This window comes from Chamaesiphon sp., assembly GCF_041738855.1.
Lineage (GTDB): Bacteria > Cyanobacteriota > Cyanobacteriia > Cyanobacteriales > Chamaesiphonaceae > Chamaesiphon.
Genome location: NZ_JBGSPA010000175.1, coordinates 1 through 42,036, shown reverse-complemented (window position 1 = coordinate 42,036; position 42,036 = coordinate 1). Strand labels below are relative to the sequence as shown.

Here is a 42,036-nt window from a genome sequence, read left to right as displayed (position 1 = left end):
AATTGGCGGTGCTGGCGACGATCTGATTTTTGGCGGCTTGGGCGGCAATACTCTTACTGGCGGTGCGGGTCAGGATTTATTTGTGCTCTCAGGAGTAAATTTACCCAAAACCCCGAATACGATTACGGACTTCAATCTGCTAGATGATACGATCCAAGTCGATCTAGCAACTGGCAGTAAAGACAGTGACGTGACGACTGTATTTGGTACTACTGATACTATTATCAGTTTTGGCAGCACTCAACTAGCAATTGTCAAAAACGCCAAGCTAAGTGCCAATGATATCATAATTTCTACATCTACCCCAACCCCAAGCCCAACACCGATCGCAGGCATCGGTTTAGCTCAAAATCTATTGACAACTGACACGACCGTTACAGGCTTTGGCGTTAGTGCGATCGCTCAGAAAGCTGGTAGCAAAGTCAATGAAATTGGGATATTCGCAGTCGATGATGGGACGGGTAAAGTCGGCGGCATCGCTGTTGGTGCGGCAGATTATCTCAAAGCTGTCACCGACTCCGCCAGACCGATCTTCGCTAGTTTGGGTGGCACTTTCTTTAGCACCAACAAGCGAGAGATTGGATTAGATCCGAATAAAACATATCAATTCTTCCAGGTGCAGGATGGATCGATCGCCGATCTGCAACAACAGATTGCTAGTGGGAAGACACCGACTAATATCCTCTTTTCTCGCCCCGATGCGAGTGGGAATAGTCCGATAAAAGTCACCAATAACAGTACGAATGATGGCTATAAAGTATCAGTCAATAATGATGAACTGGTCTTAAATGTCGCGAAACTAGATGGAGCTACCCCAAATATCGCCGTTGGTGCTAAGTCGCAAGGGTTGGCGCAAGGACGGACGATCGATCTAACTGGCTTTGCAGCTACACCAATCAAGGTCGATATTACCACCACCAGTTCCGCAGGCTATAACAACAACATTGGTTTTTATGCGGTCGAAGATGCGATCGGGACAATCAAACTAGCCAGCGGTACTACACTCAAGCCTGGTGATGCCAACTATGCCATTGAAGCGATCCGAAGTGTGGTACTGCAAGCAGGTAAAACTGATAGTAAAACCAACCAAGATCTAGTTGGCGGTAAACTCTACGCGCCTGTAGTCGTCGCCCAAGGCTCACTAACTGAGTTTGTCAGCAGAAATGTCAATAACAATAGTACTGACCCTAATGCGATTCATGCTTATTTCAATTATCTCGGTGCCAACCCCGACCAAATCGACCATTTCCGCTTACTGGGTAACAATACTTTTGGTGTAGAGGATCTCTATGGTGGTGGCGATCGCGATTTCAACGATTTAGTTGTCAATATCAACGTCAAAACTGCTTAGATTTTGAGACAGCAATAGTACCGATCGCACCAACTAAGGCAGGTGGATGTGGCGCAAGGATTGCTGTGAGACTACTTGCGCCACATTCACCACTAAATCTTGCACTCAGCAAGTTTAGATTGTCCCAATTCTAGATCGTGCCCTTGGGCGATAACCGCTCGCCCACTACTTGCTAGTCGAAAGATCCGTTTTGAAACTAGCAACGTATGTTCGCACAGAGCCACCAATCTATCCACCGTTCGATTACCAATAGGATCTAATATGTCATTTGCAATGTTTAAGTTTGCTAAACTTAACTGGAAAAAATCCCTCATCTTGGGTGGCATCTCGATCGCCGCGATCGCCGCTGCAACTAGCTTACCTCAATATCTGATGGCTTCCGATCACGATGATGGTGAGGTCGATTTCAAAGGTCGTAGTCTCAATTTGACCGACTTATACGCATTTCGGGAACAAGATCAAAATCCTGGTGCAAATCCCAGCGATCTAGTCTTGGTGATGAATAGCAACCCACGATCGATCGCCCGCCAGCAATATTTTTTTAGTACCAATGCCCGCTACGAATTTAAAATAACTCGCGTAGCCGACAAGGATGCGACCCCCACAGGGCAAGAAGATATCACCCTCCGCTTTGAATTTAGTGCGCCTAACGAGCAACAGCAGCAACAAATTAAGTTGACTGTTCTCAAAGATGGACAAGAAACCTCCGCAACAAATCTCCGCACCACGCCGCTCGGTGCCTCCAGACCGATCGTCAATCAATTGTCATCTGGTGGTACCAAGCTTTCTGTCTTTGCTGGATTACGCGAAGACCCGTTTGTCTTTGATGTCGAACAATTTTTCCGAGTTCGCGCTGGTGCCTTGGGATTCGGCCCCGCCGTTGGCTTTCGTCCACCTGCTCAAGCTGCGGACTCCTTCAAAGGTTTTAATGTCAACGCGATCGCGATTCGGATCCCGCAGCAATTTCTGCAAGGTACCAGTGGTGCTACCACCTACGATATCTGGGAGACAATTTCCCTCAGAGATCCGGCAACTGGCAAGTACCAACAAGTAGAACGCCTCGCCCGTCCCGCTATCAACGAAGGCTTGATCGTCAGCAATGACTTACTCAATGCCCTCAATAGCGTGCCACCTACCGCCGAACTCAATCCCCCTGCACCGATTGCCGCAGAAGCTGTCCGCACGCTCAAAGCCTTGGGCAATGATGATGCACGGACTAACGCTTTATTAGGTGCCTTTCTACCAGATGTGATGCGGATCGATACCACTGGGGCGAGTGGCTATGGTAATGCTCTCAATGCCAAAGGCAGCCCCATTCGCGGACGGTTGCTCAAGGATGATGTCATCGACATCACTCTCAGCGTCCTCACCAACGGCAAAATCACCAGTGATAATGCCTCCTACGAAGGCACTCCAGGTAACGCCGCTCAAGGACACAAGCCATTGGAAGGGAGTTTTCCTTATCTAGCATTGCCAAACTAGGTAAATAATTGACAGTTGATAGTTGACAGTTGACAGCTAGCTTAATGTCGGGTGCGTTAGGCTCAAGCCTAACGCACCAATATCTGCTACTGAGGATCTAGCCTCACAGTCCCAATAGAAAATAAATCAGCCCTACCTCTGATAATGGGCTGGGGTTTGGGTTCCGCTCCCCCCTCTGCCATATTATGAAATCTGTTCTACTTACTTCTGTCATATTAGGGGTGCTGACTACGGCGTCTCCCACCTACGCTCAATTTTCTTCATTCCCAGTCAGCTCCGATGCTTGCTCCACCCTGTGCCTCAAGATCGATCTTGGCTCAATCAATAATGACTCTTTCGGCGGTTTCAATAATAGTTTTAATAGTGGTTTCAATACTGGTTTCAATAATAGTTCCAATAATGGCTCCAGTGGAATCCGGTGGCAGATCGGGGTGACTTGGCGACTATCGGCACCGGAAGTTTCACTAGCCGAAACCGAGCGTGTCAAACGCCAACTCGAAGACAATCGCAGCTTGATGCTCGCCCTCGCCGAGTCAATCACTCAAAACAAAAATGAACTGGCGAATGGGTTGGCGATCCTATTGGCTCCGCGACTAGGTTATGGCGATCCTCGCAAACTACTTGCCGATCTCAAAGCCGGATCGATGAGTATTGGTTCGGCGAAGATCCAGCTTCAACCAGCAGCTACTCCCACGATCGCCGCTCCGATCCAGCTCCCGCCTGGAGCAACTAATGCCGCGCCTACGCCCGAACCCCCAGCAACGATCATCGAGCTGCGGTAATACCCATAACTACCCAATCGCTATGCAAATGTCCCTCTTCAACCGATCGTCCCCGCGTAAGTTGTGGCTAATTGCGCTGCTAGGGATTGGTAGCTCGATCGCCTTGACGACACTACTATCCGCCCAGCGCACCAATTCTGTCTGGAAATATCGCTTTGAGCGTCCCCCCGTCGGCAGTATCACCACCAATATCCAACAGGAAATCGCCTTTCACCAACGCATCATTCAACAGCAACCGACAACCGGATTGGCGCGAGCTGCATTAGCTCAAAATTACTTAAAAATGGCGCGGGCAACTGGAGACAGTAGCTGGTATCTCCTCGCCCAACAGACAGCAGAGCAATCGCTCGTCCATTTACCATTTGAAAATTATGGGGCAATGTTAGTCCTAGCGAAGGTAGCAGTTTCCAAGCATGAGTTTACTCAGGCTCTAGCCCTGCTCAAACAACTTCCCCCACGAGCTGAATCCCTACCGCTATTAACCACTACCCATCTAGCTTTAGGTGATGTTACAACCGCCCAGAAAACTGCGGATACCTCGGTGCGACAGCTACCCACACTCGGCAATCTTGCGCTCAGAGCCTTGGTAGGTGTCGCACGCGGCAACGACACAGCCGCGATGCGAGATTTCCAAGCGGCAATCGCTGCTGAGGAGCCAGATGAGGCGGGAAGTTCGGCGTGGGTACGGACGTTATTGGGGCGACTTTATTACAAGCGGGGACAACTTCAGCAGGCGGAGGAGTTGTATCAGTCTGCCTTAGAAATATTACCTCAATATCCTCCAGCTTTATTGAATATGGCGGAGTTGTCGGTACGACGGTGGCAAGCCGATCCTACTCAGACGCAGGATCGGCAGCAGGCGATCGCATTATACGATCGATTTTTCCTGACCGATCGACAAAGCCCGACAGTCTACGATCATGCTGCCCTCAGAGGTTTGGCGCGGGTACAACGATTGCAAGGGGATGTTACCACAGCCGATCGCACCTGGGAGCAAGCGGCGTCGAGGTTGCAATCCGATCTCACAGATTTCGGACATCGGCGGGAGTTGGCGCAATTGTTCATGGATCGCGGACAGGGATCTGATAAATCGGCAGCTTTAACCTTGATGCAGGCTGAAATTAAAATTCGTCAAGATCCCGAAACTTGGGATACGTTGGCGGCTGCTCACTTGCAGATGGGACAGCTAGAGCAAGCCCAGACGGCGATGGAGATGGCTTTGAAGTCAGGAATTCGCGATCCAGGGTTATTCGATCGAGCAGCCGCGATCGCGGCTGCTCGAGGGCAATCGGCACAAGCCCAAATGTATCGAGCACGGGTGAAGTCGATCGATCCAACCTTCGATGCTGGAGCCAGACAGGCTCTAGGCTTGGGTGTCGGATTGTCAGGGTTGAATTAGGGTGAGTTTTAAGGATCTTTGTTTCTTTCCTACACCGCGTAGGCGGACTTCGCACCATGAGCACCGATTTCAATCGAGTGCGGTGCTTAAACAAAGCCAATATCTATAACCCGAACTGACATTAAATTAGGGTGGCAATCGACTATCAACTATGAACTAATTAAAACGTCATGCTTAAAAATTTGCTGCATTCGGCTCGTCAAAGATATCAGGTTTGGAGACTCGCGATCGCGTGGGGATTGGGACTATTAATGGTTTTAGGTTTGGGGCTGCCCAGTCAGGCTCACTGGGCGGATTTGGCTGTAGCTGATATTCAGATTGAGAACCAAAATGTCAATATGAATTTAACAGTACCGACTGGGTTGTTTGCACAGTTTGATGATGATAAAAACCAACAACTATCGGTAGAAGAAGTAACTAAATATCAACAAGAGCTTCAGAAATTTTTGAGTGAAAAAATTCAACTCACAGCAGCTAAAGTCAAGTATGATACTTTAGTAGTCAGCTCGACCACTGCTAAAAAATTATCCTCCAATCTCGTCGCTACCCCCGATACTCACAGCAATTTATTATTGCAATATCAGTGGGCGCAACCGATAAACCAATTGCAAATGAATTACGATTTATTCGTACCTGGGGTTAATACGGCGCGTTGTCTGGCACAGGTATTTCGGGATGGTAGGGTTGATAATATCGTCTTTACACCGATATCAAAAAATGCAGCCTTAATCGATGCACCGATTTTACAGCAGATTACTAGTTTTGTCGGATTGGGGATCGAGCATATCTTTACTGGATACGATCATATTTTATTTCTGGTTAGCCTACTCATGCTAGGCGGATCGTTAGGTTACTTGATTAAGGTAGTTACCGCCTTTAGCATTTCTCATTCGATTACTTTATCTCTTGCAGTTTTAAATATTGTTTCTGTCCCGAGTCGCTGGGTTGAAATTATAATCGCACTATCGATCGGTTATATTGCTGCGGAAAACTTGTGGCGCAAAGAGCCTAATCTTGCGAGATGGCAATTAGCTTTTGGGTTTGGCTTGATTCATGGATTGGGCTTTTCTTCGGCTTTACAGGAATTGGAATTACCTCGAAATAACTTGGTAGTTTCTCTAATTAGTTTTAGCGCAGGTATCGAAATCGGTCAGATAAGTATCGTGTTATTAACTTATGTTTGTCTATCCTATCTGCGGAGATTCCCCTGGGATCTCACTATTCGTCGGCTAATTTCGGTAGGGGTAATTGTGATGAGCGCGATCTGGTTTTGTGAGCGTGCTTTTATAGGCTAGTTAATAAATCATCATAGTACTAACCCAAAAAAATCCCCTCCTCGGAGCGGCGGTTTTATTCGGAGGTTCCCTCCGAATAAAAAAACCGACAAGACAGGGGTACCCGTAGGGTGGGGTGGGTAAATCTACCCACCCCACCCACCGACTTCAATCTGTTTTGTTAATTAATCCCAAACACAATTACCAAACCCAAAACTGCGCCAAAGACAATCAAGGCGTAGTTTTGAGCGCGTCCGGTTTCGAGGTATTTCAAACCTTCACCGCCGAGTAATGTGGCTAAACCTGTGAGATTGACTGCCCCATCGACGACGCGATAATCGACTTCCATCACCTGACGGGCAACCCGACGTAAACCAATAACGAAGACACTATTGTAGATGTCATCGATGTACCACTTGTTGAGCGAGAGATTGTAGAGGTCAGGAATCCTGGACGCGATCGCACTCGGGTCGATTTTGCGGCTGAGGTACATTAGCGATGCTAAAGTAATCCCAATCAGACCGATGCCGACTGAGCTACCAGCCATAATTAGAAATTCATTGAGATCGAATTCGTGCGCGATTTCAACGGCTCCAGGTGCGGAGATAAACGCCTCAAAGTAGTTATTGAACGGCGTACCGACTAAACCGATGAGAGCTGAGGGCACAGCAAGAATAACTAATGGTAAAGTCATACTCCAAGGCGATTCGTGAGGTACCGCAGCATGATTGGAGCTGTGGGCATCATGTGCATGGTCATCATGTGCATCGGCACCACTCGGACGCGCTGCCGCGAGTAGTTGTTTTTGAATCTTGGTATCGTTGCCTCGGAAACTGCCCTCAAAGGTCGAGAAATACATGCGAAACATATAAAACGCGGTAATGCCAGCAGTGAGGAAACCAACGCCCCACAGCAGCGGGTTGGCGGCGTAGGTGGCACCGAGAATTTCGTCCTTCGACCAGAATCCGGCGAAGGGGGGAATCCCCGAAATTGCCAGGGTACCGATAAAGAAGGTCGCAGCGGTGACGGGCATGTGTTTGCGTAAGCCACCCATCAGGCGCATATCTTGAGCCAAGGCGGGGTTGTGTCCGACGACATCTTCCATGCCGTGGATGACTGAACCGGAACCGAGGAACATCATGGCTTTGAAGTAAGCATGAGTCATCAGGTGAAATAATCCAGCCGAGTAAGCTCCGACACCCATCGCCATCACCATATATCCCAATTGGGACATGGTGGAGTAAGCCAGACCTTTTTTGATATCATTTTGGGTAATCGCGATCGAAGCTCCCAGAAAGGCGGTGATTGCGCCAGTCCAGGCGATCGTATCCATCGCCGTGGGGATACCTTCAAATACGGGATACATCCGTGCGATCAGGAATACACCTGCTGCTACCATCGTCGCAGCGTGAATCAGAGCCGAAATCGGTGTGGGACCTTCCATCGCGTCGGGAAGCCAGACGTGGAGCGGGAATTGAGCGGATTTGGCAACTGGCCCCATAAATACCAGGATGGCGAATAGGGCAGCTAAACCGCCACCAATTGCGCCGGATGCGACCAATTCTTGGAGTCTGTCGCCCATGATTTGGAAGTCAAAACTACCAGTCGCCCAGTAGAGTCCGAGCATGCCCAAAAGTAGCCCAAAGTCACCGACGCGGTTGGTAACAAATGCTTTTTGACAAGCATCAGCGGCGGCTTTGCGATCGTACCAAAAGCCGATCAGCAGATACGAACACATCCCCACCAATTCCCAGAAGATATACACCTGGACGAGGTTGGGGCTGATAACTAAGCCCAACATCGAAGAGCTAAATAGACTTAAATAAGCATAAAATCTGACATAGCCAGGATCGTGGGACATATACCCGTGGGTGTAGATCATCACCAACATGGCAACAGTCGTAACGATGACCAACATCAATGATGTCAGATGGTCGATCGTGTAACCCATATTCAAGTGAAAACTTCCCGCCGCTGCCCATTCAAACGATCGCATGTAGACGGGATGCCCTTGAAACTGACTATTGAGGATGGCGAATGACATCACCATCGCTGCACCCATGAGGGAAATAATCAGAACTGCATTGAGATCTCGCAGTCCATTGGTAACTTTGTTGAGCGAAATCAATCCTAATCCGACTAGCATTGCCCCAGCAAGGGGAAATACTGGAATCAACCAGGCGTAATCGTATAGTGCTTCCATGTATGTACTTAATTCTAACGATCGAGGATAGACAAACTCAGTCTCTGAAGATGGGTGATGTGAAGCAAAAGCGAAGTGGAGTGCGATCTTATCGATACGGTGGCAATGCTTCAATTTTACCCAACCGTCAAAGTTTAGCTGTCAGAGAGCGAACATCCATTCGATCGGGTGTTCTATGAGTAATTATACCGATCCCCACCAGTGCTAACTGACAAATGCTAGACATTCATCAATAATCCCAAGAGTGAATTAACTTTTTGGATCATTTCAGCGGTGGAGAACCCCTTGTTGAGATAGTCACTAGCTCCCAAGCGGCGGGCTTCTCTACCCCATGCTTCAGATGCCCGTGAGGAGACGACCAGGATCGGGATCTGAATGTGCGCTTGACGCACTCGATCGATCAGCGTGAACCCGTCCATATTAGGCATTTCCACATCAGTAATCATCAGATCGGGGTGGGGATTGTTTTCTAGCCAATTCAGGGCTTCTAGTCCATCGTTACAGGTGTAGGTGACAAATCCATAGGTATGCAGACTGGCTTCAAGCCGTCGGCGCATCAGCGCAGCATCATCGACGATCAGGATGGCGGGGGCAGATGATTTGGTCTGCTCGACAGTGATGCTGCTGAAACTATAGTCAGCCACCCGACGATCGGTACTAGTAGCAAGCTGGGTTGTCAGGGCGATCGGATCGAGAATCGAAATCAGCCGACCATCTGATTGGAGGCTAACTCCCAGCAGTCCCGCAGGTGCAATCAAAGGACTGGGGAGCGGATTGATTAACAGTTCTGCTTGTCCGAGGAGATCGTCAGCAATCGACCAAATTTCGCGCTCGTTACTGCCCTGACGAGTCCGAATGCAAACTGCGATATCGGAGAGCGATCGCACTGTCGATTGCCAGTAATTGGCAAGATCGAAACCACGGACATCGCCGCTAGTGGTTGTTAGCGTCCACGCACAGAGCTGGTTTTCATCATCGGCGGACATTTTGGCGGACATCGAACTCAGTAGTGCTGTTTCGAGAACTTCTTCGGTGGGAAAAGCCACAATGCGATCGCCAACTTGGAATAGTACACAAGGAACTAATAGTTGCGGTGCAGGCACTTCGATCGTAAACGTAGTACCCTGACCCACAGTGGTTTCCAGGCTCAATTTACCGCCGATACTGCCAATCTGGGCGACGACTACATCCATCCCGACACCTCGTCCCGATACTGCGCTGACAGTGCTGCTAGAGCTAAATCCTGGTTGGCACAGGACAGCCAAAAGTTCGCTATTAGTCGAAGTTTTATCGAGTGAGAAGCCTTTAGATTTGGCAATCTGATAAATCGTATTGGCATCGATACCGCCGCCATCATCTGCAACTTCTAACCGATAGAGATTGCCCCGTCGCTGGAGCGAAACAGAGATCGTCCCGCGCTCTGGTTTGCCCGCAGCTAGTCGCTCGGTGGCAGATTCTAACCCGTGATCGTAGGCATTTCTGAGCAGGTGCAGGAGGGCTGGTTCCAATTGTTGAATGATGCCAGCATCCAATTCCACTCGATCGTTTTGGACGATTAGTTCGGCTGGTTTGCCGTAGCGATTGGTGAGATCGCGGAGGATGGCTTTGGCGCGGAGAGTTAGATTCCGAAATGGTACTAGACGGCTGGTTTCGATCCCATCCTTGAGCCGGAGAATGCTCCGATCGAGATCCTCTAGATGGCTGTAGTTTTGATAAGTCGTTGTTTCGATTTCTTGCCCTAGTTCGGACATCCGCAGCATATTTTCGAGCAGCCGGACGATCGTCGTATAACCTTGACGATAACGTTCGATCGAGACATTACTGCTAGAGTCTCGCTCGTCGCTGAGATCGCGGAGGAGGGCGTAGTTATCTTGAAGTTGCCGCAGTCTGGTGACAAATTGAGAACTCTCTTGAGTTAGTACGCTCAACTGGCTGAGTTGGGCTTGGAGACGGCTGGAGGCATTCATCACTGCCCGCGCTGTCAATAGTGTGTCTACTACCTGTTGTGCCGATCGATCCAGCCGTTCGAGGGGTACGGGGATCGAGATTCCTCGTTTAACTGCTACTACTGAACTAGCGGCGACGGTTGCTGGAAGTGGTTGAGGCTCGGCTGTGGCTACGGTAGCCACTAAATCCATAGTTGCCGCAAATTCTTGCTCGACTAAGGCAATTAAATCTAGTTCATCTAGTTCGTCTAGTTCTATGAAGTTATCTATTTCTAATTCAGACTGGAGTGACTGTGGCGAATTGAGATCGGCTGCGATCTCTTCATCGCTGAAGAAATCATCTAGTAAGTCGGGTAGATCTTCATTTGACTCAATTTCTATTCCTATAAATTCATTAGTTGGTGCAACTGGTTCCTCGCTCGATTCTCCAGTTATAGGTAAGCTCTCTTCATCCATGAAGAAGTCATCTAGTAACCCTGACAAATCTTCACGGGAGGCGATCGCCTTCGGTAGAGATTCATTAATTATTACAACTGGTACGCCGATCGATTCAACAGTTGAAGGGATCGGTAAAACTTCCTCATCCAGAAATAAGTTATCTAGTAATCCTGACAAATCTTCACTAGAGACGATCGTGCTGGGTAGAGATTCATGAGCTGGGGCGACTAGTTCAGCGATCGATTCTATAGTTTTAGGTATGGGTAAGATTTCTTCATTCATGAAGAAGTCAGCTAGCAACACTGATAAATCCGGATCGGATACTGATGTCGATTCGACGGCAACACGATCGAGAATGATTAATTCTTCACTGCTCAGATTGCGAGCTAAATCCAATTCAATATTTGAACTAACTAGATTAAATCCAGATTCAGTAGTAACTATTAATACATCTAAATTTTCAAGTTCGACATCACCAATCTCGCCGCTATTTTTGATACAGGTTTTGAGTACTTGAAAATATGGCAACCAGATCGATCTCCACAATTGAGGATTGGGATTGCTAATTAATGATTCACCGCGTTGGAGCAGCATTGTCCACCCGCGATCCAATTCGAGTTCGGTACCGATCTGAGTCAGTTGGTCGATCGTCGATCGAGCTGCTGCGATCGTATTGGCAGGAATTTCACCTTGCGCGGGAATATTTGCCAGCTCCATCTCTAGATCCAAAACGACCAGATCGAAACCCTGCTCGGCAAACTCTTGATGAACTTGCTTCATTTCATTCCAGTCTGGTAAATATCGTGCTTTTACCTGAGCGTGGAGAGTTTGGAGTCTCTGGATTGTCAATTGGGCGCGATTGCCTTCTGCAACATTATCAGTTCCTGGCTCCGAATCCAGACAGCTAGCGAGGAGTTCGCCAGCTTCTAGTAACATTTGGCTCAATTTGCCATCTGCAAGCGGTGGTGCTACTTCTAGGTACCGCAAATCTGATAATAGATCTTCTAAAGCGGTCGCTCCATCCAACATATTATTGGCTTCAACCGTCACCGCCCCACCTTTGATCGTGTGGATCGCGCGGTAGATCGATCGAATATCGGCAATCCAAGACTCTGGTTTGAGTCGGTGGATAATGTCAAAATAAGTCTCTAGCTGTTGCTGGGTATCAACGAGAAACATCTCCCGCAACTCTTGCTGTAATTGTGCTTCGGCTGAATTGTCGGGTGCGATCATGATGTTTTGTGGTATGTGGGCCGATCGACGCATGAAGGAATTTACTAGGCGCGAGGTTGGAGGAGGTCGTATACCGCCTCAGGATTTTTAACGACTGTAGAATCGGCGGGCGGGAGAAAATTGTAAATCGCCGAGGGAGTTTCATCGTTCAAGCGGAAAAACTCGACTCGCGCCAGTAGATTTTGGGCGAGATTACTCACTACTTCGATCTGTTCGCGGGTGGCAATTGCCTTGTGTTCGGTGCTTTGAGCGATAACCCCGATCGATCCAATTGCCTGAAGAGTATCGCCAACTACGCGGATGATATCTTGACTAGAAGTACTTACTTGTGCGCCGACGATCGCCACTCGATCGGTCACTAGTTGAATATTGGTAAAGGCTTGGCGAGACTTGCCCATTTCATCCGTGAATTTTTGCACCAACTGATTGATATCGGCGACATCGCGATCGAGACCGGAAGTTACAGTTTGAATCTGGTTGGTACGATGTTGGAGCGAAACCAGACTATCATTGGTATCACCAGCTAACTCATTCACCCGCTCGGCAATGGTTTCAAATTCATGTGCCAGACTGGCAAACTGGGTCGGGTCTTGCTCTTTGACGGCGCGGGTAGAAAGTAAGGAAGCATTGAGGGCTAGCACTCGCGTGAGGGCGGCTACCCGCTTTTGATCCTTGGAGAATTGGGCGGCTAGCTCCACGAATTCATTCAGGCGTTGCATCCGCACGGAGATTTGCTCTGTACCCTGTTGGAGGCTGGCAATCCCATCCGCCATTGCCTTCATTTCTTGCTGACCGTTGCCAACAGCAGCTTGAGCCAATGCTACGGCATCGATCGTTGCCAGTGCTTGCTGCTGGGAGTTGGTACTCAGGCTATTTACTTGAGCAATTAAAGTCTCAATCTGTTGAATTGACCTAGTTTGGTGCTGAGCTTGACTGGCTGTTTCTACTGCTAATTGCTCTAGCCCAAGCGCACTACCAGCTACGCGATCGGCACTGGATGCTACTACCGTGACAACTTGGTGTAGGGACTCAATCAGACGATTGAGTGTATCCGCGATCAGCCCAGTCGATCGTTCGTTGACCGCAGCTTGTACCGTAAGATCGCCATCTTCTAGCAAGCTGACAATATCGAGAATATGACTGATATCTGTTTGGAGCGTGTCACTTTCGCGTACGACTCGCTCCTGTTCGACGGTTCGTAGTTCGGCTTCATGTTTGAGTTCGTCGTTGAGCGTCAGCAGATTGGCTTGGAATGCCTGGAGGGATCGCTGGGACTGCTCGCGATCGCGCATATAGCTTCTAACTGTCAGCACTACTAGCAACCCAGTCACGACCAACAGCCCCAAACTCACCAGTGCTAACAAAATGGCATCTCCTAGTGCTTGGCGATCTGCTCGAACTTCACTTTCGGCAGTAGTTTTGATTTTAGAGATCGTTGTGGCTACTCCCTGTGCATAAATTTGCTTATTCTGTTGATATTCGGGACTAGACAATACTGCTGAGGCTGCTGTTAACTTAGCCTGTTGAGCTAATTTAAAAGCCAGATCTTCCAGCCCCAGCAACTTTTTGTTGGCGGCATCAACTTCCTGAACTGGAGGTAGATCTTTTGTCAATTCGGCGATGGTACTGTCGATCTTGGGGGCATTATCGTTGTAACGTTTTGCCCACATTGCTTGACCAGTACTGGCAAACATCCGTGCCGACATTGTGAGTACTTCATCCAAATAGGTAAGTCTGCTGCTGAGATCTTGCTGCCGATCTTGCCTAGCGATAGTGGCCTGCAACCGCTGGGAAGTCTGCCAAACACTCCAGGTCGAAGTCCCTGTCAGTCCCAGATTGAGACAAGTTGACAGGACAATGGTGCTGACTAAATGCTGTTGGAAAAAGGCGCGGAGCTGACCGATCGATCTAGTGGGTTGGGCTGGCTGGGGCGATCGATCTGGTGATAGTTCGAGATTCATATATTTTACTTGGCATCAAAAAATTAGGGGTCGCTGATATCAAACAGCCGCAAGTTCTGGCGCGGTTGGTAGCTTGAAGATCTGGATGTTTTCCAGCAGATCGGTGGAGAGAATATTTAATTGGTCGCCCAAGTGTTGAGCATCTTGAGACTGGTGAGAAATTTCCTGACTGAGAGTAGCAATCGAGGCGATCGCGACAGTTGTCGAATCCGTCGCCGTGACAATACTCTGACTGGCTGTAGATACCTGATTTCCCGACTCTACGACTTGCTCAGTTACCGCCTGAACTGTGGCAAAAACGTCGCTTGCCTGCTTGACACCTTGGGTAAAGGTACTTACCAAACCACCCAGTTTTTGCACGTCTACGTCTACGGATGACACCACCTGGTGGATTTGAGCACTACGTTGTTCGAGACTAGACAAACCTTCACTAGTTTGTTGGGCTAGTTGACTGACTTGGGTCGCGATGAGTTCAAATTCCCGCGCCACACCAGCAAATTGTTTGGGGTCGCGCTGTTCGGCGGCTCTAGCGGCTACCAGGGAAGCATTTAGAGCCAAAATCTGAGTCTGAGTGACGATTTCACCTTGATCCTGCACAAATCTGTCGGCTAGTCCGACGAATTCACCCAGGGTTTTGATTTCTTGGACGATCCGATCGCTCCCAGCTTGCAATACACCAATTTCGCGATCGAGACTGGAAATCGTCCCTTGCCCCTCTGCAACTGAAGACTGGAGTGTCACTAGCGATCGATTGGTCATCAGCAGTTGCTGCATGGTATTTTGTGCCGATTGACGGACATTCTGCGTCAATCGCAGCATTTGACTGACTTCGGCGGTCTGTTTGCCAGTATTCTGGGCGACAGTTGCTGCCATCTCTTTTTGAGTTTTACTATTGGCGTCAACCCGATAAGCCGCTACCGATACTTGTCTGAGCGTTCGCCCCAACTCTTCGATCAGCCGATTGAGCGTATCGCTCACCAGTCCAGTCGCGCGATCGTTCACCTGCGCCTGAATTGTCAGGTTGCCAGCTTCGATCTCGCTTACTACATCGAGTAATTCCCCAATATCTTGTTGAAGTTGTTCATTTTCTTGGCGAGTCAATTCTTCCTGAGCTTGACGCTCTCTCGCTTCATTTTCCAAACTCATATTCACGCTCGTGAGATCTTGCTGCGATGCTTCTAGTGCGACTTGCGCCAACTGTCGATCGCGAATATAACCCCTGACAGCGACCACGATCCCAGTACCCGTGACTGCCAACAATCCTAAGCTAGCCAGTGCTAGCCCGATCGACCAATCTAGCGCGAGTTGTTGTGCTTGAATGCGATCGTTTGTGGCGGTTTTGATACTGGCAATCACAGTTTGGACGCCTTGACTATAAATCTGCTTTTGCTGACTATATTGTTCGCTCTGAAGTATCGCAGTAGCACCAGCAAAATTTTTCGCCTTGACTAATTTGAATGCCCGCTCTTCCATGGCAATTAGTTGTTTGTTGGCGTCATCGATTTGACGATAAGCACCGCGAACAGAGGGGGGAATATCTTGGAATAACTTAGCCGTAACTTTTTCAAGTTCGGGGACATTATCGTTGTAACGCTTTTCCCACATCGGCTGTCCGCTACTCGCTAGCATATTCGCTGACATCGTTAAGACTTCATCAAGGTAAATCACTCTACTACTGAGATCTTGTAGATTTGCTTGCTGTTCTACAGTCGTTCTTAAACTCTGGGAGGTACTCCATACATTCCAAGTTGACGCTCCAATTAATACTAAATTTAGACCAACAGCGGAAATAATTGTCGTAATTAAATGAGATCGAATAAATCGTTGGGCGAGTTGAATTGGCGTAGATGAAGTTGGATTAAACATAACCGAGATATAAATTCACAGAATAAAGATTGTAAATAGCGATCGAAATTCACTTCCCACTTTCAACTAGTTATGCGCCGACCAGAATTGTGGTTGCCAGACATTAGCAGGCACTAAATGACTTTGCATCATCACCATCGAGCCAGTACGGTGAGCTGTAAATAAATCGGTCGGCAATTCCTCGCGCTGGCGAGTGCCGATCGCCCGATCGACGATAATACTCACATTCTCCAACTGTCCGGCAGCTTGATTGAGACGCACCACGATCGATCGTTCTGGTAAGGAAAACTGTGCTACTTCTAGTAGGCGGGCAGCAGCAATCAGTGGTGTAACCCGACCGTTGTAATTGGCAACCCCTACCAGTAGTGGATCGTAGAATGGTAAATCCAGAATTTGCGATCGACTGACCCGCCAGATTTCTGCCACCCAAGTCGCTGGAAATACTAGGGTCAGCTCCTCGACCTGAGTCAAAATAAACCGAGTATCTAGGAGCGCAACGGTGTCAACGGCTGGTGACATTTGCGCGCTATTTGGCGAAGTTGGATCGGTGACAGTGGCAGTCATATAGCGGTGAGATTGGGGGTAAGTGAAAGAGTCGATCTTCAGGCACAACCTCATCACAGTTATGCACGAGGTGTAGATAGAGCAGGTTAGCAAATCGCTAGATTTGCCGATCGAGCCATCGCTATGATGGAATTTTGGCGAGAATTTGTTGGATACTTTCGCGACTGACTGGTTTGGGTAGATAGTCATTTGCGCCAGCCCGCCGCACACCATAATCGATCTCTAGGGCTGTCTTCTTGCTGGAGCAGAACACGACATATTGATTGGCAGTATGGGGATTGAGCCTCACCGTTCGCAAGAACTTATAGCCATCCTGTTCTGGCATCACCACATCTAGAAATACCAAATCGTATTTGCCAGCTTCAACGATCCCCAAAGCATCGATCGCACTCTCGCAGCGATCGACTTCATGTCCGAGTATTTCCAAAATTGAAGCCAAAGCGTGTCGATCGACTGAACTATCATCAATGATTAAAAATCGCATAATTTTTGCCTGATATGGGTTAACTGTCGATCGGGGAAGCAGATGCGGTCAGTAGTCGGGGAATCAACTCTTCAAGTTGAACTTGAAAATCACCAATCGCCGCAGTTGTCAGCGGTTTAGTCAAAAACTCACACCCACTCCACTGCGCCCGCCATTTATTGGACAGCTTTTGTTCTCCAGTTAAGATCGCTAGGGAAATTCCCTTCAGATCTGGATGTTGCCGGATCTGCTTGACTAGCTCGAATCCAGAGACTTCTGGCATGTTGATATCGATGAAAATAACTGCTGGCTTGACCGCCAAAATCATGCTCAGTGCGGTTTTTGCCTCTTGACAAATCGTCACCGAGTAACCCAAAGCCGAAACCCAGTGCTGAAATTGAGACAGCAGCACTGGCGAATCATCAATTACCATCACACTCGAATGAACATGTTGGTGGAGGGGCTGAAATTTGACCAAGCCGATTCTGGCTAATTTGGCGAATATCTTGGCGACTTCCAGGTTATCTTTCGCCATTTCTTCGGCGATGGAGTTGAGCGATCGTTCCGCTCCCACTAGTGTCTCAATCCGTAGCCGCTGGCTATCGGGTAGGTTAGCTATTTTCATAGCTTCAGGATCGAGGATCGGACACAACTTCATTGAAGGTACTTGCTGTCGCAATTGCTCCCATTGCAACTGTCGCTGTTGGGCTTCATCGAACAGTAAGGTCGGACTAAAGCCAGCGATCGGCAACCGATCGTCGATATCTGTGGCAATAAATCTCGCCGAGCCACTACCGATTAATAAGTAGATATCTAGATCGTTGAGAATTTTGATCCGCAGTGCTTCTAACAGTTGGGCTTCAGTAATGATGTTCGCTTGTTTCATCATCGCCAGTAACTGGACAGGATCGAGCGATTCTCGCTGGAGCTGACTCTTGATGAGATCGAACTGGGACTTGACAGCCTCACTACGAGATCGCAGCACATATCGCCCCACAACTCTCAACAACATCTGTACCGACCAAAATCGATTGCCTGAATACAGAATTTGACCGTTGGCAATTCCCAGATTCCAGTAAAAGGGTTGCTCTCGATCGGCTAGTCGATCGAATTGGTGCTGCCAATAGCCTGTTTCACCACACTGAATATGTTCCAGGAGTTGTGCTGGCAATCCTCTGGCGGTAAATGAAAATTGGTCGGTTTTCGTACTGGCTTGCTCCACATTATCCCCGGTGCAACTTGCGTCAACAGATCTATGATTTTCGATCGTAGAGCGGTGAGATTTAGTATCAATGGTCATTGGCTTGGTTCGCGTAGAGCCTACAGCAGAGGATCGAGATCTAAGTAACAAGCTGTAGTTAGCTTGCTCCTACGATTAGGGTACCCACGACCACATCGATTGGCTCACAATGCCTCAAAATACTTTGATTACACTTGACATATAAAACCCTCTCTACCAATTTGGTAGAGAGGGTTTGAGCGATTTATATCGATCGTCTCAGATCCCAAAAGTCTCACTCCAGATCTGCACAATCTAATTTTTTTAGAGAGTATATTCTGCGACTGATTTAGGTCAGTCGGGTCGAGATCTCAATTGTCAAAATACTTAGTATTATCTCTAATAAAATAAAATTTCTGTGCTTAGCCCCAGTCATCGATCTCCAATCCGAGTTCCATCCTAATATCTTTGAGTAGTTTACGATCCCACTCAGACCAATCAAATTTATTGATATTTTTAACCTTGGCTGTTCTACCAAACCGAACACCGCGATCGAAGATCTTCAGTTCTGAATAACTCAGCCTATATTTGTGCGGGTAAAAAAAGTAGGCGGCAATTTTCAACACTAATAAATGTAGCCAATTCACACTAGTGTCATTACCCATAGTAAAACCGACTATATATGCTTCTTCAGCCGAGCTAAACCCTTTCTTTAACAGTAAATGGATACAGTCATGTCCTAACAAATTAATACTTCCAGGCATGTTTAAAGGACTAGCTGGATTTTCTAACAGCCAGACTAAAAAGGGGATTTCACCTGGCGGATCTCCTTGGAGATGTTCACAAGCTGCTGCTAATGTATATTCATCTAAGCGATCGGGATATTTATGCCACAACATGATACTTGAATCTGTTAAAATAAAGATATTTACTACTTATAAATCTACAGATCGATTACCAACAAGATTTGCAAACAAAACACATGAGATCTCATCTGAAAGCATTGGAAGCATTTACTTGAAATAGATGAGCTGGGGACTATCGATATTACTTAACTAATAATCCAGCGGAAGATCCCCAGACAATCGACAAAACAAAATAACGATCCTGAATAAATAATCATCGGTGTATCCCTAGTCCGTAGGCTAGCTACTAGCATTTGACTAGAACTCAGTGCCAAAAATATAAATCGATATTTACTAATTGTGGGGATGTTAGCAGCAAGGATCGTTCCTCCGGCGATCGCACAAGCACTACTAGTTAATTGAAGTATTTTGGCTAATTTATCTTCAGGTACTGATAGGTTTTGCATTTTTTGATGATTGGTATGTTCAACTGAATATGTGACTTTTGTCATTACTCATTTAGAATATTCGGAAAATCTTACTTACTCCATCCGTGGTTATACGGAAGAATATCTATTCCATAAAATCTCACAGATCGTGATAGATTTAGATCGTCGCTTGGTGCGATCTCGATCGCTAAAATTATAGATCTGTGTGATTTAGCTATTAATTTGCCATTTACTCTCCACCACCCCCTATCTACTCGGTGCTCGATTTAACTCCAATTGATACGCTTTTGCTACCATTTCACCAGTTTGGTGTAAATTTAGGTCTGAACCGGATTCAAGCTCTACTCGCAGCACTAGGATTCCCCCATCAGTCGGTGCCGATAATCCATGTCGCAGGGACAAATGGCAAAGGTTCTGTCTGTGCCTATCTATCCAGCGTCCTCAGTGCCGCAGGTTACAAAGTTGGTCGGTATACATCGCCCCATTTGGTAAACTGGAATGAGCGGATTTGTATCGACGATCGACCGATTCCGACTGATGTCGCGGTAGAGATCATCGATCGAGTCATTAACGCCATCGATCCCACTCTCCCCACACCCACCCAGTTTGAAATCGTCACTGCGGCGATGTGGCTGTATTTTGCCGAGTCACAAGTAGATATTGCTGTTATCGAGGTCGGATTGGGTGGTAGGCTAGATGCTACCAATGTTTGCGATCGACCGTTAGCAACGGTGATTACGTCGCTCGCGCTCGAACATTGGCAACAACTTGGTGATACCATTGCCAAGATCGCCTGGGAAAAAGCAGGTATTCTCAAACCAAACTGTCCGGCAATCATCGGCACCCTGCCTCCGGCGGCGGTAGCTGTAGTTACAGACAGGATCGATACGCTCAATTGCCCTACAACTTGGGTGCAGCCAGCTGTCACCGCCCGAAAACCCGACTTAGAGTGTGAAACTTCATTAGCATCAGCTACACTGCCGTGGGTCGAATCTGGGGGGATTAGTTATCCGTTATCATTGGTGGGTGAAATCCAATTGACCAATTCGGCGATCGCGATCGCCACCATTCAAGTGTTACGCCAGTCAGGGTGGGACATTAGCGATGCCGCGATCGTCTCAGGGATGGCAAATACGCGCTGGTTGGGGCGGCTCCAATGGACGAGTTGGCAAGGCTCTAAATTGTTGATTGACGGTGCTCACAATGCCGCTGCGGCGATTGCTTTACGTCAATATGTGGATACTTTGCAGACACCGATAAGGTGGGTGATGGGGATGCTATCGACCAAAGCCCATCGGGAGATTTTCCAAGCTTTATTGCGTCCTGGCGATCGCGTGGATCTGGTGCCAGTACCTGGACATAGTTCGGCAGATCTCGCCATGCTTGCCGATTTAGCTCGCTCTATTTGTCCCGATCTCAGATCGATCGCTACCTACGGCGATCTCACTGCGGGGCTAGCCGCTGCGGTAGCTACTACAGATACTCACCAATTAGTCTTGTGTGGTTCGCTCTACCTGCTTGGTGATTTTTTGAAGCTGGAGAGTAGAGGGTAGAGGTAGAGGGTGGATGGTGGATGGTGGATGGTGAATGGCGATCGAGTCTAAATTCCTGTCCCGATTGCCATACTATCAACTGTCAACTGTCAACTGTCAACTGTCAACTGCTTACAGGGTTTCTAGGTAGCTCAATAGATCTGCCATCTCTTGAGGATTGGGCTGAAATTGGGGCATGGGGGGAGTGTTGCCACTGGTGACTTGTTCGATCAGACTGTGAGGAGATTTGCGTTTGGAGATTTCGCGGAGACTAGGGCCGACTCGTCCACCTGCGTCTAGTCCATGACAACCGCTGCAATTGATCTGAAAGATGGCATGTCCCAATGTTGGATCGCCTGTTTTAGCCAAGACGCTACCAATGTAGGGATTGGATTCTTGAAGAGAGTGCCAACCGACGAGCGCACACAAACAGATGGACAAGCAGGTGATGATAATTGACCCCATCTGTTGCGACGATGGTTGCCTGATTTTAGGGAGTCGGATATCCAAGACGGGCCTGCTATAAGTTAACTTACATTAAGGATCTAAAGAGTGTAAATTGAGCCGCGAGGCTATTACCTACATTTATTAGTGTATCTATAAATCTCAGATTTACGATACATTTCTTAAATATCTTAAGCTTTTTCTCGTATTATTAAGTTTTGCAGCTTTGAAGTTGGAAGGCAAGCACCCCACCGTCAAGCCAATATGTGCGTAAGCACACCCAAGACCAATGGTGTCATCCCTTTTCCCCTCTACCCCTAAAACCTCACTCCCCTCTCGCTCACCACAATCGATCGCCAAGAGCTTGCGCCCATCCCCCTAAACCCGATACGCTAGAGGCAACTACTTTAACAAATTACGGAGTCTCAACGTGGTAGAACCCTTACTAGCTGGCATCGTCCTCGGTTTAGTTTTCATTACTCTCAGCGGCTTATTTGTAGCGGCTTATCTCCAGTACAAGCGTGGCAACCAAGTCGGTTTGTAGGGTGGTTAGGCTTTAGGTTTTATGTTTTAGGGGTAGAAGGTGAAGGGTCGGGGACTTTGGTTTTCGATCGGTTCGATCCATCTACCCAATCTCTATGCCTGGAGCTGATAGAAGGAAATTGCGGTATTACCGTATGACTTGTGGCGACAGAGTTCGAGTGTAGCCAGCGAGGCTGGCAAAGTACTGAGCTGTGGATTGGGACTGTGTTCTACAGCGAGTTCGCCCATCGGAGCCAACAACTCATACCGATCGATCGCTGCCAATACTGGCTGATATAATTCTCCGGCATAGGGTGGGTCGAAATAAATCCGATCGAACTTTTGTCCGGCGAGATCGGCTAACCGTTGGATGACATCTCCACGCAAAAGTTGAAATTGTTGGGACTCAGTGGCGACTTGCTGCCAATTTTGATGGATGATATTGCAAGCAGCAGTAGATCGCTCGATGCCGACAACCACTGCGGCATCTCGACATAATGCCTCAGCACCCATCGCACCGCTACCACTACACAGATCCAACCAGCGACAACCCGCGATCGCTCCTTGCCAGATATTAAACAAAGCTTGGCGTACACGCGCAGGCGTAGGTCTAGTCTCCAGTCCTGGCAACGTTTTCAACTCTCGATTACCATAAATCCGAATACTCATTATCTCCCATCCACCATCCACCTTCTGTCCCTAAAGCCTAAAATCTAATTACCGTCTACCCCTAAAACCTAAAACCTAAAGCCTAAAACCTAAAGTGCCACTTGCGTAAAATGATTACGGGGGTTAAAAGTACGAGCAGTACGAATTTGTTCGTAAAGTTCGCGTTCGGCGGGAGTGATACTTTTGGGGGTAGTAATCACAATTTTAGCTAATTGATCGCCGCGTTCGCCTCGGGGGTTTGCCCAGCCTTTACCACGCAGCCGCAGTGACTGACCGGATTGGACGCCAGCAGGTACATTGACCGTCACCATGCCGTCGGGGGTGGGAATCTCAATTTGGGCACCGAGCACAGCCTCATCGGGGGTCACTGGGACTTCACAGATTAGTTGTTCCCCATCGAGTCGGAAGAATGGGTGTGATTGCAATTCGACAGTGAGGTAGAGGTCACCGCGTTGTTTGTTATAGGTATTGACATTGCCTTTGCCACGGACGCGAATCCGACTGCCAGCTTTGGCACCGCCAGGAATTCGCACTTTGATCGTCTCGGTGCCGAGGTTGAAGCTTTTTTGGACGCCTTTGTAGGCTTCGGTGAGCGAGAGACTGATAGTTGCCTCGCGATCGCCGCCGAGGTTGCCAGTACCACTCGTGTTAGGGTTGGCACTGAAGTTATCAGCTCCGTTCTTGGTGGCAGTTGTTTTGGCACCAGTAGGATTGGGATTGCTGGAATTATTAAATCGCCCTAGCAATTCATTGACAAAATCATCAAAGTTATTGTATTGTCCAAAATCAACTGTATTAAAATCACCTGGTGGGTTAGTGCCTGGAGTAGGGTTGGTAGGGCGAGTGTTGGATCTGGGTTGTTCGGATTGTTTCCAGTATTGTCCGAATCTGTCGTATTGGCTGCGTTTGTCAGGGTCCGAGAGGACTTCATTGGCTTCGGTGATTTCTTTGAATTTGGCTTCGGCAGTTTTATCCCCTGGATTGAGATCTGGATGATATTTGCGTGCCAATCGTCGATAAGCTTTTTTGACATCATCTGCGCTGGCGTTCTTGTTCACTCCTAAAAGCGCGTAATAGTCCCGAAAATTTGTCGCTGCCATATTTTGAGAGAGTGGCTAGTAGATAGAGATAACTGGATGCCGTTGGCGGTTGCGAAGCGTTCGCAGGGAAAGCCGATTAGAGGAGATCGTTACTTCATTATGCCCTTGTTGCCTCCAAAGTCGATCGATCTCCTATGGCTACGCCAATAAGTAGGTAGCTCCAATTATTTATCAGATAGATTGGGTCTGGAATCTATCTGGTGGATTGGGGCGCGATTTTTGCGGGTAGGGGTAGCAGCCCACCCTCCACAATATTTTAGATGTAATTACGCCTACCTACTTACTAGTTTTTTACCATTACTTATGATGCAAAATCAACGCGACATCTTTGGCAAAATAGGTGAGAATCAAATCTGCACCAGCTCGTTTGATACTGAGGAGAGTTTCCATGATAATTTTCTTCTCGTCAATCCAGCCGAGTTGAGCCGCAGCTTTGATCAGTGAGTATTCACCACTGACATTATAAGCGGCAACTGGAACGTTGCAGTTTGCCTTGACTTGATGGATGATATCGAGATAAGCCAGAGCGGGTTTGACCATAACGATATCTGCACCTTCAGCGATATCGAGTTCGACTTCGGTGAGAGCTTCCCGCGCGTTGGCAGGGTCCATTTGGTAAGTTTTCTTGTCGCCAAACTTGGGTGCCGAGCCGAGTGCATCGCGGAAGGGGCCATAATAGGCAGAGGCATATTTGGCGGAGTAAGCCAGGATGCCGACATCTGTAAAACCATGCGCGTCCAAACCGCGCCGAATTGCGCCGATCCGTCCGTCCATCATATCGGAAGGGGCAACCATGTCGCAGCCTGCTTGCGCTTGCGAGACAGACATTTTTACCAAAATTTCTACAGTTTCATCGTTGAGGATGACCCCATCGGCGTCGAGTACGCCGTCATGTCCGTGGGTGGTGAAGGGATCGAGTGCTACATCGGTAATGACGATCGTCTCTGGAGTTTGCGCCTTGATGGCGGTGACAGCCCGTTGCGCCAATCCTTCGGGGTTGTAGCTTTCGGTGCCAGTATCATCTTTTTTGGCGTCGGGGACGACGGGGAATAAGGCGACGGCTTTGATGCCTAAAGTGTACAGTTCGGCAATTTCCGCCAGCAGCAGATCGAGCGTATAGCGGTAACATCCTGGCATTGAGGCGATTTCTACCCGCTCGTTTTCACCTTCCATCACAAACATCGGATAGATCAGATCGTCAACTGTGAGCTGAGTTTCGCTCACGAGGCTGCGAATGCTGGGATTGCGACGGAGACGACGCGGACGCTTGGTGAGTGGAAGTTGACGATCGATATTCCGATTTGATGGAGACATATATGTGCGTAGATTGCCGTAGCCACTGATTATACCGAAAAAAATCCCCTCGCCGCAAAACACTTTACCTGGCTTTACTAGGTACAAAATCGCTAGTGAAGTGGAGGTGTCATCGATCGGATCTTGTATTGCCAACATGCGAACAGTTGCTAGACGCATCGGACTGATGGACTCTAGCATTGGACGCAGCGATCGCCGCTTTACCACCGCCGTGCTAAATTAGTATCTAAATCTAACAACATTACTTTAGAATCAAATTGAAACTCAATAAAATTCATCATGTTGCGATAATTTGCTCTGACTATACCGAGTCAAAAAAATTTTATGTTGATGTGCTGAATCTCTCAATAATTAACGAGACTTTTAGAAGCGATCGCAATTCATATAAGCTAGATCTTCAGGTTGCCGATCGCGACATCATCGAACTATTTTCATTTCCCGATCCACCACCAAGACCGAGCAAACCAGAAGCCTGCGGGCTAAGACATCTAGCTTTTGAGGTCGAGAATATCCAGGAAAGTGTTGACTACTTGATATCACAGGGCATCAACGTCGAACCAGTTAGAGTAGATCTAATTACCGGAAAGAAATTCACTTTTTTTAAAGATCCTGATGATTTACCTTTAGAGATCTATGAAAGTTAGGATGTTATCGATCGCGAGTAACTGGCTCGTGGGATCGCTGCTATCAATCGGATTGTTTGTGAGTATGTGGATCTGCTTACCCGCACCAATTTTTTCACTACTTCCTTTAAGTGTGGGTGCGCCCGAAATTAGTCCAGTGTTGGTAATTTTTAATGCGGGAGTGCTCCTCCTGTGCTGGTTACTGTTCTGGCTCAGAGATTACCGACAACCCCGATTGGTTATTTTTAGCCTCTGTGTGAGTGGATTGGCAGTGGTGCTGAGTGCAGCACCACTACTGCAATTTTCCGCAGCTCAACAACAAGCGCAATCAGCGATCGAGTCTAGCTTGGGGCGAGATTATCTCCGCGATCTTCCCCCTGCACTAATTGCCAAAATGCGATCGCAACCGCTAGTTATGGGCGATATTTGGAGCCAGATTCCGATCCCTGAAGTGAGGCTCGATCGCGACTTACTTTTTGCGAATCCTGATGGCGTGAAGCTGACAATGAATATCTATCGACCGCTCCAAGTTGGTAAATATCCGGCGATCGTGTCGATTTATGGTGGTGCTTGGCAACGTGGTAGTCCCGATAGTGATGACACGTTCAATCGTTATATCGCCGCCCAAGGTTATGTGGTGTGGGCGATCGATTATCGTCATGCGCCCACATATCAGTTCCCGACTCAGCTTGAAGATGTGCGATCGGCATTGACATTTATCAAAAAACATGCTGATGAAAATGAAACGGATCTCGATCGAGTCGCCCTCATCGGTCGCTCGGCTGGTGCTCAATTAGCGATGTTGGCAGCTTATCAAGATCCACCGTTCCCGATCCGCGCTGTCGTTGATTATTATGGTCCCGTCAATCTGACGGCGGGTTACGAGCAGGTACCTACTCCCGACCCGATCGAGTCTCGCGCCACACTCCGCGCCTTCTTGGGTGGCACACCTCAAGATCTGCCCACACTTTACCGCCAAGCTTCACCCCTCACTGCCGTCAAGCCAGCTTTACCACCATCCTTACTCATCTATGGTGGCAAAGACCACATCGTCGCATCCAAGTATGGCAAGTATCTCGCCGCCCAATTGCGATCGCAAGGAAATCAAGCCGTTTTCATCGAGATTCCGTGGGCGGATCATGCTTTTGATGCCGTGTTTTCAGGTCTGAGCAATCAACTCGCACTCTACTATACCGAACGATTCTTAGCTTGGGCACTACTAGCTCAATAAGCTCCCAGCCGCGTGTTACGGTTCGATCGACATTTAGGGTGAGAGCAAACAACACTAAGTTATGCCCTTTGATAGACTAAATACTGAGGATCGATCGACTAAGATGCAATAAATTATACAACTCTCTTGCAACTCGGAGATCGAAAATGCCTAATCGTAACAACGACCCACAAGCTACACCAGCCGGAGACGAGCGCGGTAGGATCGGCGCAGACGAGATTCAGTATCAACGCGAACGCGCAGCCGAAAATAGCGGCACTGCCAACGGTTTGCTCATCGGTAGTCTCGTACTTGCCTTGGCTGGCATTGGGGCGGTAACAGCGTATTACCTGAATAGACCAGCTCCTACACCTACAACTATCATCAATACTCCCCCCAGCCCCGCTGCTTCAGTAGCACCTGCACCACCAAAACAGACGACAATTATCGATCGCACGGTGGAAAAAACGGCACCACCACAAGTTAAAGTAGTCGAAGTAGATAAGCCTGTAATCGTGCCTGTCCCCGCTCCGCCCAAAGTAGTCGAAGTACCCAAGCCAGTGCTCGTACCTGGGGCGACCAAAGTGATTGAGGTACCCAAACCTGTGGTTGTACCAGCCAAGCCAACCGTCACTGATGACTCAGCGACTCCCTCAGCTTCACCTGCTCCGGCACCTGCCCCTGCGGCTATTGAGAGTTCGGACTCAGTTACTGCTCCCGCACCTAGCACTCCCTAGCACCAACTTGATAGCTCCCTGACTGCTTGAAAAAGTTGGGGAGCTAGCAGTGATGGTCGCAATGTTTCAACCCTGAATATTAGGTAACTGAGAAGTTAATAAGCGATCCATCCAGCCCTCAAAGTATGCCATGGTTGCTGCTTTTTCACGCGGATCTTCACTGTCCAACGGATGAGGAGCCAAACCCAGAATGGTGGCACTAGTCACACAATACATCGACTTTTGAAAACTCAGACAAATCTTCACCAACAGATCGTCCTCTTGCCGTTTAGTATTTTGGTACATTTCGTGCAGATATGGGGGTAAATAATGCCGCATATCCTGCATCAGCAGGGTCGGTGGAATCCCCGCCCCACCGATCGGTAACGCATCAGCATACAATGCTCCATAGGTAAAAGCATCTTGCTGGATGGGAATCTGGTGCGCCTGAGCATTATAAGAAACCACTCCGAAAAATGGTGTACCGCGAAAGAAAATAGCTTCTACATAAGGCACCGCCACATCCATCAAAAATGTCAGCTCCGCAGACTTGGGCAAGATATCATACGATCGACCATCAATATCTACTGCATAGGTAATTGGATTACCAGCAGCAGCAACCAATCCCGCCTTAATCCAATCAACAACCTCTGGAATATTCGTAACTTTTCCCTGTTCGTAAGCTCTGGCTAAAGTGAGAAAAATATCAGACATTACCTCCCAAAATTGACCGAGGGCATTGTAATAAACCGATTGCCGGACTTGCTCGGGCAAAAACTCTGGAAACAAGCGATGGAGGAGTCTAATCGTGGGGCTGCCTTTGATTTTGGATTGGATCGCTGGTTCGATCGATTGTCTAAATTCTACTGATTCAATATACTGCTCTAGTTTGCCGCCACCATGCCAGAGCATGACTTTCATGCAGTATTCGGCATACTCAAAATTAATCCGATCGTGCCATAAATGCTGTGACAACTGCGCGAATGATACTTTGCCATTAAAGTATTTAAAAAATGGAAAAATAGTTAAGAACTCGCGATCGGCAATGTGCTGAAGATTTTGCTGATAAGCAGCTAGGACATAGCCATAACTATCCAGAATCCCGACTACTTCTTTGACATTATTCGGGTTATCTGGTAAGAGGCTTTGACCCTGGTAGAATCGATCGATATAGGTCGCAAAACGATGACAAGAATTAATAGCAGTCATGGCTGAATTGATGAAGTATTTACAGTCGCAATAATCGCGGGCGGTTGGAGCGTAGCTGAAATAGTTGGTTCGCTCCAGCGGGTAATCCAACCAGGTTGCAGCCCAAACAGGACGATCGCACCTGTGAGGATCATCGCTGGATAGCGTTCGCGCCAGGTGACAGATTCGAGATCTTGGACGGGTAGTGACAATCTCCCAAAAAAGGCACGGTTGATCAGCAGCAGGTAATAAACCGATGTCAAACCCGTACCGAGCATACAGAGCAGCGTTTGGACTGGGAAAATCGGGAAACTACTCCGAAAAATCAGAAACTCAGCCACAAAGCCCACCATCCCAGGAATTCCGGCACTAGCCATCACGCCCAGTATCATCAAACTACCGATTACTGGCATTCCCCGCTCGGGATTGAGTAAGCCTTCGAGAATCTTGATATCGCGGGTTTTGGTTTTCTTGTACACCACACCTACCAATAAAAATAGTGTCGCCGAAATCAGACCGTGACTGACCATCTGAATCATCGCAGCAGAAAAACTCAGCGCGGTATTCGCCGCTGCTGCCAGCAAAATATACCCCATATGACTGATCGAGCTGTAAGCTACCATCCGCTTCATATCTGTTTGAGCGATCGCCATCAATGCTCCATATAGTACGCTCACGATCGCCCACACGGCGATCCACGGTGCAGCGATCTGCCAAGCCGCTGGAAATAGCCCCACACAGAAACGCAAGATCCCATAAGTAGCCAGCTTGAGCAGCACTCCAGCCAGCAGCACCGAAATCGGTGTCGAGGCTTCGACGTGGGCATCCGGCAGCCAGGTATGAAAGGGAAACAGTGGCATCTTGATCCCAAATCCCAACAATAACGCCCCTAATAGTAAAAATTGCTGACTCAGGGGCAACGCATGTGCCAGCGCGGGATTGTAGGTGAAGCTATTGCTACCACCAAACCACGCCAGTCCCAAAAAGGCAGCTAAAATCAGCGCACCAGATAAAGCGGTATAAATCAAGAACTTTGTCGCCGCATAAGCACGCCTTTGACCGCCCCAGATCGCAATCAGCAGATATAGTGGAATCAGCTCTAGCTCATAGGAGATAAAGAACAGTAACAAATCTTGTGCCAAGAATACCCCAGTCACCGCCGCATTGAGCAACAAAATCAGACTGTAATATAGGCGCGGTCGAGCGATCCGCTCATCGCTACTATAGATTGCCACCCATGTCAACAAACTATTGAGAGCTACCAATGGCAAAGACAAACCATCGATACCCAACCGATAAGACAAGCCCAACGCATCAATCCAGTTGACATTTTCCACGAACTGCATACTGGGATTGCTCAGATCGAATTTTGTCAATAGCAACACCGTCCAGCCAATTACAGCTATTGCCATCCACGCAGCGATCGATCGACCGCGCTCTGCGGCTAGACACGCCACCAGAATTGCCCCTAGTAACGGAACTATTAGTAAAATACTCAGCATTGGGTTTAGGTATTAGGTATTAGGTATTAGGCTTTAGGGAGTAGAGGGTAGAGGGTAGCGATGCGCGATACGTAGGCTTTGCCGAGGGTTTAGCGAGACAAGACAGCGCATCAAGACAGCGAGACAAGACAGCGCATCAAGACAGAGGGTAGGTGTTAGGCTTTAGCGGGTAGAGGGTAGGTACTTTTTGCTGTCTGGGTTTGGGGAATATTCTCAATTTTTTTTATTTGCGATAGTGCGATTTGGTCGCCACAACCTCACATCTAATCCCTAACACCTAACACCTAAAGCCTAAAGCCTAATCAAAAATAGCCAAGCAACCATCGTACCGAGGACACCAATGGCGATCGCAATTGTCAGGACATAGCTTTGGGTTTGACCGGAACTACCATACTTCAAGCCTTCACTACTAAAAATCGTAGCAAAACCGACTAAATTGACCAAGCCGTCTACTACATACCGATCGATCCAAGCAGTGAGTTGGGACAGTTGATAGACCGACCATACCACCGTCTTGTCGTAGATTTTCTCCACATAAAAATCATAAGTCAACAATTCTTGCAGCCAAGGTAGTGCCAGCTTGACAGGCGTGCGATCGGCTCTAAAGTACACTAATCCACCCACCAAAAATCCTAGTAAACTAGACAAACTAATCGTACTGAATTGAAATAAGCTAATATCAGTCAAATCTGGTAGTACTGAAAATCGCCACATTACAGCAGGTGCCAACAATGTCAAGACTGTCAAGAATACCATGGGTACAGCTAACGGCCAGGGTACTTCTGGTGCGCGCCTAGTTTTGGGTTGAGTCTTGCCCAAGAACACCAATCCGAACACCCGTGCGAGATTGAAAGCAGTCAAGCCATTGACGATCGTAATCACGCCAATTGCCCACGGATAATCTTGCCACAGTGCCTCAAAACCCTCTCTGAATGCCCAAAATCCCCCCAAGGGGAATACCCCAGTCATTGCCAGTGTCCCGACGATGTAGGCGATCGTCGTCGCAGGCATACTCTTTGCCAACCCACCAAATTCGCTCACATCTTGGTTATTGGTGGTCAAAATTATACAGCCAACGCTCATAAACAGCAGAGCTTTGGCAAGCGCATGGGCAAACAATAGCAGTAGCCCAAAACTAATCCACTTAGCACCGATCGCAATAAATACCAAACCGAGATAAGCACTAGTGGAATAAGAAATAGTCCGCTTGATATCGATTTGGGCGATCGAGACCAACGTCGCGCCGATCGCCGTCACTGTCCCGATTACCATCAAAGTATTCGTCACTACTGGCGACAGATACAGGATCGGGTGGACTTCGATCAAAATATACGCACCGCCAGTGACTACCACCGAGTTGCGGAGAATCGACGCCGGATTCGGGCCTTCCATCGCTTCATCCAGCCAGAGATGCAGTGGGAATTGGGCACATTTACCGATCGGTCCAGCAATCAAGGCTAAACCAATCAGCGTAGCCGTTGTGGGTGAAATATCAGTGGTTTCACACCACGCATACAGATCGTCAAAATCCAGACTCCCAGCAATACTCGACAGGGCAATTACCCCCGCAAACAAGATAATATCCCCAGCCCGCTTGGTCAAAAAAGCATCCCGTGCCGCCTTGACAACCAACGGCTGAGCATACCAAAAGCCCACCAGCAAATAAGTAGAAAGTGTCAACAATTCAAGTAAGCCATAACTTACCAGCAATGAATTGCTAATCGCTACCGCACTCATCGCCCCTTCAAAGAACCCCACCAATGCAAAAAATCTCGCCAGTGCCCAGTCCTTCTCCATGTAGCCCAGCGCGAACACCTGAGCGAGTAAACTCAAGATCGTCACTGACTCCATCGCACCTACATTCAGAGCTGATAGCTCGAAAGTCAGATCGAAATCCAAACCAGCTACCGTCCACCACTTCACTACAATGTGATAGGGTTGGTGGCTCCACATCAGTTGCAGCAGGATCGTGCCGTGAATAAACGCGATTGTTGTCATCAAGATATTGATATATGCTGCTGGTCTCGGCCCAGTCCGGCGCACCAATCTAGTCATCCAGGGCATGCTCAGCAAAGCCCCAACAAAGCCATAACCAGGTATCAACCACCCGGTGTCTAGCAATATCTGTTCCATAAATTGCGCCTAAATATACTTATCTATTATGTTATCTGTGTTGGATGTCTTAAAAGATGATGTTAAAGTCAGCCCTGAATAGCTCGGACGATCGCTCGGAAGTGAGAATTAGATCGGATGCAGACGTGCCCTCATGCCAGCTGCGAGTAGGGCAATTTCTGAAATCGCCCTACTCTCGCAACTGCGATCGGGGCTTCAAGTCACGTTGCTCAGAGTCAAAAACTCAAGTATTTTAAACAAGGGTGAGAGGATTTGGTTGATTTTCAGCCTTTATTCATTATCGATCGCAACTGTAGCAATCGAACATCCGCGATAAGTCCGATCCTGCGCTGACACCGATCGCATACTACCCAACAATCGCCCTCAAGCTGCCCACAGATAGCATTAGCATCCTTCCTTTACCACAGATCGACTAGCTAGATCGGCGTCACCACAACCACCGACCTAGCTGTGAGTATCAGCTTAGCTTATCTTCAATATCAAAAAGAATAATTTTGTATTATGTTGCCAAAGCCAACACCGAAACAGTATTGTTGATTGTAACGTTAGTACGATTTTTAGGCTGTGTGAACTCCCAATATGTCAAGCTTTTGGTAATTGCCACCACGGGTCTGGTTTGTGGAGGTTGTGAGATGACGATCGAGCTAAATTAGCGATCGACCGGATCTCATCGCTCGAACCTGAATTTGTAGTGAGGACGCCCGACTGGTACCGTAGGTGCCAATCTCATCGCTCTGCTAGCCAAACTAGGCTCTGGGACTGTGACGATCGATGTCCGTGGGGTACTCTGAGCAGCGATGCCGAACCACTCTAGTCGGCATCGCTGCTCGGTAAAAAAGATGCTGAATTATTATAATAGAATTTACAAAAGAAGGATTTAGATCGTGATAGTAGCCCAGAATAACGTTACTGCTTCCCCACCTACTCCGTGGTCAAAGAGCCTGGTAGAGCCAAATATTCACCATACAGCCTACGTACATGCTTTTTCTAACATCATCGGTGATGTCCAGATTGGCGAGAATGTAATGATTGCCCCAGGGATTTCGATTCGGGCAGATGAAGGCAATCCCTTCTGGATCGGTGCGAATACCAATATTCAAGATGGGGTCGTCATTCACGGTCTCGAACAGGGTCGCGTCGTCGGTGATAATGGCACGCCCTATTCAGTGTGGATCGGCAAGAATACCTCGATCACCCACATGGCACTGATTCACGGTCCCGCTTATGTCGGCGATGATTGCTTCATCGGCTTTCGTTCGACAGTATTCAATGCCAAGGTGGGGGATGGTTGTATCGTGATGATGCACGCCCTGATTCAGGATGTCGAGATCGCCCCTGGCAAATACGTCCCATCCGGCGCGATTATCACCAACCAGCAGCAAGCAGATCGCTTATCCGAAGTCCAGCCTGACGATCGCAAATTTTCCTCCCATATCATTAGCATCAACGATTCGCTCCGCTCTGGCTATCGCTGTGCCGACGATATCGAATGTATCACCCCCCTCCAAGAAGCGATCGATATCTCGACTTCAGGCTTGTACAGTATCGCTAGAGCGGCTACTCTTCAAGCTTCTAGCTCCACCCATCGAGCGAATCTTCACCCTGATGTCGTCGCCAATGTACGGAATTTACTAACTCAGGGGTATGCCGTCGGCACCGAACACGCCAACAAGCGTCGGTTCCAAACCAGCTCCTGGACTAGCTGTGCGTCCTTCAATTCCGATCGGGAAGTGGAGATCCTAGACGGTCTAGAAGCTTGTCTCCAAGAGCATAGTGGTGAATATGTCCGCCTGATCGGGATCGATACCAATGCCAAGCGGCGGGTACTTGAAACCATCATTCAACGACCTGGAGATGTCCCCGCAGCGACCCAGACGCATCGATCTGAGTCCCCACTGCTTCACAACGTTACCGCCTCCTTGAGCCAGCCTAGCTCCCTTCCAACCCAGAGCAGCCACCAAGCACACCTCAGCACTACTTTAGACACCGAGGTCGTCAAGACCGTCCGTCAGCTCATGCACCAAGGCTGCCAAATCGCAGTCGAACGTGCAGACAAACGTCGCTTCCAAACCAGCTCCTGGACTAGCTGCGATCGGATCGCCTCCCAAACCGAAGCCGCAATCTTGGGCGCGATCTCAGACTGCATCGCCAACCATCCCCACGACTACATTCGGGTAATTGGCGTAGATGCCCATGCCAAACGGCGAGTAGCTGAGAAAACCGTCCATCGTCCCGGACAATCGATCGCGCCCACTAGTAGCGTGAGTGCCTCTAGCACCGCCAACCATCGAGATCGAGTGGCGACCCATAGCCTCGGTGCTACTACAAGTAATGGTCATAGCACCAAAGCCAGCAGTACAGTCCTGACTAGCGATACAGTCGCCACCATCACTCGCTTAGTCGCCCAAGGTTGTGACATCGTCACCGAATTCGCAGACGAGCGGCGCAAAAAGAGCAACACCTGGGAAACTGGCGATCGCATCTCTGGCAATGCCGCCGAAATCATTCGCACCCTAGAATCGATCGTCAGCGATCGCTCTAAATCCTACATCCGCGTCATCGGTGTCGATCGCACCGCCAAAAAACGCATCGCCGAACAAATAATCCACCGACCCACCAAGTAGCATCTCACCCACCCCTGTGTTCGGTTACGGTAGTGTCAATTGCGACCGCTATTACCGCACCATCAGTGTGGATAAGTAGTCGATCGCCAATATTTATGAGCTAGATATTGCCTAAAACCTAGATGGTTGGCAGTGCCCACCCTACTGGGACTACTTTTACCTAACTAGCCAAATAGCCGATTGACTTTTCAGACACCAAGGTCATATTTTTTACCCCGATCGCGCAGCACCAATCCCGATCGACCCCTCACCCACAATCGCATAAAATTGTCAACAAGATTTCAATCGATGCTACGGGGATCGCCAACGGCACATAAAACTTTCTGATACTTAACTTAACAAAATAAAATTGTTGCTTATATTGCCAAAGCGCAGCGTCTCAGTCTATGCTTGACTTTAGCAGATGCATAATGCTGAATTTTTGATAGACAAAAGTCTATGGAAACAATTAGCGTATTCTACTAAATATAGATCCCGCTCGAATGTTCGGTCGGATCGTTAACTACAAAATACTACTCATAAGGACGAAAAATATATGTCTATTGCCGTGGGAATGATTGAAACCAAAGGTTTTCCTGCTGTTGTGGAAGCTGCCGATGCCATGGTCAAAGCCGCACGAGTCACACTAGTCGGCTATGAAAAAATTGGCAGCGGTCGGGTAACTGTCATTGTCCGTGGTGATGTCTCTGAAGTACAAGCTTCCGTATCCGCAGGTGTGGAATCCGTTAAGCGCGTCAATGGTGGTGAAGTTTTATCCACACACATCATTGCTCGTCCCCACGAGAACCTAGAGTACGTCTTACCCATGAACTACACCGAAGACGTCGAGAAATTCCGCGTCTAGTCTCAAGTTCGCTAAAATATCGCACAAAGTTAGAAAATTTAGGAGTCATTGATAATGTCAATTGCAGTTGGGATGATCGAAACATTGGGCTTTCCCGCAGTTGTAGAAGCTGCTGACGCGATGGTCAAAGCCGCACGCGTTACTCTCGTCGGCTACGAAAAAATCGGTAGCGGTCGCGTCACCGTGATCGTCCGTGGCGACGTATCTGAAGTCCAAGCTTCCGTATCCGCAGGTGTCGAATCTGTCAAACGCGTTAACGGCGGACAAGTTCTATCTACTCACATCATCGCTCGTCCCCACGAGAACCTAGAGTACGTCTTACCCATGAACTACACCGAAGATGTCGAGAAATTCCGCGACAGTCTCAACGGGCCTGGCCCATTGGCGATCGGCGGTAGACGTTCGTAGTAGGCTCAATGAAGCTAGCCAAAGTGTTGGGTACTGTGGTCAGTACCCACAAGGAACCGAGTTTGACTGGAACTAAGTTTTTGCTCGTGCAAATGCTTGATGCCGCAGGTAACGACCTACCGGAGTACGAAGTCGCCGCTGACTGTGTAGGAGCGGGTTTGACTGAGATCGTTTTGGTAAGTCGGGGCAGTGCGGCTCGTCAAGTTTCCAATAAAGACCGTTATCCAGTCGATGCACTAGTTGTGGCGATCGTCGATACGGTAGCAGTGGGGAATGACTTGACATACAGCAAACGAGATGAAAGATAAGAAATTATTATACTAAATCGCGCCTGAGTGGAAACTCCCACGCTGAGGATGTCGGCTGTATCTAGTCTGTCAGAGACTAAGTTTAAACTCAGAATTTATTGATGATTTAACAGAGAACCGAAGATATGAGCAATATTAGTGATGGCGTTCGCCAACAAATTCGTCGTTTATTAGGTCAGGGGCACCGCGTTGGGATCGAGTATGCCAATGCTCGTCGGTTCCGTACTGGTTCGTGGACTAGTGCGACGATCGCCCAAGGTGGCGAAAGCACGGTATTATCCAGTATCGCGGCGATCTTGGACGAGCATCAAGGTGAATACGTGCAACTACTGGGTGTCGATCCGCACTCCCGCACGCGCGTACTGGAATTGATGATCCAACGTCCAGATGGTGCTGTGACCCAAGTCAGTCATGCAGGGGTCAGCGGTCGGGTCGCCACCGCAGCTAGCAACGGTCATGCCGCAGGTACTACTCACGATACCACTGGCTCGATTAAGCAACTACTCAATCAAGGTTATCGGATTGGGACAGAGATTGCTGATGCCCGTCGCTATCGGGCTAGCTCTTGGACTAGTGGCCCCTCCTACCAAGGTGCGCGTGAAAGCGAAGCAATTGCCATGCTCAACGAGCTAATCGCCGCTCATGAGGGTGATTACATTCGCTTGATCGGCATCGATCCCCAAGCCCGCAAGCGCGTAATGGAAGTGATGATTCACAAACCAGGCGAGCCAGCTACGCTCAAATTTAGTGGTGGTAGTAGCCAAGCTAGCTCGTTTAGTAGTCACGCGAGTGCGAGTGCGACTAGCAATGTGAAAACATCTCTCAGTCCTGCCATCGTTGCCTCCGTGCGTCGCCTGCTAGAGAATAGCTTCCAAATCGGTACCGAACATGCCGATAGCCGTCGCTTTCGGAGTAGCTCGTGGCATACTTGCAAACCAATGTCCGCCACAAGACTGCAAGATGCGATCGCGCAACTGGAAACTTGTTTGACCGAACACCAAGGTGAATACGTGCGATTGATTGGGATCGATAGCCAAGCCAAGCGACGCGTCCACGAGGAAATCATCCAACGTCCCTAACGGTAACACGAGCGGCGAACGGCAAAAAGTTACCAGCAAACAGTTGAGCGACAAAGCGATCTTGAGTCGGCTCAGCATCTAGTTGTTGAATTGCAGTCATCGTCAGCGGTTCAGATCCTGGGCGATCGTCATCCTCACATTGCCCATCACAGCTCACGATCGAGATCGCTTACTCGATCTGGTAGCTCTGTGTTTCCCGTTCCTCTAGCAATCCTCATGCTGACCAAGTTTCGAGCTTTATCCAGGGAGGTAGTTCCCGTCTATCTAGATGGCAACGTCTCGATCGATCCGACGGCAGCAATCGCGCCTGGAGTACTGCTTCAAGCCGAGGAAAATAGTCGAATTACGATCGGGTCGGGGGTCTGTATCGGTGCGGGGACGATCGTCCACGCCTCCGGCGGCAACTTGGATATCGGCGCGGGGGTCTGTATCGGTCGCGGGGTACTGATTATTGGGAGTGGGACGATCGATCGTCATGCCTGCATCGGCGCGGGTACGACCATCTTCGATCCGCAGATCGGTGAAGATACAGTCATCGCCACCCACTCACTGATCGGCGATCGCAGTCGGGGCGAGGTGTCTGTTGTCATCGATCCGCCCACACCTACTGCTCCGGTGGTGCCCGATCCCTCGGAAACTGCTGATGTCTGGGATACTCCAGTGGTGCAGCCTCCAGTGGTGGAGACTCCGTCCCCTGAGACTCCCCCCACAACAGCAGACCGACTGACTGTCACGATCGAGATCGACCAGCAATCAGTCAAATCTGTAGCTGGACGTGCCAATTTCGATCGACTCAAACGCCACTTGTTCCCCAATGGTTGAACTGATGACTACACTAGTACCACCAAAGCTCAGATCGACCAAAATTACAGTCGTGTTGAACGGTAAAGGTGGTGTAGGCAAAACGACAACGGCAATCAATCTCGCGGCTATTTTTGCCGAAGATTGCCGCGTATTGCTAGTCGATGCCGACCCTCAAGGTTCGGCAAGTTGGTGGGTGAAACAATCCGAAGGTCGAGACTTGGGCTTCGAGACGACAGTCCTCACCGATCTGACAGGCGTCAATCGCCAACAGTGGGCAGATTATGACATCGTAGTTGTGGACATGCCGCCAGCACTGGATTCTGTTGCTTTAGCGGCGATTTTGCCGATTGCTGATTACCTCGTGTTACCCACCCCACCCGCGCCCATGGATCTTGCCGCATTGATCCGCACAGTGAGACAGGTAGTAATTCCCTCCCAAATTGCCCATCGCGTCCTCCTGACCAAGGTCAATGCTCGCGGTTTGAGAGAAGCTCAAGAAGCACAACAAACCTTATTACAGTGCCAAATTCCGGTTTACTATACAGTAATTCGGAATTTGAAAATTCACGAACGTGCTGCAATGGCGGGGTTACCCATCAGTCAATACAAGAGTCAAGCAGCCGCACCCGCAGCCGCTGACTACCGCTGTGTCGTCAATGAAATCTGGAAAGATTGGAGCTAAATATGACTGTTAGAAAAAAAAGATCGTCAGCATCTGATGTGTTGCGTCAAGAAATGCAGCAACCCCTAGTCATCCCCGAACGACTTGCCGTCCCAGAACCCGATCGCGCTAACACCCCACCACATCCAACTTCTACTACAAATACTAAGATGAATCCACCTAACGATGATGCTACCACGATCGCTCAACTCAAAGCCGCTCAAGAAAAAGAGTCCAAGCAGCAGCAGCAGCAATTCGAGGCATTGATGAAAGAACTCAAAGATGCCAAAGAGACGATCGTCAAATTGTCAGAACAGGGACAAGCTCCAGCCAAAGGCAAAAGTGCCGCACTTGTCAAAAAAGATACCAGCAGGTCCACTGCCTCCATCACCGCTCGTCCGACAGAATCCCGTGAAGAGACAGCCCGCCGCCGTGCCAACACCGACATCGGCTGGCTAGACTAATATTCGAGCTAGTGACGAGCACAGTGAACGCGCGTCATCGCTGAAGATGCGTTCCCTCAAGCATCTCCCCTAGAGCATCGCGATCTGGCACTATCTGCATCTGTGAGCTAAGCAATATGGCGATGAGTTTATAAATCAGGAGAATATTTTTAATGGCTAAAGATCGCAATTCTCGTCAGGCAGTCGGCACGATCGAAACTGATGGATTTCCGCCTGTATTGGCGGCTGCTGATGCGATGCTCAAAGCTGGGAACGTCACCTTAGTCTATTATGGCTTGGCAGAACGGGCGGAATTTATTATCGCCGTGCGCGGGGTAGTATCCGCAGTCGAGCAAGCGGTAGCGGCTGGTGTAATCGCTGGTGAAGCTACCAAACGCGGTGCGGTAGTCAGTCACTACATCATCCCCAATCCACCCGAAAATGTCGAAAGCGTCTTACCAATTCACTATACCGCAGCATCTAGAGAGTTTTGGGTGTAAGTTAGTTGACAGTTGACAGTTGACAGTTGACAGCTTGCGTTAAAGATGTGCCAAGGTGTTAGCGGTTTGTGCTTGCGGAGATTAGCTTCAGTTTTCACTGACGATCGATAATTTTATTAATATTTAGGAGTATATTTTCAATGGCTGATTCTATGAGTTCTCAACAAGCAGTTGGGTCGATCGAAACTAAAGGTTTTCCCGCTGTCTTAGCCGCTGCTGATGCGATGCTCAAAGCTGGGCGGGTCACGCTAGTCGGCTATCTGAGAGCTGGTAGTGCCAGATTTACCGTCAATGTCCGTGGTGATGTCTCTGAAGTCAAACAGGCAATGGCAGCCGGAATCGATGTCGTCGAAAAAGTCTATGGCGGCACCTTAGAATCTTGGGTCATCATCCCCCGTCCTCATCCCAACGTTGAGCGAATTCTGCCAATTGGTTATACTGAAGAGGTCGAAGAATTTCGCGCGCAAGTAGAAGGTAGACTTAACTAGCGATCGACCGTAATCATTGATGTCGGTTCTGACCTAGCATCTATGCACAGGTGGGTGTTGGCATCACAGCATCAGAGCAATATTAGTAGCGATCGCGCTCATCTGTGCCCCACCATCAACTCTCAATACTCAACCGCTGTACAATTGGGGACTTCACCACCAGCCATGTCCGACATTCATGCTGAAAGTGCGATCGGGTTAATCTCCACGCGGAGCTTTCCGGCGATGGTGGGGACGGCAGACATGATGCTCAAATCTGCTGCCGTGCATCTGGTCGGCTATGAAAAAATTGGCAATGGTTATTGTACTGCCGTCATTCGCGGTCGATTTTCAGATGTGCGACTAGCTGTCGCCGCAGGTGCTGAGGTTGCAGCACAGATGGATGAACTAGTGTGTCAATCAGTTATCTCTCGTCCGTTTCCCAATCTTGATGTCGTCTTGCCGATTAGCAATCGCTTCTTAGCACAGATTGTCGGCAAAAGCAAGCTCAACAATCTGGCGATCGGCTTACTCGAAACTCGCGGCTTCCCGCCGATGGTCGGTGCGATGGATGCCATGCTCAAAACCGCTGATGTCCACGTTTCTGGCTACGAAAAGACTGGTGCAGGCTTCTGTACGGCGATCATCCGTGGTACCGTCTCCAATGTGACGATCGCCCTCGATGTCGGGATGACTGTCGCCGAAAGCATCGGTGAATTGCGATCGATCATGGTGATTCCCAGACCACTTGAAGATCTCGAACGCACCATTCCCACCGCCAGCTATTGGCTCGAACAACCACTCGCAATTCCAGAGCAGCCACTAGTGTTACCACTGCGGCTACCACAAGTTGTCAACGCACCAGTAGTGGAAGTGGAAAACGTCGAAGTCGAACTCGTCGAAGTTGAAGTCGTCACATCCACCGAAGACTCTCAAGCGATCGATCGGCGATCGCTAGAGTAGCGTGAGTTCGGGATAAGAAGAGCCTAGAGACTAAAGTCTCTGCTCATAATGCAAAGTCCGCCTGTCTTGAAAAGGTGCTCTACTTGGGGAAACCCCAAGACCGCACTTTTCGCTTCGCGGACTAAAAGATTCAGTCCGCGAAGGCGGACTTTGCAGCACTAGCCACGATTTCAATCGGTGGCGGGACTAGGGCGAAGCCAATAATATTAACCCGAATGCACGCTGGAGTAGTAATCATCCCGCTCTTTAAACCGCCATCGTGCTAATAGATCCCCGACTTCTCCCAGCAGTCGGGGATCTGTGCGTGGGAAATCTGGGATCTGTGGGGCTTGATGAGGATACTATTACTAGAAGAATTGAGTTAAGCTATTAACCTGAGTTCGATGAAGTTTTGTCTCCTCAAACTCAGGCATTTCAACACTTTTAGGCTAACAGCAGAATTTTTTCAATTTTTGGCACATTAAAATCCACCATCAATATCATTAATAGTTGAAAAAACATTGATTT

39 protein-coding genes are annotated in these 42,036 nt (G+C 48.7%); 22 read left to right on the top strand and 17 right to left on the bottom strand.

Translation table 11 applies throughout. The features are described 5' to 3' along the window. The 5 genes from ACEW9I_RS18555 to ACEW9I_RS18535 all read left to right on the top strand — a co-directional run. A partial coding sequence (locus ACEW9I_RS18555) for a DUF4114 domain-containing protein (protein WP_373541812.1) occupies window positions 1–1,351 on the top strand: 1,351 nt, incomplete at its 5' end. A 261-nt stretch (window positions 1,352–1,612) separates the two neighbouring features. Continuing rightward, window positions 1,613–2,833, top strand: a complete 1,221-nt coding sequence (locus ACEW9I_RS18550; protein ID WP_373541811.1) for a DUF4331 domain-containing protein — start codon at window positions 1,613–1,615, stop codon at window positions 2,831–2,833. A gap of 185 nt (window positions 2,834–3,018) precedes the next feature. Further along, complete coding sequence (locus ACEW9I_RS18545; RefSeq protein ID WP_373541810.1) at window positions 3,019–3,615, top strand: hypothetical protein; 597 nt, start codon at window positions 3,019–3,021, stop codon at window positions 3,613–3,615. Window positions 3,616–3,643: 28 nt separating this feature from the next. Continuing rightward, window positions 3,644–5,014: a tetratricopeptide repeat protein gene (locus tag ACEW9I_RS18540; RefSeq protein WP_373541809.1), complete on the top strand. Its 1,371-nt coding sequence runs from the start codon at window positions 3,644–3,646 to the stop codon at window positions 5,012–5,014. A gap of 170 nt (window positions 5,015–5,184) precedes the next feature. Beyond that, on the top strand, window positions 5,185–6,309 hold the full coding sequence (locus tag ACEW9I_RS18535) for a HupE/UreJ family protein (protein WP_373541808.1): 1,125 nt from the start codon (window positions 5,185–5,187) through the stop codon (window positions 6,307–6,309). Between the two features lie 160 nt (window positions 6,310–6,469). On the opposite strand, the gene ACEW9I_RS18530 is transcribed toward ACEW9I_RS18535, so the two are convergent. Further along, window positions 6,470–8,491: an NAD(P)H-quinone oxidoreductase subunit 5 gene (locus ACEW9I_RS18530; RefSeq protein WP_373541807.1), complete on the bottom strand. Its 2,022-nt coding sequence runs from the start codon at window positions 8,489–8,491 to the stop codon at window positions 6,470–6,472. Window positions 8,492–8,493: 2 nt separating this feature from the next. Between ACEW9I_RS18530 and ACEW9I_RS18525 the strand changes: the two genes are divergently transcribed. Beyond that, a complete protein-coding gene (locus tag ACEW9I_RS18525) occupies window positions 8,494–8,670 on the top strand; it encodes a hypothetical protein (protein ID WP_373541806.1) in 177 nt (58 codons plus the stop codon). Window positions 8,671–8,709: 39 nt separating this feature from the next. On the opposite strand, the gene ACEW9I_RS18520 is transcribed toward ACEW9I_RS18525, so the two are convergent. The 8 genes from ACEW9I_RS18520 to ACEW9I_RS18485 form a co-directional block, all read right to left on the bottom strand. Further along, window positions 8,710–12,108 carry a response regulator gene (locus ACEW9I_RS18520; protein WP_373541805.1) on the bottom strand — a complete coding sequence of 1,133 codons (3,399 nt, stop codon included), beginning with the start codon at window positions 12,106–12,108 and terminating at the stop codon, window positions 8,710–8,712. A 44-nt stretch (window positions 12,109–12,152) separates the two neighbouring features. Beyond that, on the bottom strand, window positions 12,153–14,069 hold the full coding sequence (locus ACEW9I_RS18515) for a methyl-accepting chemotaxis protein (RefSeq protein WP_373541804.1): 1,917 nt from the start codon (window positions 14,067–14,069) through the stop codon (window positions 12,153–12,155). Between the two features lie 39 nt (window positions 14,070–14,108). Beyond that, a complete protein-coding gene (locus ACEW9I_RS18510) occupies window positions 14,109–15,935 on the bottom strand; it encodes a methyl-accepting chemotaxis protein (protein WP_373541803.1) in 1,827 nt (608 codons plus the stop codon). 66 nt (window positions 15,936–16,001) lie between these two features. Beyond that, window positions 16,002–16,499, bottom strand: a complete 498-nt coding sequence (locus ACEW9I_RS18505) for a chemotaxis protein CheW (protein WP_373541802.1) — start codon at window positions 16,497–16,499, stop codon at window positions 16,002–16,004. Window positions 16,500–16,620: 121 nt separating this feature from the next. Further along, window positions 16,621–16,983, bottom strand: a complete 363-nt coding sequence (locus ACEW9I_RS18500) for a response regulator (RefSeq protein ID WP_373541801.1) — start codon at window positions 16,981–16,983, stop codon at window positions 16,621–16,623. Window positions 16,984–17,002: 19 nt separating this feature from the next. Next, window positions 17,003–18,262, bottom strand: coding sequence for a response regulator (locus ACEW9I_RS18495; RefSeq protein WP_373541800.1), 1,260 nt, complete (start codon window positions 18,260–18,262; stop codon window positions 17,003–17,005). A 341-nt stretch (window positions 18,263–18,603) separates the two neighbouring features. Then, window positions 18,604–19,080 carry a hypothetical protein gene (locus ACEW9I_RS18490; RefSeq protein WP_373541799.1) on the bottom strand — a complete coding sequence of 159 codons (477 nt, stop codon included), beginning with the start codon at window positions 19,078–19,080 and terminating at the stop codon, window positions 18,604–18,606. 152 nt (window positions 19,081–19,232) lie between these two features. Next, window positions 19,233–19,538, bottom strand: coding sequence for a hypothetical protein (locus ACEW9I_RS18485; RefSeq protein ID WP_373541798.1), 306 nt, complete (start codon window positions 19,536–19,538; stop codon window positions 19,233–19,235). Between the two features lie 194 nt (window positions 19,539–19,732). On the opposite strand from ACEW9I_RS18485, the gene ACEW9I_RS18480 reads away from it, so the two are divergent. Then, on the top strand, window positions 19,733–21,028 hold the full coding sequence (locus ACEW9I_RS18480) for a folylpolyglutamate synthase/dihydrofolate synthase family protein (protein WP_373541797.1): 1,296 nt from the start codon (window positions 19,733–19,735) through the stop codon (window positions 21,026–21,028). Between the two features lie 111 nt (window positions 21,029–21,139). Here the strand turns inward: ACEW9I_RS18480 and ACEW9I_RS18475 are convergent, their stop codons facing one another. Beyond that, window positions 21,140–21,472, bottom strand: a complete 333-nt coding sequence (locus ACEW9I_RS18475; protein ID WP_373541796.1) for a c-type cytochrome — start codon at window positions 21,470–21,472, stop codon at window positions 21,140–21,142. Window positions 21,473–21,881: 409 nt separating this feature from the next. Here ACEW9I_RS18475 and petG point away from each other — a divergent pair, with 409 nt between their 5' ends. Continuing rightward, window positions 21,882–21,995, top strand: a complete 114-nt coding sequence (gene petG, locus ACEW9I_RS18470) for a cytochrome b6-f complex subunit V (protein ID WP_309742303.1) — start codon at window positions 21,882–21,884, stop codon at window positions 21,993–21,995. A 92-nt stretch (window positions 21,996–22,087) separates the two neighbouring features. Here petG and rsmD read toward each other — a convergent pair whose 3' ends face one another. The 3 genes from rsmD to hemB form a co-directional block, all read right to left on the bottom strand. After that, window positions 22,088–22,642: a 16S rRNA (guanine(966)-N(2))-methyltransferase RsmD gene (gene rsmD / locus ACEW9I_RS18465; RefSeq protein ID WP_373541795.1), complete on the bottom strand. Its 555-nt coding sequence runs from the start codon at window positions 22,640–22,642 to the stop codon at window positions 22,088–22,090. Between the two features lie 89 nt (window positions 22,643–22,731). Beyond that, window positions 22,732–23,742, bottom strand: coding sequence for a DnaJ C-terminal domain-containing protein (locus tag ACEW9I_RS18460; protein ID WP_373541794.1), 1,011 nt, complete (start codon window positions 23,740–23,742; stop codon window positions 22,732–22,734). A 297-nt stretch (window positions 23,743–24,039) separates the two neighbouring features. Further along, window positions 24,040–25,056, bottom strand: coding sequence for a porphobilinogen synthase (gene hemB, locus ACEW9I_RS18455; RefSeq protein ID WP_373541814.1), 1,017 nt, complete (start codon window positions 25,054–25,056; stop codon window positions 24,040–24,042). A 257-nt stretch (window positions 25,057–25,313) separates the two neighbouring features. On the opposite strand from hemB, the gene ACEW9I_RS18450 reads away from it, so the two are divergent. The 3 genes from ACEW9I_RS18450 (at window position 25,314) to ACEW9I_RS18440 (ending at window position 27,626) form a co-directional block, all read left to right on the top strand. Beyond that, entirely contained in the window at window positions 25,314–25,700 is a 387-nt protein-coding gene (locus tag ACEW9I_RS18450; protein WP_373541793.1) for a VOC family protein, read from the top strand. After that, window positions 25,690–26,910 carry an alpha/beta fold hydrolase gene (locus ACEW9I_RS18445; RefSeq protein ID WP_373541792.1) on the top strand — a complete coding sequence of 407 codons (1,221 nt, stop codon included), beginning with the start codon at window positions 25,690–25,692 and terminating at the stop codon, window positions 26,908–26,910. Before ACEW9I_RS18450 ends, ACEW9I_RS18445 begins: the two co-directional genes overlap by 11 nt. 146 nt (window positions 26,911–27,056) lie before the next feature. Continuing rightward, a complete protein-coding gene (locus tag ACEW9I_RS18440) occupies window positions 27,057–27,626 on the top strand; it encodes a hypothetical protein (protein ID WP_373541791.1) in 570 nt (189 codons plus the stop codon). A 66-nt stretch (window positions 27,627–27,692) separates the two neighbouring features. On the opposite strand, the gene ACEW9I_RS18435 is transcribed toward ACEW9I_RS18440, so the two are convergent. The 3 genes from ACEW9I_RS18435 to ACEW9I_RS18425 form a co-directional block, all read right to left on the bottom strand. Continuing rightward, window positions 27,693–28,814, bottom strand: a complete 1,122-nt coding sequence (locus tag ACEW9I_RS18435) for a CO2 hydration protein (RefSeq protein ID WP_373541790.1) — start codon at window positions 28,812–28,814, stop codon at window positions 27,693–27,695. Then, entirely contained in the window at window positions 28,811–30,295 is a 1,485-nt protein-coding gene (locus ACEW9I_RS18430) for an NADH-quinone oxidoreductase subunit M (protein WP_373541789.1), read from the bottom strand. The genes ACEW9I_RS18435 and ACEW9I_RS18430 overlap by 4 nt, the downstream gene beginning before the upstream one ends. Before the next feature lie 291 nt (window positions 30,296–30,586). Then, window positions 30,587–32,428 (bottom strand): NAD(P)H-quinone oxidoreductase subunit F, encoded by a 1,842-nt coding sequence (locus ACEW9I_RS18425; protein ID WP_373541788.1) that lies wholly within the window; start codon window positions 32,426–32,428, stop codon window positions 30,587–30,589. 884 nt (window positions 32,429–33,312) lie between these two features. Here ACEW9I_RS18425 and ACEW9I_RS18420 point away from each other — a divergent pair. The 5 genes from ACEW9I_RS18420 (at window position 33,313) to ACEW9I_RS18400 (ending at window position 37,691) form a co-directional block, all read left to right on the top strand. After that, entirely contained in the window at window positions 33,313–35,052 is a 1,740-nt protein-coding gene (locus tag ACEW9I_RS18420; RefSeq protein WP_373541787.1) for a ribulose bisphosphate carboxylase small subunit, read from the top strand. A gap of 535 nt (window positions 35,053–35,587) precedes the next feature. Beyond that, window positions 35,588–35,896: a carbon dioxide-concentrating mechanism protein CcmK gene (locus tag ACEW9I_RS18415; RefSeq protein WP_015161393.1), complete on the top strand. Its 309-nt coding sequence runs from the start codon at window positions 35,588–35,590 to the stop codon at window positions 35,894–35,896. A 54-nt stretch (window positions 35,897–35,950) separates the two neighbouring features. Next, a complete protein-coding gene (locus tag ACEW9I_RS18410) occupies window positions 35,951–36,304 on the top strand; it encodes a carbon dioxide-concentrating mechanism protein CcmK (protein ID WP_015161394.1) in 354 nt (117 codons plus the stop codon). Window positions 36,305–36,312: 8 nt separating this feature from the next. Continuing rightward, window positions 36,313–36,612, top strand: a complete 300-nt coding sequence (locus ACEW9I_RS18405) for a EutN/CcmL family microcompartment protein (protein ID WP_373541786.1) — start codon at window positions 36,313–36,315, stop codon at window positions 36,610–36,612. A 125-nt stretch (window positions 36,613–36,737) separates the two neighbouring features. Continuing rightward, window positions 36,738–37,691, top strand: coding sequence for a ribulose bisphosphate carboxylase small subunit (locus tag ACEW9I_RS18400; protein WP_373541785.1), 954 nt, complete (start codon window positions 36,738–36,740; stop codon window positions 37,689–37,691). On the opposite strand, the gene ACEW9I_RS18395 is transcribed toward ACEW9I_RS18400, so the two are convergent. Beyond that, window positions 37,675–37,848: a hypothetical protein gene (locus ACEW9I_RS18395; protein WP_373541784.1), complete on the bottom strand. Its 174-nt coding sequence runs from the start codon at window positions 37,846–37,848 to the stop codon at window positions 37,675–37,677. The two genes, ACEW9I_RS18400 and ACEW9I_RS18395, sit on opposite strands and share 17 nt — an antisense overlap. Before the next feature lie 59 nt (window positions 37,849–37,907). Between ACEW9I_RS18395 and ACEW9I_RS18390 the strand changes: the two genes are divergently transcribed. The 6 genes from ACEW9I_RS18390 to ACEW9I_RS18365 all read left to right on the top strand — a co-directional run bounded on the left by ACEW9I_RS18390 (window position 37,908) and on the right by ACEW9I_RS18365 (window position 41,529). After that, window positions 37,908–38,513 carry a carbon dioxide concentrating mechanism protein gene (locus tag ACEW9I_RS18390; RefSeq protein WP_373541783.1) on the top strand — a complete coding sequence of 202 codons (606 nt, stop codon included), beginning with the start codon at window positions 37,908–37,910 and terminating at the stop codon, window positions 38,511–38,513. 4 nt (window positions 38,514–38,517) lie between these two features. Beyond that, on the top strand, window positions 38,518–39,177 hold the full coding sequence (locus tag ACEW9I_RS18385; protein ID WP_373541782.1) for a ParA family protein: 660 nt from the start codon (window positions 38,518–38,520) through the stop codon (window positions 39,175–39,177). A 2-nt stretch (window positions 39,178–39,179) separates the two neighbouring features. Continuing rightward, window positions 39,180–39,620: a hypothetical protein gene (locus ACEW9I_RS18380; RefSeq protein WP_373541781.1), complete on the top strand. Its 441-nt coding sequence runs from the start codon at window positions 39,180–39,182 to the stop codon at window positions 39,618–39,620. Window positions 39,621–39,772: 152 nt separating this feature from the next. After that, window positions 39,773–40,099, top strand: coding sequence for a carbon dioxide-concentrating mechanism protein CcmK (locus ACEW9I_RS18375; protein ID WP_373541780.1), 327 nt, complete (start codon window positions 39,773–39,775; stop codon window positions 40,097–40,099). Window positions 40,100–40,239: 140 nt separating this feature from the next. Continuing rightward, window positions 40,240–40,587 (top strand): carbon dioxide-concentrating mechanism protein CcmK, encoded by a 348-nt coding sequence (locus tag ACEW9I_RS18370; RefSeq protein ID WP_373541779.1) that lies wholly within the window; start codon window positions 40,240–40,242, stop codon window positions 40,585–40,587. Window positions 40,588–40,752: 165 nt separating this feature from the next. Beyond that, the gene (locus tag ACEW9I_RS18365; RefSeq protein ID WP_373541813.1) at window positions 40,753–41,529 is read left to right on the top strand and encodes a BMC domain-containing protein; all 777 of its coding nucleotides are present in this window, start codon (window positions 40,753–40,755) and stop codon (window positions 41,527–41,529) included. Window positions 41,530–42,036 lie beyond the last annotated feature (507 nt).

What these genes read in the sequence shown, in the direction of transcription:
- ACEW9I_RS18550 (WP_373541811.1), top strand. Translation starts at nt 1,613, where the DNA reads ATGTCATTTGCAATGTTTAAGTTTGCTAAACTTAACTGGAAAAAATCC.
- ACEW9I_RS18545 (WP_373541810.1), top strand. Translation starts at nt 3,019, where the DNA reads ATGAAATCTGTTCTACTTACTTCTGTCATATTAGGGGTGCTGACTACG.
- ACEW9I_RS18540 (WP_373541809.1), top strand. Translation starts at nt 3,644, where the DNA reads ATGTCCCTCTTCAACCGATCGTCCCCGCGTAAGTTGTGGCTAATTGCG.
- ACEW9I_RS18535 (WP_373541808.1), top strand. Translation starts at nt 5,185, where the DNA reads ATGCTTAAAAATTTGCTGCATTCGGCTCGTCAAAGATATCAGGTTTGG.
- ACEW9I_RS18530 (WP_373541807.1), bottom strand. Translation starts at nt 8,491, where the DNA reads ATGGAAGCACTATACGATTACGCCTGGTTGATTCCAGTATTTCCCCTT.
- ACEW9I_RS18525 (WP_373541806.1), top strand. Translation starts at nt 8,494, where the DNA reads ATGTACTTAATTCTAACGATCGAGGATAGACAAACTCAGTCTCTGAAG.
- ACEW9I_RS18520 (WP_373541805.1), bottom strand. Translation starts at nt 12,108, where the DNA reads ATGATCGCACCCGACAATTCAGCCGAAGCACAATTACAGCAAGAGTTG.
- ACEW9I_RS18515 (WP_373541804.1), bottom strand. Translation starts at nt 14,069, where the DNA reads ATGAATCTCGAACTATCACCAGATCGATCGCCCCAGCCAGCCCAACCC.
- ACEW9I_RS18510 (WP_373541803.1), bottom strand. Translation starts at nt 15,935, where the DNA reads ATGTTTAATCCAACTTCATCTACGCCAATTCAACTCGCCCAACGATTT.
- ACEW9I_RS18505 (WP_373541802.1), bottom strand. Translation starts at nt 16,499, where the DNA reads ATGACTGCCACTGTCACCGATCCAACTTCGCCAAATAGCGCGCAAATG.
- ACEW9I_RS18500 (WP_373541801.1), bottom strand. Translation starts at nt 16,983, where the DNA reads ATGCGATTTTTAATCATTGATGATAGTTCAGTCGATCGACACGCTTTG.
- ACEW9I_RS18495 (WP_373541800.1), bottom strand. Translation starts at nt 18,262, where the DNA reads ATGACCATTGATACTAAATCTCACCGCTCTACGATCGAAAATCATAGA.
- ACEW9I_RS18490 (WP_373541799.1), bottom strand. Translation starts at nt 19,080, where the DNA reads ATGTTGTGGCATAAATATCCCGATCGCTTAGATGAATATACATTAGCA.
- ACEW9I_RS18485 (WP_373541798.1), bottom strand. Translation starts at nt 19,538, where the DNA reads ATGACAAAAGTCACATATTCAGTTGAACATACCAATCATCAAAAAATG.
- ACEW9I_RS18475 (WP_373541796.1), bottom strand. Translation starts at nt 21,472, where the DNA reads ATGGGGTCAATTATCATCACCTGCTTGTCCATCTGTTTGTGTGCGCTC.
- rsmD (WP_373541795.1), bottom strand. Translation starts at nt 22,642, where the DNA reads ATGAGTATTCGGATTTATGGTAATCGAGAGTTGAAAACGTTGCCAGGA.
- ACEW9I_RS18460 (WP_373541794.1), bottom strand. Translation starts at nt 23,742, where the DNA reads ATGGCAGCGACAAATTTTCGGGACTATTACGCGCTTTTAGGAGTGAAC.
- hemB (WP_373541814.1), bottom strand. Translation starts at nt 25,056, where the DNA reads ATGTCTCCATCAAATCGGAATATCGATCGTCAACTTCCACTCACCAAG.
- ACEW9I_RS18445 (WP_373541792.1), top strand. Translation starts at nt 25,690, where the DNA reads ATGAAAGTTAGGATGTTATCGATCGCGAGTAACTGGCTCGTGGGATCG.
- ACEW9I_RS18440 (WP_373541791.1), top strand. Translation starts at nt 27,057, where the DNA reads ATGCCTAATCGTAACAACGACCCACAAGCTACACCAGCCGGAGACGAG.
- ACEW9I_RS18435 (WP_373541790.1), bottom strand. Translation starts at nt 28,814, where the DNA reads ATGACTGCTATTAATTCTTGTCATCGTTTTGCGACCTATATCGATCGA.
- ACEW9I_RS18430 (WP_373541789.1), bottom strand. Translation starts at nt 30,295, where the DNA reads ATGCTGAGTATTTTACTAATAGTTCCGTTACTAGGGGCAATTCTGGTG.
- ACEW9I_RS18425 (WP_373541788.1), bottom strand. Translation starts at nt 32,428, where the DNA reads ATGGAACAGATATTGCTAGACACCGGGTGGTTGATACCTGGTTATGGC.
- ACEW9I_RS18415 (WP_015161393.1), top strand. Translation starts at nt 35,588, where the DNA reads ATGTCTATTGCCGTGGGAATGATTGAAACCAAAGGTTTTCCTGCTGTT.
- ACEW9I_RS18410 (WP_015161394.1), top strand. Translation starts at nt 35,951, where the DNA reads ATGTCAATTGCAGTTGGGATGATCGAAACATTGGGCTTTCCCGCAGTT.
- ACEW9I_RS18405 (WP_373541786.1), top strand. Translation starts at nt 36,313, where the DNA reads ATGAAGCTAGCCAAAGTGTTGGGTACTGTGGTCAGTACCCACAAGGAA.
- ACEW9I_RS18400 (WP_373541785.1), top strand. Translation starts at nt 36,738, where the DNA reads ATGAGCAATATTAGTGATGGCGTTCGCCAACAAATTCGTCGTTTATTA.
- ACEW9I_RS18390 (WP_373541783.1), top strand. Translation starts at nt 37,908, where the DNA reads ATGCTGACCAAGTTTCGAGCTTTATCCAGGGAGGTAGTTCCCGTCTAT.
- ACEW9I_RS18385 (WP_373541782.1), top strand. Translation starts at nt 38,518, where the DNA reads ATGACTACACTAGTACCACCAAAGCTCAGATCGACCAAAATTACAGTC.
- ACEW9I_RS18380 (WP_373541781.1), top strand. Translation starts at nt 39,180, where the DNA reads ATGACTGTTAGAAAAAAAAGATCGTCAGCATCTGATGTGTTGCGTCAA.
- ACEW9I_RS18375 (WP_373541780.1), top strand. Translation starts at nt 39,773, where the DNA reads ATGGCTAAAGATCGCAATTCTCGTCAGGCAGTCGGCACGATCGAAACT.
- ACEW9I_RS18370 (WP_373541779.1), top strand. Translation starts at nt 40,240, where the DNA reads ATGGCTGATTCTATGAGTTCTCAACAAGCAGTTGGGTCGATCGAAACT.
- ACEW9I_RS18365 (WP_373541813.1), top strand. Translation starts at nt 40,753, where the DNA reads ATGTCCGACATTCATGCTGAAAGTGCGATCGGGTTAATCTCCACGCGG.